Here is a 57,671-nt window from a genome sequence, read left to right as displayed (position 1 = left end):
GATATAAGCGATGGCATTGCCGTTTGCGCCGCGATCAATCCAGGCTTGACCAGCATGATACATGGCTTCGGCGTGCCCTTTTTCACAGGCACGCTCTAACCAGTAGACCCCTTTCTGAAAGTCTGCTGCAATGCCGATACCTTTGATGTAGTTGATACCGAGTTTCATCATCCCTTCCAGGCTGTTGAGCTTGGCTGCTTTGGAATACCAGTAGGTGGAATCACCCGGCGCAGGGGCAATGTTGTCTTTTGATACACACCAGTCGCCCATAAACAGAATCGCATCAATGTACTGATCTTCAGCCGCGTCCTGAATCATAGCAATGCCTTTTGACACATCCACTTCGACGCCACGGCCATGCACCAGCGCTCGGCCGGTTTCATATTTAGCGCCCAGATCACCTTCCTGACCACGAATGTAGTTTTGCCAGAACTTGGCTTTTTCTTTGAGGATGTAGTCATCACGGATGCGCTGGCAAATGCGGACAATACCGTACATACCGGTGATGTTTTCGTTGTGTGCGGCCTTTTCATACCAGAACAGCGCTTCGCGCAAGTTGGAGCGTTCCGCTTCTTTCGCCAGATACAACATGGTAGGAACATGACCAGATTCGGCCTTATACAGACGTTCTTTGCGCTCCTCGTCACGCTGACGTTCCAGCGCTTTACGATAGGCTTCCTCACGGGCTTTCTTTTCCGCTTCCAGACGCTTTTTGCGAATAGACAGCGAAATCATCCACACAAATATCAATATCAGTGACAGGCCCGTCGCGCCAATCGCAATCCCAATGGTATTCATCTAATAATGTTCTTAACTCAGTCTTTGGTACTGTATCGGCGCGAGAAGCAAAAACTTAATTCCAGCGTGGCGTTACAGTGTGTTCCGATAAAAACAATAGTACCGCACTCCAGACGAAGTGCGGTACTAGCAAAGTAAATAGCAATGAGAATTGTGGTCAGTCGCGCGTTTCAGGCCGCGCACTCACCGAGTTTATTGTGCCGATTTGCGGTTCACCGCTTTGACAAACACTTCTTGCGCACCTTCGATACCCAGTGCTTTCGCTTCATCCAGCAGGCTCAGCGCTTTAGGGATATCGTTCGCTTCCACCGCCTTTTCGATGGTCGAGAAGTAGTACGCCTGAGTATCAGGCTGCACCACGATCTGCGCCTTCGCCTGATCGCTGGAAGTTGCGTTGGCTGGCGATTCTACGCGGGTGAAACCGAGCAGACCCGGGCCCGCAACATCCAGTTCCAGCGTTCCTGTCAGACTGTGTGGGACCGCAATGTCTTTCAGCTCTGGCATGTAGTTGCCACGCGCTTCGGCGTCAATACGTCCCGGATGCGCCACATAAGTCACGTCTTTGAGATCCGACTCCTTGGTGTAGACGACCACATACAGATTCTGATACCCCTGAGGCGGGTAGAAATCCAGATCCGCAACCAGACGGTTGCCCAAGTTCAGGCGCGGCTTGCGGTATTCAAACACTGAGTCGTCGTAGCTTTCCACGACTTTGCCTTGTTGGTCGGTGATCATCACATGTGGGAAAAACACCGAATCTTTAATTTCACTGGTGATCGTCAGCGACATCTGGCCGCGGTTAGCCGGGATTTCAAATACCGCAACCGGGCTCGAAATCTGTTCATTGCGCAGATACTGAGTCGACGGAGTGATCGAAATTTTGGTGGTACTGGGGAATTTAACTTTGGTCGCTTGAAGCTGGGAGATTACACTGAATGCTTGCGCAGAGGTTGATTGTGGTTGTTCAACCACCGTTGCTGACTGGCAGCCTGTCAGCGCGATACATCCGCCCAAAAGTAATGCTCGAAGATACATACTCTTCTCCTGTTTTTATTTTTTTAAAGGCTCTCATAAACCCTTAAAAAAATAGCCGACCTAAGTCGGCTATTTGAATATGGACTTAAATTTTTCTAGGACTTAGTGGCAGATTACCACCAAGCTTCGACTTGAACACCTACAACAAAGTCTGAATCGCCTTTGTCGCCGAACGTGGTGCCTTCGTCATCAGTGATGTATGAACCGTATACGCGCAGTTCAGGACGAGACCAGAAGCTGTCACCCATTGCCCATGCCTGAGCTACAGTAAACTTGCTACCGCCAGTCTTAGTTGTGGTGCCAGAGATCTTCTCTTCACCGTAAGAGTAGCCAGCTTCACCGATAGTACGCATGGTGTCATTCCATTTGTACATTGGGCGAACTACAGCAGTAAAGATATCAGATGTGCCTTCGCCGTTAGAGATATCTTCACCGTGGTGGAATGAAACCTGGTGACCCATTTCCCATTTCTCGCCAAATTTAACCACACCCCAGTTGATTAGGCGGTAACCCACTGCATCGTTGTACTCAGAAGTACCACGAGAATACCATGCACCAGAACCGAAGTTCGCTACTTGGTTACCGTAACCCGCGGTACCAACCTGGAATACAGTTTGGTTGAAGCCGTTGCTCAGACCTTGGTGCAGAATCGCACTGGTCATCATGCCGTCATCTGCGGCTTCATTCTGAGAATCTTTTTCAGTTGCGAAGTTGTACGCAACAGCCAGTTCCAGAGAAGCGTTATTCCACAGTGGGATGTTCGCCAGACGCGCATCAAAGATGTAGCCCGCTGAAGCATCCGTTTCGCCATCTTGCATCAGCGCCACAGACAGCTTTTGGTTGCCCAGAGAAACGTTTTCGATACCACCACCAGTACCAGAAGTGTTCAGGAAGTAGAAGTCAGTGATGTGGATATCTTTACGTTGGTAGTAGCGTTTACCCGCCCACATTACCGCGTCTGGGTCTGAAGCGAACAGGCCTTTAGCTTGAACGTTGAACTGAGCGACGTTTACTGCGTTGTCAGATTCCCAACCAGATTTACCGTCGTCACCTTTCGCCAGCATGGAATCCACTTTCCAGGTTTGCTCGCCAGTTTTCAGCTCTTGAGAGAAACCGAACTCGTAGTAGTTGTCGTTTTCGTTACCTAGACGACCGATTCGGTTTACCATGAATTTGTAGTCACCTTCACCATTGCCACTGATACCAGTACCAGCGCGGAAGTAACCGTTGAAGTCCACTGCGAATGCAGAGCCCGCTGCAAGAGTAGCAGCAACTGCGGCAGCAATTACACTTACTTTTTTCATTGTTAACTCCATTTAGGGTCTTTTCTTATTTAAATTTTTACTTCTAATCTCTCAGCTCACCTTTGCTGGTCCCTCTAAAGGCAGAAAAGAGGTCACATCGAAAAAGAGAGGCAAGATGGGACGAATCCCCAGTCGTTTCAACTGATGAAAAGATTACTAAAGGCGCATAGGGGTGGCTTCCTCCGCCCCCGATATATTTAGGGGGGATGAGAAAGGCGTAGATTTTTTACCGCATGGTGTTTTTATAGCATTGATCACGTAATCTGGGGGGAGGAGCTTGCTCACTTTCGGAGACATGGAATACAAAATGCATTATTGATCACTATTTCAACGAAATAACGTCATAAAAATGAAAGAAAATTACATGGAAAATTTTGTGACAGGGCTCTTGACCTAATACCAGCAAAGCCTTTTACTTAAAACGGTGGTTACTGCTAACTCAATAACAAAAACGACTGCTTACGATGAAAACGACCTGCTCTCGCCCGTACCCTTTAGGTGCAACTCTTGATCCAAATGGATGCAATTTTGCGGTTTATGCCCCGGCAAATAAGGATTTGCTGTTGGCGTTATTTCACGCTGACGGCAGCTATGAAACTCACCCGCTGGAAAGCGAATACGCCGGTATCCAGCACACTTATGTCGAAGGCATAAAAACAGGGCAAAAATACGGTTTCATCGTCCAGCACGGCGATGACTTGCTGTGCTTATCCGACCCGTATGCTAAGGCGTTGGACAAGAGCCTCACCTACGAAGTTCCGTTCAAGCCTGCCAGCAGTTTTGATTTGGCCAAATGCGTCGTCATCGATACCCAGTTTGACTGGCAGGATACCCCGAAGCCCGAACGACCACGCGAAGAAATGGTGCTGTTTGAAACGCACGTCAAAGGCGTGACCAAACAGAATCCGGAGGTAGAGAAAGGGCTGCAAGGCACCTATCTTGGCCTCATCAGCGAGCCGATGCTGACTTTTTACCGCGAGCAGAACATCAATACGCTGCAACTGTTGCCGATTGCCGCCTGCATGCATGAGCCACACCTGCTTGAAATGGGTAAAGTGAATTACTGGGGTTACAACCCTTATGTGTTCATGGCGCCGGATCCCCGCTATGCCCGGCACGATGCCGTGACTGAACTCAAAACCACCATTCGTGAACTGCATAAGCAGGGCATCGAAGTCATTCTTGATGTGGTGTATAACCACACAGCCGAAGGTGGTGAAGATGGGCCAATTTTCAACCTCAAGGCGCTGGATCCGCACTACTACCTGCAGCACGGTCCGCACTTTGCCAACTTTACCGGCTGTGGCAACACGCTTGACCTCTCCTATCAGCCCTCGCTTACGCTGGTGATGGACACATTACGCTACTGGGTCAGCGAATATCATATCGACGGCTTCCGTTTTGATTTGGCCGCGACACTGGGCCGTAATGGCGACGATTTCAGCCGCGATGCCGCCTTTTTCAAAGCGGTGGCACAAGATCCGATTCTGCGTCAGGTCAAACTGATTGCAGAGCCCTGGGACATCGGTCCGAACGGCTATCAAGTGGGGAATTTCCCCTTCGGCTGGAATGAAACCAACGACAAACTGCGCGACATCACCCGCAGCTTCTGGCGGGGCGATCAGGGATATCTGAAAGAATTTGCCACCCGGCTGATGGGTTCACGCGATCTCTACAGCGCGGCGAACTGGCCGTACAAACTGACGGTGAACTACATCACCTATCATGACGGGTTTACCTTGCAGGATCTGGTATCGTACAAGCTCAAGCACAACGAAGCGAACGGTGAGCAGAACCGCGACGGGCACGGTGATAACCGTTCAGACAACTACGGGGTTGAAGGTGAAACGGACAATATGGTGGTTCGCACCATCCGTGAACGGCAAAAGCGCAACTTCATGGCCAGCTTGTTGTTTGCGTTCGGCATCCCGCACATTCTCACCGCGGATGTGCTTTCACATACTCAGCAAGGTAACAACAATGCTTACTGTCAGGACAACGAAATCAGTTGGTTAGACTGGAGCCTGTCTGAGCGCAAAACTTATTTCAAAAACTGGTTATCGGAAATGGTGGCCGCGCGCCAAACCTATATGGTGCCGTTTATTCGCGCTTTCAGCGGTGAAGAACGCAACTTTAACCGCATTTTCTGGCGCCGAGTGGATGGCAGTCTGATGGAACACGATGACTGGAACCGTCTGTGCTCAGTCGCGCTACACATCGGCATCGGTGAAGATGGTCAGGAGTTACTCTATCTGATCAACCAAACCAATGCGCCAGCGCGTTTTAAACTGCCGAATGATCGGGGGCAGGAGTGGCGCATCATTTGCGATACCAATATGCGTAACGTGCAACCAGGGCATGCGGAAGGCGAAGTGCTGCAGTTGCCGGTTTCGATGACCATCATGCATTATCAGCCCAAGAAGAAAGGCCGGACACGCAATCTGAAAGGGACAGCGTAAGCATAAAAAAACACCGCATCCGCGGTGTTTTTTATTGTCAGGACAAGTGATGCTATTTGAGCGCAGGCAGAAACACTTCGCCCAACATACAGCGCACACTACCGCCCCCGATATCTTCGATGGTTTTCACATTGAATGGCAGCAGTTTGCCATGACCGGACAGCTGCAAACGCTGGCTGGGCGTAAACTTGTCATACGCTGACTGAGACATCGCAATCAGCTTGTCGCCTGACGCATTTTCCAATTGAAGAATGTTGCCACAAAAGCGGTTCATCTGCTCAAGCGTAATCGAGATCACTTGCTTGTCTTTCGCCAGCGATTTCACCACAAAGCGACGTTCAAACTCAGGGATCACTTCGTCGCAGATCACACAAAAGCTCTCCCCCACCGCCATCATCACGTTAGTGTGATAAATCGGCTGGCCGGAAGGCAGAACGGTTTGAAACGACACAACGCGTGAATAACCGATGCGCTGTGCATAATCTTCCAGCACTTCGCGGTCACAACGTTGTGACAACGCGGCATAAATCGTTTCATTGACATGATCCATGACCATCACGCCGGTGCTTTCCAGAAACGCACGCTGCTCCTGATATTCGACCAGACTGTCACGCAGGCGCACCTGGCGACCCGCTTGTTGCAGCACCGCTATTAACGCTTGTGGCCTAACTTCCTGCTGGCGGTTTGCGCACGCCATCGGAAAAGTAAAGAATCCACCATCCGCCGTGGTACTGAACCAGTTGTTGGGAAACACCGCATCCGGAGTCTCGACATCCGACAGTGGATAATCAAACTCCACGACCTGAACCCCTTCGCGACGCAGGTTCGCCACCATGTCGGTGTATTCTTGCATCGCCTGAGCCCGAACCTGTTCATCGCTGAGTGCGATTTGATGCTGAAACTCATTATCTTTGGCGGTTTCGGCGTTGTATTTAAACTCTTTCGGCGGCACCATCACCACACAATTTGCACTGTGAGAGCGGAGCCATTCGGCTTCAATTCGCTGTTGTTCCATTAACATTTGACGATTCGTTTCCTTAACTCGAATAGGCAAATTGTAAGCATATTGTTAAACAAAAAATCACTGATTTTGAGAATAGTTGCGCCGCAGAATTTTTGTTTTCACTGACATTTATAAAATTGGCAGAAATATTTACTGACCACATTCGCAACAAGGCCAGAATATGCGCACTTTATGCCGCATTTTCTGGGAATATGCACCAGCACCATCGATGCACAGCAAAGCGGGCAGTGGATATTCCTGTTCTGCCGCCTGCCGCCACTCCCGATGCGCATCTTTTCATCAATTCAGGTTATACTGGCCGAACTTGGCCAAACAATCTGTTGCATATTTGTTTGGCTATTTGCCCGCTCGCTGCAACTCACACATAACAATCCAGACGTCGTAGTGAAACCAGAGATGGGCGACGTGCTCTTCACCATCCCTCAACCTTGAGACTGGAGAGTACACAATCCCCGACTCTGGCGACTGCACATCACTGGGCGATAACTCGTACAAAGAACGGGACACAGATAAGGACTCTTCATGTATAAAAAGTTTGAAAGCTTTACTCAGGCTTTCCCTCAGGACGAGCCACAGCGTCCGCCAAATACGCTGTGGGCATTCTGTCGTCATTACACAAAAGGTTACGAAAAGCCGCTGATGGTGATGGCGCTGCTCAGCACCACCATCGCGATCATCGAAGTCTCTCTGTTTGGCTTTATGGGACAGCTGGTCGACTGGCTGTCAACCAGCAATCCGGAGACGTTTCTGGAGGAGAACCGCCACACACTCATTAGCTTGTCGCTGCTGCTGTTGGTCGGGATGCCGATTCTGGTCTCGATTTACTCGCTGCTTATCCACCAAACCATGCTCGGCAACTACCCGATGTCGATCCGCTGGCTGGCGCATCGCTATTTGCTCAAGCAGAGTTTATCGTTTTATCAGGATGAGTTTGCCGGCCGTATTGCCACCAAAGTGATGCAAACCGCGCTGTCGGTACGCGAAACCGTCATGAAAACCCTCGATGTGTTTGTCTACGTCGCGGTGTATTTCACTGCCATGGTGGTCATGTTGGCACAAGCCGACTGGCGACTGATGATACCGATGCTGCTTTGGCTGGCGGCCTACATCATGATTCAGGTTCGCTTCGTGCCCAAGCTGAAAAAGGTCTCGGCCGAGCAGGCCGATGCCCGCTCACTGATGACCGGACGCATCGTAGACAGCTACACCAACATCGCCACGGTTAAACTGTTCTCTCACAGCCGCCGTGAGACCGAATACGCGGAAGAGGGCATGGAAGGTTTTCTCGATACGGTCTACCGCCAAATGCGCCTGGTGACCGGGTTTAATATCTGGGTGGAAATCTCTAACTACATTTTGGTGTTCACCATTGCAGCGATGTCGATTTATCTGTGGATGACCAGCGCGATCACCGTTGGCGCGATTGCGATTGCCATCAGTCTGGCGCTGCGCATCAACGGGATGTCGAAGTGGATCATGTGGGAAGTGGGTGGCCTGTTTGAAAACATGGGCACGGTGGTCGATGGTATGCACATGCTGTCTAAACCGATCGCCATTCAGGACAAGCCGAACGCCAAAGCACTGCAAGTGTCACAAGGTGGCATCGAGTTCGACGATGTCAGTTTCCATTACGGTGAAAACAAAGGCGTGATTGATCATCTCAACCTAACCATCAAACCAGGTGAGAAAGTTGGTGTGGTTGGCCGCTCGGGCGCCGGTAAATCGACGCTGGTTAACCTGCTGCTGCGCTTTCACGATGTAGAAAGCGGGAGCATCCGTATCGATGGGCAGGATATCTCCGCAGTGACTCAGGACTCGCTGCGCAGTGAAATTGGTATGGTGACGCAGGATACCTCACTGCTGCATCGTTCGATTCGCGACAATATTCTCTACAGTAATCCAACCGCATCAGAAGACGATTTGCTGCGCGCAACCCAACAGGCACACGCCCATGAGTTTATCGAAAATCTTACTGATCCGTTCGGTAATGTGGGTTATGACGCTCAGGTGGGTGAACGCGGCGTGAAACTCTCCGGCGGCCAGCGTCAGCGCATCGCGATTTCGCGCGTACTGCTGAAGGACGCACCTCTGCTGGTGCTGGATGAAGCCACATCCGCGCTCGACTCAGAAGTCGAAGCGGCGATTCAGGAAAGCCTGAATGAGTTGATGCAGGGCAAGACGGTGATTGCGATTGCGCACCGTTTGTCGACTATCGCGGCCATGGATCGCCTCATTGTGCTGGATAAAGGCCAAATCGTCGAACAAGGCACCCACCAGCAACTGATCGATCACAACGGTATCTACGCGCACCTGTGGGCACACCAGACCGGTGGTTTCATCGGCTGTGACGATGATAATGAGGCAAATGTTGCCTGATCCTCAAGCCGGAGCGTTGCTCCGGCCCTTTTCCCTTGGCGTAATTTCTCTTAAAATTCCGCTCATTGTCATTAATCAACATCATCTATTTTTGCTATGAACAAGAGTCTTATCACCAACTTAGCGGCCCTGGCGTTGCTGGGTGCCGGCTATACGCTGGACAACACCTTTGCCTATTACGCAGGCCTGTTTGCCTTCTCTGGCGCCATCACCAACTGGCTGGCCATTCACATGTTGTTTGAAAAAGTGCCGGGACTGTACGGCTCAGGCGTTATTCCGGCGCGCTTTGAAGCCTTCAAAGCGGCCATCAAAACCCTGATGATGGAACAGTTTTTCACCGAGGCGAACATCGACCGATTCCTCAATCAGGAAATGGCCGGCGATAAAACCCTCAACCTCGAACCTGTGATTGCCAAAGTGGACTTCAATCCGACTTTTGACTCATTAGTTGAAGTGATCAGCAACTCTTCATTTGGCGGCATGCTGGCGATGTTTGGCGGCAGCGAAGCACTGCAACCACTCAAACAGCCATTTGTGGAAAAAATGCAGGAAGCGATGGTTGAAATGAGCCAGAGCGAAAACGTCAAATCGGCCCTGAAAGAGCAGTTGGAATCTCCGGCCATGATGAGCGAAATTCAGGGCAACATCGAGAACATCATCGACCAGCGTCTGAGTGAACTGACGCCGAAACTGGTCAAAGAGATGGTGCAGAAGATGATCAAAGAGCATCTGGGCTGGCTGGTGGTTTGGGGCGGCGTCTTTGGTGGCCTGATCGGTGTGATTTCCGCATTCATTGCCTGATAACTTTGAGACATAAAAAAATGGGCCGCAAAGGCCCATTTTTTTATCGTCATTCTAGCGGGATTGAACCCTGCTAAGCAGCTTAGTGCCAAAAGCATAACGTCTCGGCACCAGAATATAAAGCAGCCCGACCAGCAACGCCGCTCCGAGCAAGTCCGCCGGACGATGCATGCCCAGCCACAGACGAGAAAATCCGATACTGCAGCTCCACAGCAGCAGCACAGCCGCGCTGATACGGCGCTGTTGCTCAAGCAAAATACCGCCGAAAAACACTAAGCACAGAGTGGCAAATACGGTATGGCCCGATGGAAATGAGTAGTCCATTTCCTTCTTCCAGTTTGCCAGGCGGGTTGGCGACACTCTGGCCGCTATCTCATTCATTACAGCCAGTTTTTGTTCAGTGTCCAGCTTATAAAAATGCTCCGCCGAGGGCAGCACCAGCGCCTGAGTCATGGCTTCGGTGTACGGACGTGGGCTTTCAGTCAGCGCTTTGATGCCTGTTTTCAGCCCCATCGCCAACACCAGTAAAACACCAAGTTGAATGGCTTTGTTCAGCCACTCCGTTTTGCTGGCACGCACGCCCCAGCCCGTCCAGAGCAGCAGTAAGATTAACGTGAAGACAACGCCCTCTTTACCGGCACTATTGGTCAACAGAGACAACGCCTGAGCGAGCTTCTCATTGGTCGGTTGAAGGAAATCCAGCCTCATGCACGCCGCCGAAATGGGCGCCAGAATCAACACAAATAACACCAGCAACGTTAAGCCGGATTTCTGATCATGGAGTCGTTGTTTTAAAAGCATTGGCATTCACCTCGTCGCAGAGCGGCTCAGTGTAATCCAATCAAAGGAAAAATCTATCAAACATCTGTCAATTTGGTTTCAAATCCGTTTGAAAATCGGTGGTTTATACCTAAAAAAACATCCCGGAAAGTGGCTTGAAACTTTCCGGGATGAACAGGTTAAGACTGAGAGTTAAGGCAGATTATGCGCCGATCACGCCGCCATCTTCGCGAGTGATCATCATGACCGTAGAGCGTGGCTTAGTACTGCCACCCGCCGGGAAGTGCGAAGGCGCACCTTCTTCGCCCGGGTGCTGCACACCCACAAACATGGTTTTGTGATCCGGTGAGAACGCCAGACCAGTGATTTCACACGCCACAGGACCTGTCAGGAAGCGCTGCACTTCACCCGTAATCGGGTCGCCGCACAGCATCTGGTTGTTACCCTGCCCCGCGAAATCGCCTTTGTTTGAGTAGTTACCGTCGGTCAGAATCCACAGACGACCGTCATTGTCGAAACCAAGACCATCCGGGCTGTTGAACATATTGTTGGCATTGATGTTGTCGCTGCCCGCGTAAAGGTCGCCGTGATGCACCGTTGGGTTACCCGCAATCAGGTACAGATCCCAGGCAAACATCTCAGCCGTGTGATCACCATGCACTGGCATCCAGCGCAGAATTTGGCCGTAGTTGTTCTTCGCACGTGGGTTCGGACCACCCACTGGCTGGCCTTCTTTCACGCCGCGGTTCTTGTTGTTAGTCAGCGTACAGAACACGTGTTTGTTGTCTGGGTGGATAGCAACCCATTCCGGACGGTCCATGGTTGTCGCTCCCACGTGAGTGGCTGCGCGACGCGCAAAAATCAGGACTTCAGCCTGGTTTTTGAAGCCATTTTCCGGCGTCAGGCCGTTCTTGCCGAACGTCAGTTCAATCCAGCGTCCCTGACCTTTCAGCTCTTTGTCCTGCAGGTCGAATTTCGCCACATACAGCGTGCCCTCTTCCAGCAGCTTACGGTTAGCGGCATCGTTGCCTTTCTGGTAACGGTTTTTCGATACGAAGCGGTACAGGTGTTCTCCACGCTCGTCGTCACCCAGATACACAACCGCATAGCCGTCGCTGTTGAGCGTAAACGCTGCGTTTTCATGTTTGAAACGGCCCAGTGCAGTACGTTTCATTGGCGTTGAATCCGGATTGTGCGGGTCGATTTCCACGATCCAGCCAAAACGGTTTGGCTCATTCGGGTTCTTCGTCACATCAAAACGCTCATCGTGCTGATGCCATTTGTAATCACTTGGTTTCGCTTCGATACCGTAACGCTTCTGGTCCGCCGTAACAGAACCCTCTTCGTTCGCACCGAAGAAATCATCAAAGTTCTCTTCACAGGTCAGATACGTGCCCCACGGCGTCTGACCGTTTGAACAGTTGTTGAATGTGCCCAGCGCCAGTGTGCCTTTTGGATCGGCCTTCGTTTTCAGCCATTCGCTGCCTGCGGCAGGACCGGTGATTTCCATTGGCGTATTGGCAGTAATACGGCGGTTACGCTGACCTTCACGATCAATCATCCACTTGCCGTTCTTGCGCACAATTTCAACCACAGTCACACCGACCGCCGCCTGCGCTTTACGCACGTCGTCAGCCGTCATCGCATCACCTTTGTGGTCGAACAGGTATTCGTAGTTGGTGTATTCGTTGTTGATCGCCATTACCGCGCGATCGTCACTGATAGGGAAGAAGCTCATGCCGTCGGTGTTATCACCAAACTGACGCTCCTGCGCACGTGAATCTTGTTTACCGCTTTGGTCAAATGCAGGTGCATCAGCGAAAATCGGGTCGCCCCAAGACATCAGTGGTGTGGCTTTATAGCCTTTTGGTACTACAACCATGTCCGCCGTTGACGCAGGAACCGGCTCAAAGTTCAGCAGAGAAGATTGCGGTTTCGCTGCGACCGCTTTCGCGACCGGGTTTAAAGTAAGAAATGCGCCAGCACTGACTGCGGCACTACCCGCCAGGAAGCGGCGACGCGATAAACGCGCTTCAATCATTTCGCTAAACTGTGAATCTTTCTCATCACGGTTCCACATGAGCTTGCTCCTTTACTTTCGTAATTTTTATTGTGTGTTGCATCAATGCCAATTGATGATGGCTCAGGAGCTTAGCGCCATTAAATGACTGATAAGTGAAGATTGTGTTGCTGAATGATGACAATTGTTTCAGTGATTTGGGAGATCAGTCGCTGGAATGCTGGCCAGCATTATTTATACTTCCTTAATAACCACAATTTTTATGCAGACTTTGCGAAGGTAAAGCACGCAGCGGTATTCTTCACACTTGCCATTCGCATAACAAAGCCAGTCGAGTTGCACCTAACCCGTGCCAGAGAGGTATCTATGCAAGTGGTCGTCAATGGCGTTGCCTATCCGTATCAGAGCGGGCAAAGCCTGTTTGAATTTCTTCAGTCGATCCGCATCGACGTTCCACATTTATGTGCCACCAGCCACCAAGCTGACAAGCAACATTGCGATTTGTGTGTGGTCGAGGTTGAACAGCTCGGTATCGTGCGAGCCTGTGAGCGCATGCTACAGCCACAAATGGTGATTCATACCCACAGCGACACACTGTATCAGGCGCGCCAATCCGCGCTGAAGCGACTGCTCTCCGACCACAATGCCGATTGTGAGGCTCCGTGCCAAATTGCCTGCCCGGCGCACGTTGATATTCAAAGCTACCTCCATCACATCGCGCAGGGCGATCACCACAAAGCAGTGGAAGTGATCAAACGCCACCTGCCGCTGCCCGCATCGATTGGCCGTGTTTGTCCGGCTTTTTGCGAAACCGAATGTCGCCGTACTCTGGTGGATGAACCCGTGGCGATTCGTCAGCTCAAACGTCACGCCGCAGACGTCGACAGAGCAGCCCAGCCATTTCGCCCCATCGTTCCTCTCGGCAATGGCAAACACATTGCGATAATAGGCGCAGGGCCCGGCGGGTTAGCGTGTGGTTACTATCTGCGTCTGGCGGGTTTTTCCGTGACGATATTTGAAGCCATGCCTAAACCCGGCGGCTGGCTGCAATATGGCATTCCGGAATATCGCCTGCCCAAACAGATACTGGATCAGGAAATCGACCTGCTATGTCAGACTGGCATTCAGATCCTGTGTAATCAGAAAGTGGGCCAGGATTTCACTCTTAAACAGCTTCAGCAAGAGTATGACGCGGTATGTGTCGCCATCGGTGCTGGTTTGGCAGTTAGCGCTCACTATCCCGGCAGTGACCTGTCGGGGTGCTATCTCGGGGTGGACTACCTCAAAGATGCGGCAACCGAACGCACACTCACTACTGGCAAGCAGGTCGCGGTGATCGGCGGCGGAAATACCGCGATAGATTGTGCCCGCACGGCGCTGCGCCTTGGGGCAAACGTCACGCTCATCTACCGCCGCACCGTCGATGAAATGCCAGCCGAAGAGTACGAAATTGAGGCCGCCGCACACGAAGGTGTGCAGTTCTGTTTTCTCACCCGCCCGGTCGAGAACCTTGCCGATGCACAAGGCCGTGTACGTGCGGTTCGATTGGAAACCATGACGCAAGGCGAGCCGGATGAGTCGGGACGTCGCCAGCCCTTACCAACCGGAGAGTTTCGTGAACAGTCGTTTGATACTGTGATTTCAGCCTTATCGCAAACTCCCGATCTCAGCCTGTTTGGCGCGGAGCTTGATGCCGTGCCCTTGTCCCGCAAACACACCGCCGAGGTCGATGAGTACACGCTGCATCACTTTGACAATATTTACGCCATCGGCGACTTTCGCCGCGGCCCGGCGACCGCGATTGAAGCCATCGCCGACGGCAAACGCGCCGCCGATGCCATCACAGAGCGCTTGCTGCTCGGTCCGCGTCCTCCAACCGCCACACGTTTTACCAGCCGCAAAGCGGACACGCTCAGCCTCGTCAAACGCAGTGAATATCGTCTGGAAGCCAAGCGGCGGCGCATCAGCTTTCCCCATCTGCCCAGCTTGTATCGACGCAAAAACTTCTCGGAAGTGGAAATCGATCCCGGCGAACTGGCTGCCCGTCTGGAAGCTGACCGCTGTTTGGAGTGTGGTTGTCAGGTGAATACCGATTGCCGCTTACGCGACTACGCCACCGAACATCAACTCAGCGCATCTGCTCTGGATTGCGACGATAAGCAGCGCTTTGCTGTCGATAAGAGCAGCGAATTCATCGTGTTTGATGCCAACCGCTGCATCAGTTGCGGTGCCTGTGTGCAGACATGTCAGGAAGAAACCGTACACGGGGCACTGCATTTTTCCGCCTCACAAAGCCGGCCGATGTTTCATGATGGCAAGCTGATGGGAGACTCCAACTGCGTGCAGTGCGGGGCGTGTGTGCAGGTGTGTCCGACGGGTGCTCTGGTCGATAAACGCGACAAATCCCATGCTCGGGTCGAAATGCTCAAGCCGATCAAAACCGTTTGTACCTACTGCGGGGTTGGCTGCAAGGTGGTGATGTATGTCGACGAGAAAGCCAACCGCGTGCGTTACGTCGAGGGCGATAAAGACTCGCCCGTCAATCAAGGCATGTTGTGCGTCAAAGGCCGCTTTGGTTTCGATTTCATTCACAGTCCACAGCGCCTTACTCAGCCGTTAATCCGGCGCAATGGCGAATTGCAACCCGCCCGTTGGGGCGAAGCGATAGCCCTGATCGCCGAACGTTTTCAACATATTAAACAAGTACATGGCAGTGATGCGCTGGGCGGCTTCTCCTCGGCTAAGACGACCAATCAGGATAACTACCTGTTTCAGAAACTGATGCGCCGCGAGTTGGGGACCAACAACGTCGATCATTGTGCGCGGTTGTGTCATGCCTCCACGGTCACAGGATTGGAGGCGTCCCTTGGCAGCGGCGCCATGACCAACGACATCGCCAGCATTGCCCACTCCGATGTCATTTTTATCATCGGCTCCGATACCACAGCCGCCCACCCGATCATCGCGTCGCATCTCAAGCAGGCCATTCAGCACGGCGCTCGGCTGATTGTCGCCGACCCGAAACGCATCGAGATGGCCGATCACGCGACGCTGTATGTGGCACAGCGCCCCGGTACCGATGTGATGCTGCTCAATGGCATCATGCAGCAGATCATCATTCACGCCTGGTATGACGAAACTTATCTCCGACAACGGGTCGATGGTTTTGATGAGCTGATTATGGAGGTGATGTCCGACCGCTACCTGCCCGAGAAAGTTGAGCTGGTCACAGGCGTGAAAGCGGCCGATGTGGTCAAAATCGCCGAGATGATTGGTACCGCGCGCGTCACCGCCGTCTATTACGCAATGGGCATCACTCAACACACCACCGGACACGACAATGTGCGTTCGATTGCCAACCTGCAAATGCTGTGTGGCAACATCGGCGCGGAAGGTGGGGGCATCAACCCGCTGCGTGGTCAGTCGAATGTGCAAGGGGCCTGTGACATGGGCGCCCTGCCCGGCGACTACCCCGGCTATCAAAAAGTCACTAACCCGCTGGTGCAGGCCAAATTTGCGCAAGCTTGGCAGTGCGATCATCTGCCCACCACGCCCGGGTTAACCCTGACCGAGATGATTGATGCCGCGGCCACCCAGCAACTGCGCGGTTTGTATGTGATGGGCGAAAACCCGGTGCTGAGCGATCCTCATCAGGCGCACGTCATCGACGCACTCAACGCGCTCGATTTTCTCGTGGTGCAGGACATTTTTCTGTCGGAAACCGCAGCGCTGGCGGACGTGGTGCTGCCGTCCTGCTCATTTGCAGAGAAGCAGGGCCACTTCACGAATACCGAACGCCGCGTGCAGGCGCTGTCACCCGCGATTAAGCCACCGGGAGAGGCGCGCGAAGACTGGAGAATCATCACAGATATTGCGAATGCGCTCGGCGGCAACTGGCATTATCAACATGTTGAGCAGATCCAACAGGAGATCTGCTCAGTCACGCCGCAATATGCCGGTATGGATTGGCAGCGTATCAGCGAAGGTAGCCTGCAATGGCCGTGCAATGAGCAAGCGCCGAATGGCACGCGTATTTTGCATCAAACCAGCTTTAAACGCGGTCGCGGCGAGATGGTGGCTGTCCCGTTTGAATACGCCGCAGAGTTGCCGGATGACGATTATCCGCTCATTTTGACCACCGGCCGTCTGCTGGAGCAGTTCCACACGGGCACCATGACGCGCAAGACCCAAGGTCTGGATCAGCGCGCGGGACCGCGCATCATGATCAGTGTGCAAGATGCAGAGCGTCTCGGGATCCACAATAGCGAGCGGGTTCGCCTCTGCTCACGACGCGGTGAAATCGAAGCGCCTGCGTTTGTCACCAAGCGCATGCAAGCGGGTGTGGTGTTCGTGCCATTCCATTTTGCGGAATCCCCCGCCAACCGCCTGACGTCAGAGGCGCGCGATCCGACCGCTAAAATTCCGGAGTTTAAAGTGTCCGCAGTGCGGCTGGAGAAAATAGCCCCGCTCACCACATTGATACCGTTCAGGTCTTAGAAAAGCAAAAGCCACCCAATCGGGTGGCTTTTACTGCACTCAATCTTTAGTAAGTTTGAGTCACTTCGGCAGACAGGCTACACAACTCGTCGACAATCTCCTTTGTCTGTTTGGAATAGATCAGTTTGTCTTTGGCACCGACGAGCTGAATCATTTTCACTTTTCCGGACATCACCGCTTGGCGGATGGCGCGCAGCACCAGCTGATTGTCGAGAATTTTATGTTCGTCCAGGCCATTGCCTTGGACTAAAGAGGCTAGATCCACAGAGAGCACCAGTTGATCGCAGTGTTCAATGTAGTGGCTCAATTGGCTTTTAAGCTGACTACGATTACGGAAACTGCACTCTTCCTCGGTTAACCAATCACACCCTAAATCTTCCGCGTATTCCCAAATTTGGCTCGGCACTCGCTCTGCATCGATCCCTAAGCAGAACAAACGCGCATTGGAAAAACGCGACAAGGCGAAATGGTAAACGGAGCCCACTTGTGGATCTAAGGTCTGTTTCAGTTCGAAATCATGACCGATATGAATAATGCCAATTTCCTCATTATCCAACGCCAGTACAGGCAGTGCGTTGAGCAGCAGCTCATGGCAGTTAGCCAGCACAACCGGCACAGAACTCAGAGCCAGATGACGGCTCAGAATATCCTGATAACGAACATCCGACGCATCCGTTAACACCAGATGTCCGGCATCGGCGTAGTTCGGATTGGACTGTTGTTGATACAGCCAGTCGGAAGCGAATTCTAAACTTTGTTGAGCAAATTCAAACTCTACGCGTGACATCGGTTTTACACGTTCACACACGGTCATGAACGTAAAAGCAGAGATGTGTGGAACCGCAGTACGGTTCAGACGGTAGCGTTTGAATAAACTTAACATGATGAATTACCTTTCTGGTGGCAACGCTCGCGCGGCCTGCAACACATGTAAAATGATCCGTTGTTTGTGAGTTTCGACACGATGGGCAGGAGCCATCACCGAAATTGCACCGATCAACTTACTCCCTTTCATCACCGGAGCACTGATCCCCGACACTCCGGGGTCAATTTCAGACGTACTCACGGCATATCCGTGTCGGCGTATTTTTTCCAGCTCGGTTTGCCATTTTTCCATTCGGTGATCTTCACCGAAATAACGCAGAATCTTTTCACAACGCTGCGCAGGCATATACGCCAACATTACTTTGGATGAGGCGCCACGAAGCAGGGGTTGACTTTGACCCTGGACGAAGCTGCATCGAAGCGCCTGCATACTTTCTTTCTGGCTGACACACAGTGCGCGGTAACCGACTGGCACCATGTACGCCGCCATTTCACCAGTCTGCTTTTGCAATCGGCTTAACACCGCATCGACCGCATCAAGGTTGTGCTGGCTGGTTTCGTAACTGCGCATCAGAAGAAGGGCCGCAGAACCGATGATCAAGGTTTTGTCATGCGGGCTCTCTTCAATCAGGTTCCACTCTTTCAGCAGCTTGAGATGTCGGTACAAACTGCTCAGTGGCACCTGCAATTGTTCACTTAATGTTTTGGCCGAAACCGGCTCGTCATTCACCGCGACCTGCATCAGCAGTTGCAGTGATTTCTCGTTAACTTGATTCGCAGATTGTTTTATTTCGCTCATGACTGCTTTTTTAGCCTTTATCGTGTTTCAGCTCAAACTTGAATTCTTATATATCGAGAATTTAATTCGAATTAAAGGATTGCATTCTCACCAAGTGAGAAAACAACTTAAATTGGCTAAATTGAACGAAATTTTTTGGCGAAAAAAGCGTTGAAGAGTTATGCAGAAAGCGGTGGTTTTATCGGCATAACATGCAGAAAATCCCAACAAAAAAGCGACGCCGAAGCATCGCTTTTTTCAGACTCACACCCAGTTAGGCGAGTTTGAACGTGGCTACTTTGGCACTCAGCTCAGACGCCTGTTGTTTCAGCTCATTAGACTGATTCAAACTGTCGTCCGCGCCTTCGACCAACTGCTCAGTCACATCTTTGATAGCAGTGATGTTTTGCGTGATTTCGCTGGTCACATGGGTCTGCTCCTCCGCCGCAGTCGCAATTTGAGTCGCCATATCGCTGATCAGCGCCACCGCCGCGTTAATTTCTTCCAGCGCATGCGTCGCTTTATCGGCATCTTCCACCGAGTTTGCCGCCAATGTGGAGCTGCTCGACATCAATGCCACTGCTCGTTTGGTGGTTTCCTGCAGCGTATCAATGGTCGCTTTGATCTCTTCCGTCGAGGTATGCGTGCGCTGTGACAACACACGGACTTCATCGGCCACCACCGCAAAACCTCGGCCTTGCTCACCGGCACGCGCAGCTTCAATCGCCGCATTGAGCGCCAGCAGGTTAGTCTGTTCCGCAATCCCCTGAATCGTCGCCAGCACCGTAGAGATATCCTGTGCGTGTTGGTTCAGAACAGAAATGACATCGCTGGCCTGGCTCACTTCATTCGCCAGATTGTTGATTGACGCTTTGGTATTGAGAACCAATGTGCGGCCATTATTCGTGCTTGTTGAGGAGTCCTGAGCGGCATGAGCCGTTTGCTCTGCATGTGAAGCGATTTCCTGTGTCGCGGATGCCATTTCAGTTACCGCCGTGGCCACCATGGTAATCTCTTGCTGCTGCATGCCAAGTTCGGAAGCCGACAAGTTCGCACGTTGCGCGCCATGTTCCGCCTGATTACTTAACTGCTCTGACTGATGTCGAATGTGGCCAATCAACTGCTGCAAACTGGCGACAAACGTGTTGAAACTATCGGCCAGTTTGCCGACTTCGTCGTTGTTTTCCACCACAATACGCTGCGTTAAATCGCCGCTACCGTTGGCGATCTGCTCCAGTGCATAAGAGACGTTTTTCAGCGGACGGAACAACACATTACACAGCAGGTTGAACAGAATGGTACACAGCACCACCACCAGGGCGGTGACCAGCAGTTGGCCCCACAGCGCATCAAACAGCGGTGAAATCAGTGACTGGTAGTTGATGACAATCACGGTACTCAGTGCGGTACCTTCAATCGCTCGGGCAAACAGCACATATTTGTCACCATCAATCTCGATACGACTGTCACTGCCTGAGCGCTGAGCATTCTTAATATCTGAGAAATTAATGCCCAGCTCAGAGACACTTTTATTGAGCAATTTGGTGTTGGAATGGGTAAAGATATTCCCTTTGTCGTTGACGATAAACATGTAACCGGAGCCCGGCAGCACCACCTGTTTCATGTTATTGAGAATGTCGGTAATTTCCACATCGGCCCCCAGCACCAACTGCTGGCCGTACAAGTCCACGGCTTTACCGAGCGAAACCACATTAGCCCCGGTGGCCGCGGCAACGGTTGGGTTATCCATAAACACTTTGGCCGGATTGGCTTTGGCGTTGATGTACCAGCCCCACTTACGTGGATCGTTGTTGTCCGGTGGCAACACCGCGCCGTTGGCGTTTTGCTGCGAGCCATCCGGGTATGCAAGGAACACGTTGTCGAATGCCGCTGCGTGCTTCACCTGTTTCAGGTGCGTGACGATTGCGTCCTGCTTGGCTTCCGAGGTCAGAGAAGTCAGCGCGCGCTGTTTAGACACGAGCCAATCCGATACATATTGATTGTAAGAGGCGGTCACGCTTTGCAGGCGTTGTTCAACCTCGATATCCAGACGTCCCAGAGACGCATTGAATGATAGCGCTTCAACCAGCACTCCCCCGATCACAATGGCAGCGCTGGCAGAAATGGCCAGCTTATTTTTTAACGATAGATTTTTGAACATACCCTGTCCTGATTGTCTTTATAATTTTGCTTCACGATGAAGCCGCCCTCAGGGCGTCTGCATTATAATTTCTAGCCTCAAAATAAATGCGAACTGCCCGACGAAAATCACTTTTACCAGCTGGTACATGTCACAAGTGTAGTGCTAATTCCATTTCTGTCCGTGCTTTGCGCTCGGTTGCATGTGCAAATTGTGAAGGACAAAAGATCGCTGATTAAAAACGGGCGAAAAAAAGGAGGCCATAGCCTCCTGAATCTTTACTCTGCGTTTTAGCGCTGCAATAAAGTGCGCCAGGACACTTCGTCAGTCTGATAACATTTAAGGCTCAGAATAAAACTTACCACGCCTAGCGCGATGTAAATCAACGCGTTAGCCACACTGATCTGCGCGACAACCTGTGACAGACTGGAATCGGTCAGGATATTCAGTGGCAACGCCAGTGTCTGGTGAAAGAAATCGCCGATCGCATCGCTGCCAAACAGACCCAGACTGAGCCATTTCAGCGCATACACAGCAATAAACATCACCAGAATAGGAGAATTCACCAACTGTGAAATCAGCAGCGTGATACAGGCCAGCGGCAGTAACGCCAGCGCCACCAACAGCATCAGTCCGAGATAGTTCAGCCAGTGAGTCAGCACAAACAGCAGTGAGCGTTGGTGCATCAGCAGTGGAATGGCATCATCAGTGGCCAGATTCACCAGCCAGAACATCAAATCCGAAGCGATAACCAGCACTGAACAGATCACTGGAATCACCAACAAACCAAAAGTCAGTTTCACGCCGTGCGTCATCAGATTGCTGACAGGCATACTACGCCAGAACATTGAACTGCCTTCCTGACGCTCTTTACGCAACGTTTTAGGAATATACAACGTGCTCAACATGATCGACAGCGCGCCAGCCAGCACGACGATCAGTGAACTGAATTCATCGACAAACTGTAGATCCATGTTGTCAAATCCGCTGTAACTCATTTCAAACGAGAGATTACTTTGAACGTTGCCATTGCTCAAAATACCGGCAAACAGTACCAGCACACACACCAGCACGAACAATGGAATGCGGCTCACCGCTTTGTGTTCGATCCATTCTTTTTCTAACATGTAGACGGAAGCATGCATTATGCGTTCTCCTTCTGCAGCGCCAAAAACAGCTCTGCCAGTTTTACACTGTAAATATGACCTAGCCCTTCGACAGCATTGCGATGCTGTGCTTTCAACAGCCACTTCGTGGTACCGAGCCCGACCAGAGACGACAATGGGTTGAGCGCCGCAATCTGCTGCGTCATGGATGTTGGCGTTTCCAACACAAAGTACCCCTGCTCCACCTGTTCCATGCTCTCCTGCAACACCACTTTGCCCTGTTTCAGAATCAGTACATCCGTCAACAGGTGTTCAATTTCCGATACTTCATGACTGGCAATGATCAGCGCACGTTCGCCATCGTGGAACCATTCCAGCAGATGACGATAAAACGTATCGCGATAAATCAGGTCCAGCCCCAGCGTCGGTTCGTCCAGAATCAGCACTTTGGTATCCGTGGCAATCACCAGAGCCAGATGCAACTGAACTTTCATCCCTTTAGACAACGCCTTGATCTTACTGTGTAAACGAATATCGGTTTTGGCCAGCACCGAGTGCGCTTTGCCCAGCGAAAATCCCGGATGTACCCCCGACGTGTATTTAAGAAGCTGTTTGACGGTCATCCATTCTGGCAGCACATTCACATCCGAGATGTAGGCCAGATGTTCCATCACTTTTGCCCGTTGATGGATCGGTTCCAGACCAAAAATCTGAATGTCGCCTTGGTAATGGTGAGCGCCAAGCAACGCTTTGATTAAGGTCGATTTCCCCGCGCCATTATGGCCGAGCAAACCCAGCACCTGACCCGATTGCAGTGTGAAACTGACATCCTGCAAGGCGCTCTCCCCTTGTGAAGCCGAGTACTGCTTCGACACATGTTTTACTTCAACATACGGATTCATTGCTCGTCCTCAATATATTGTTTTAACTGCTGCATAAAATCTTCCAGCGACATGTCTATCTGAGTCAGCGTCGCGGCTATTTGCGGAATCTGCTGCTCGAGAAATTGTTGTCGCTGCTGGGTTTTCAATTGATTCAGTGCGCCACTGGCTACATACATACCTTGTCCACGACGCTTTTCTACCAAGCCTTCATCCACCAGCAACTGATAACCTTTCATCACCGTCAGATGATTGATTTTCAGGTCGGCTGATACGGTTCTCACCGATGGAAGCGGCTCACCTTCAGGCCAGATACCTTGTAGAATCTGCTCGGTGATCTTGTCCGCCAGTTGGCGAAAAATCGGTTGGTTGTCCTGCCATTCTGTCACTGCACATTACCGATATGGTGTTATACATGTATATAACACTAAACTTGAAAACGAATTTTCGCAACTCTCTTTTTCGCACAGAAAAGAAAAAGGCCCCGCCGAAGCGAAGCCTTTAGAACAAATGACATACTTAATCAGTTGGTTGAACAGTCTGCCGGGCCGACCAGTTGCCACACTCCCCACTCACCCGAATGATCAGGTGATGCTTCGTTAGGGTTTACGTACCACTTGTTTGACCACAGTTGTCCTTGCCACGCAACAATGGTACCCGGTGATGCATAAGTTTGGCTTGCATCCCACAGGTTGTCACAGGTTTCACCACCGCTTGAGGTTTTGAGAACAACGACATTAGTGCTGGCCGAAGCGCTCGCCTGGCCATCACTCACGCTCACCGTGAAGCTCAACGTGGTATCTTGTGAGTACTCAGGCGCCACGAAAGTGACTGTGCTGCCGGTTACCGTCGCGTTCAGACCTGCTGGTACATTCCAGTTGAACGTCAGAGTGTCGAGATCCGCATCACTCGAAGCGGAAGCATCAACCACCACCGTTTCACCTGCGTTCACCTGCGCCGGAGCGCTTACCGCAGCCACTGGTGTGTTGTTCTCATTGCCGCCCGCCGGTTTCACAGTCACAGTCACATTGGCCGATGTACTTGCGCCTTCGTTATCCGTCACAGTCAACTTAAAGGTCAGCGCTTGTTCGCTGGTCACTTCCGGCGCAGTAAAGCTTGCCTGAGCGGCATTGGCATTGCTCAGCGTTACCGCTGCACCTGATGTTTGCTCCCACAGGTAGCTGGCAATCGTGCCGTCGCTGTCTTTCGACGCGCTGGCATCCAGAGTCACGCTTACCGGACCTGTCACCGTCTGAGCAGCGCCTGCATTGGCCGTTGGTGCACGATTCGCAGGCGGAGTAGTTCCGCCAGCTAACCCTTCATGCATCGCATTCAGAATGTCGCCGTTGTCAGCATCGATTTCCCACGAGAACAGACCAGCCAAGCCCAGGCTGCGTGCATACGCACCTTTGGCTTTCACTGAACGGTCATCATCAAAGGTAATCAACTGACCAGAGGTGCGGTTCCATACCCAAGGCGCTTCTGCCTGAGCATCGTAGCCGTACTCAAAACCATTGATACCTGTATTATCTGCGCCCAACATGTTGGCTTTAATGCCTTTGTAGTCAATGACACCCGCTTCCCATACGCCTTGCGCCGTCGAGCCGGTCAGTTTGCCATTACCAACACCCGTCATCGGATCGGTTGGATCCGTCAGACTTGAGGGCATCACACCATCCCAGCCACGGCCATACATCGCCGTACCCAGTACCAGTTTGTTGGCTGGGACACCTTGAGCCAGCAGAAGCTGAATACCACGGTCAGCGGTATAGGCCGGGCCTTTGTAGGGTTCGCCATTTTCATCAACGCCCGTGCCATCACACTGCCCCGGACGCATGAATGTGCCACAGTTCAGCGCGGTCTGGTGACCGAGTACGTTGTTCCAACCGCCGTAGAAGTCATATGTCATAGCAAAGATGTAGTCCATGTACTGCACCGCATCGGCGTAGTTCACGTCTTCGATCTTGTCGTAGCCGACACCAATGGCAGAAGTCAGCTCGTAAGTGCGACCTGTTTCCGCTTCCAGATCATTCAACATGGCACGCAGCTCTTGCATCAGAGCAACGTAAGCCGGGCCATCGTTCACTGGATCACCAAGGTTTGGCGCCGCGCCGTCACCGCCTGGAAATTCCCAGTCAATGTCTACACCATCAAAGAATTTCCAGGTTTTGAGGAAACGCTTCACTGATGCAACGAACGTGTCACGATTGGCTTTGGTGGTGAAATCAAAGAATGGGTCAGATAGCGTCCAGCCACCGACAGAAGGAATGATCTTGAGATCCGGATAGCGCTGTTTCAGTGCCATCATCATGGCGTAGTTGCCCTTGATCGGAGAGCTGTACTCATGACCGGCCTGCGGGAAGCTTTTCTGATATGCAGCCCAAGGGTCATGAATCACTACCTCATAATCCGGCACGCCCTGACATGCGGTCATCAGTGCATTGTAGCTGTTGCCACCGACTGATTTTACCGACTCGTTCGGACCACAGATCGGGATAAATCCATACAGAATGTGCGTTAAGTTTTGCGCTGGAAGGTTATCCACGGTGTAGTTACGGCCATAAATGCCCCATTCAACAAAATAGGTCCCCACCACAGTATTCGCATCGGTGGTGTAAGTTTTGTTGTTCGGATCCACATTCATAGTCAGTGGTTTGAGATGCGAACCATCGGTATCCGCGAGGGTCAGCTCAGCGGGTGCACTTTTGCTACAACCGGTGTCGTCACATGCGGCCACTTCCAGCGTATACAAACCACCTTTGCTGTAAGTGAAGTTGGCCGTCGTCTGACTGCCAGAAATCGGGCCGGAAGCCACTTCCTGACCGTCGAAATAAATTTTGTAAGTGTTGCCCGTTTCACCACTCCACTGGTTAAACGTAATGGAGATTGGCGCTTCGTCGTGGTATTTCACCATCTGGTTGTAGCCAGCGGTGGTTTCCATCGCGAGCTCAATTTTTGAAAATTGCAGATTGTTCGACCCGTAGACATCAATACTTGGTGCCGCCGGAGCCGCTAAGGCCGTTCCAGACAGAGCCAGCGCAATACTTGCGGCGCACAGAGTAATACGATTCATATCTATTTCTCTCGTTCCTTGCAGATTGTACTCAACATGAGTTGGCTGCTCTTCAGTAAGGCTTTGAAGAACATCGGCTTCAGTATTTGGGAGACTTTATTTTTTTGAAAAAAAATTAAAACGCTTTTCGAGTCACAACGAGCATTTTGTGGCGAAAATTCACCGTGTTACATAGCAAATTCTACTCTAAGCCAAGAATTCAGAATCTTTACAAAGTCTGGAAGGCAAAATTATTTTTTTGAGCTAATGAAGTTCCTCACAAGAGACAAAAAACAAAAAGCCCTCTAAAAAGAGGGCATTAGTGTAAGAACTATCAATTATAACGGACGAAATTTCGCGGTAAAATGCCGCAAAACTGGCGGCTCATAGGCAAATTCCAGCCCTTTAAAGCTTGAGGCACGCTTGGTGAGCTCAATAATCGCATCAGCAATGTAGTCCATGTGATCGTTGGTGTAGACGCGACGCGGAATGGTCAGGCGCATCAGCTCCAGTTCAGCGGGCTTTTGTTCACCCGTTTGCGGATCGCGCCCCAGCAACAGCGAACCAATCTCAACCGCGCGAATGCCCGCTTCGAGGTAGAGCTCGTTACACAGCACTTGCGCCGGGAACTGCTCGGCCGGAATGTGAGGCAGGATCTTCGCCGCATCAACAAAGACCGCATGACCACCCGTTGGGTACTGAATCGGAATACCTGCCTCACGCAGGCGTTCGCCCAGATACGCGACCTGACTGATACGATAATGCAGAAAATCCTCGTTCGCCGCTTCGTACAGACCACGAGCCAGCGCTTCCATATCGCGTCCGGCCATCCCACCGTAAGTCACAAACCCTTCCATCGGCACACAACGTGTACGCACCGCCTGGAACAGCTCCTCATGGTCACGAATGCAGCAGAGCCCGCCAATATTCACCATCGGGTCTTTTTTGGCTGACATCGTCAACATATCGCCGTACTGATACATCTCGCGGATGATATCGAGGATCGGTTTGTCCGCATAACCCGCTTCACGTTGCTTAATGAAATAGGCGTTCTCACAATAGCGCGCCGAATCGATCACCACCGGAATATCATGACGAGTGGCAATGTCATACACCGCACGCATGTTCACCATTGACACTGGCTGCCCGCCCGAGCTGTTACACGTGATCGTGGTGATGATGGCGCAGATGTTGTGGGCGCCATACTGATCGATGGTGGTTTGCAGCTTGTCGAGGTCGAAGTTACCTTTCCAGTCATACGGCGTGGTGGTATCAAACGCTTCCTGAGTCACCACGTTGACTGCTTTGCCGCCATTGAGCTCAATGTGGCCAGCGGTAGTATCGAAGTGGTAGTTGGAGATAAAGACCGGCGTGGTGCCGCCGCGCACCTGGCGCATGCGTTCAATCAGGGCTGGAAACAGAATTTGCTCAGCGCCGCGTCCCTGATGCGCCGGAACGGTGAGCTTGTAACCGAAGAAGTGTTCAACTGCCGCACACAGGTTGTAATAGTTACGACTGCCCGCGTAGGACTCGTCACCAAGCATCAACCCCGCCCACTGGTTATCACTCATGGCGCCAGTACCGGAGTCGGTCAGCAGATCGATATAAACATCTTCACTGCGCAGCAAAAAAGGGTTGAAGCCCGCTTCTTGTAGTGCGTGCTCGCGATCGGCCAGAGTCGTCATTTTAATCGGTTCCACCATCTTAATGCGGAACGGTTCAGGAATACGTTTCATGCTTAAATACCTTTATCGCTTCGCCCGCGCAGATAAACGCGCAGACAAAGTTCAATTGATTGGGATGCCGTCACAGCGGCAGAAGAAAAAAGCCCGTTCGATGGGCGAGGAATTTAAGCGAGAGAGGAGGTTTTACTGAGCAGAGACAAGCAGTAATCGAGGTTATACCAAGACGACAACACTAACTTAATGTCGTGCGTTGCGTTGAAGTCCATCGCGTCATCTCCGGTTGCTGAGTCATGAAATCACTATAGTGCAGCGGTTTAGCGTTTGGCTTGCGTCTCTTTCATACTTTGCCGGACTGCTCACATCTTCATCATCACAGTAAGTGAAATCGCGTGTTAAGTTTTGATGAAATTCACGACTCCGTAACCATGAAAACTTGCAATTCTCAGCCACAATCGGCACCCTCTCATGACACTACGCGCAAGCGGTTAAAAGGATAAAACTAATGAATGTAATCAAACCTTTATCATGTTTTTTGGCTATTGTTTTCAGTGCTTCTGCTGCAGCGACCGTTACTTTGGACGTGCCTGATACTATTGATCTTTTGGTCGTCAATGGTGGCAAACCGAATACTTCCGGTGGCTTTTTTGCATCATCGAAAAAGGTTGAAATGGAAGATGGTCAGCAACAAATCGTGTTTCGCTACCACCCTTATTTCACTCAAGGTAATGACCGTGTTGGTGTAGAAAGCGATGTAGTCATTGCCAAGTTCAATGCCGCGGATCAATCCATTTCATTCGACATGCCGGAGTTTCGCAATGCTGCGGATGCTGAGCGCAGCATCAAATCGATGGAATGGACTTTACGAGATCAACAAGGTACCGCCATTGAGATGAAGCAGGATCGCCTGATCAAAGAAGGCATGCAGATTGGCCGCGATTACAAGCAAGAAACGCTGGAATACAACATGACTGGCGGCCCGGCAGCGATCACCACTCAGTATGTCAAACCGACATCAGCAAACGGCAGCACGAGCGACACCACCGCCGAAGAGATGCTGCATTTCTGGTACGGTAAAGCCGACGCGCAAACCAAAGCCCGCTTCAAACAGTATGTGAATCAGCAATAAGCTGGTCACGCATCATTCGATACGAATCGGGCTCCCAATAGGAGCCCGAATCGTTGGTTACATCACTTGTGATTGCATCACGATGTCATCATCCACCGACAACTGATAACAGTAATCCGCGTGCTGAGTCAGACAATCAAAAATCTCCCGGTCCAGCTGGTTGGCGTCAACCATTTCCCCGACAATCTGTAGTGCCTGCTGCAAGGTAATGCCTTCCCGATAAGGGCGCGACTGCGTCAGCGCCTGAAACACATCCGAAAGCGCAACAATACGGCTCGGCCGATCCAATTCTTGCGCGATTTTGCCCAGCGGATAACCCGAGCCATCAAGACGCTCATGGTGATTTGATGCCCATTCATTAATCAGCGGTGAAGTAATTATGCCTTGCAGAATGAAGCGAGTATCCGTTGCATGACGTTTGATGCAGGTGTACTCCTCCGCCGTCAGCTTGCCGGGCTTGTGTAACACCACATCCGGCGTACACAACTTGCCGATATCGTGCACCAGACCAGCAAGATAAAGCATTTTCTGCATTTTGGGTGAATAGGCGAGCTGTTTAGCAAGGTACTTCGAGAGCTGCGCAACTTTGAGCGAATGTTGAAAAGTAAACGTACTTTTGGCGTCGACCACTTTGGCAAACAGCTCTGCAATATCGATGGTTTCATCCAGACCGATATTGCTGGAAAAGAAAGGCACCGAATCGAGATGCATCATCTTGGCCTCGATATGGCGTGGGTTCATTGAGAACCAGAAATCATCGTTATCCACCAGCTCCGTCATATGTTGCACCATGTTCGCTTCAAACACCGTACCGGAATGCTGCTGCAGTTGATGCGCGATGGACAATTTGGCCTCGGCGTTTAAGTTACCAAACTTATCCTTGGGTTGATGGCGATAGAGGTGATCAACACGGTTCACCAGACAGATGAGCGTTGCCAGCTCCTTGTCGGCATCTGCGATCGGTAAATGTTGCAACTCACTCCACGGCGTATGGTGATAAAGAACCGGTGTGGCAAAACACGAAAGCGGCGCGCATTCCAGCAGCAGCTTGTAGCCTTTTTCACAATGACGGGCAAAACTGCCGCTTTGAAGGGGAAAGATCAACGGCATTGAAGCCGAGGACTGAGTGGAGCCGCAGTCATGCACCAGACCTGTAGAAAAAGCCAATTGCGCTTGTTCTTCATCCCAGCCCATTAACCGCGAGCACCGATAAGCCATATAACCTACCCGATGGCTATGATGAAGTTCATCGAACCCCACCGCATCCAATGCTTGGGCGATGCCCAATAATACCCGACGCAAGTCGACGCTGACGTCTTCAGCATGCAATTCCATATTGTTAACTGACACTAAAAATTTTTGAATAATTATGTTTCTCGAGATTAATACAAACAGGCAGTTTATTCCTGATTTTTTTGAGGTTTTTCTACATAACGTGACGAAAACCATGTGCTACAAGTTTCATTTCAATATAACGTACGAATAAACTTTGAGCGTCGCACGCAAAATGCTACTCTGCGCGGCAACATGCCGGACAAATAACAGACAAAATCAGGTGGTTAGAATGTTTACCCTAATGGTCGATGACGACGTACAGCTGGCACTCATCGAAGAATCGTTTGCCCCTTTGTATGCCCAAATAGTCGCAAAACAGCAGGCGTATTTGTCACAATGGTTGGCGTGGCCGCCTTATTGTCGCTCAGAGCAGGATTTCCAGCTTTTTATCCAGAATATGCTGCACGACTATGCCGACGGCAAAGTCGTCGTATGTGCGATGTTTTATCGTGGGGAATTGGTTGGAAACTGCAGCCTGCAAGAGATCAACCGCGATTTACAGAAAGCCCGTATTGGTTATTGGCTGTCACAAGAACACCAGGGGAAAGGCATTGTCACCCGGGCCGTTTCTCGTTTGATTGACCTTGCATTTAACGCCTATCAACTGGAGAAAGTTGAACTGGCTGCCGCCAGCGGTAATCTGGCGAGTCAGGCAGTTGCCAAGCGCCTTGGATTTAATCAGGAAGGGATAATTACCCGGGCAGAGAATCTGAACGGGCGCGTCGTTGACCATGTGGTGTTTGGACTGACGCGCACCAACGCCGAATAGCATCTATAAAAAAGCGGAGCCCAGCTCCGCCTTTTTCTTATTGCCAGAAGAACATCGCAATAGCAGATAGCAACGCAATACAGGCAATGTTGAGGAACATCCCCACACGCATCATTTCGCTCTGCTTGATATGACCCGTTGCAAACACAATCGCATTCGGCGGAGTCGCCACTGGCAGCATGAACGCACAGGAAGCCGCAACGGCAATCAACACAGAAAGCAGTACTGGCGATACGCCAAACGCTTCTGCCACGCTGGCAAAGACCGGGATGAGCAGCGCCGCGCTGGCAGTGTTACTGGCAAACTCCGTCAGGAAAACAACGAATGCGGCAATCACCAGCACGATGAACAGCAGGCCCAGGTCGGCAATCATCGCACTCAGTTCATTGGCCAGAAACACGCTGGTACCCGTTTGTTTCAGTACGTTACTCAAACAAATACCGCCGCCGAACAGCAGCAGCACGCCCCAGTCCGCCGTTTTCTCGATATCTTTCCAGTGCACCACGCGCGCAAAACTCACCATGACAATCGCGCCCAACGCAATAATGGTATCGAAACTCTTAAAGCCGCCCAACATTGCGTTGACGGGTTTACTGAAGATCCACAGGAACACAGTCAGACCAAAAATCGCCAGTGTGACCACTTTACCTTTGTCCCACAGAACTGGCTGACGGTTGAGCTCAAAGTGGCCGCTCAGGTCTGGTTTCAGAACCAGATACAACACCAGAATCGCCATCGGCAGCATGATGATTGTGGTAGGCAGACCAAACTTCATCCAATCCGTAAACGACAGACCCACTTCTGCCGCTGCAATGGCGTTTGGCGGGCTACCAACAACGGTCGCAATACCACCAATACTGGCGCTGTATGCAATGCCAAGCAGCACGAAAACGTAAGTGCTGTGACCACGGTCGTCATCGACTTTGCTCAGTACACCAAGCACGAGTGGCAACATCATCGCCGCGGTCGCAGTGTTACTGATCCACATAGACAAACCAGCCGTCACGCCAAACAGCATGAACACCGCGACACTCATTTTGCCGCGAGCCATGATCAGGACTTTGTCAGCGATCACTTTATCCAGCCCCTGACGGTGCATCGCGGCAGCAAGCGCGAAGCCTCCCAGGAACAGGAAAATGATCGAGTTAGCAAAATTATTGAGCGCGGCCTGCGTATCAAACACGCCAAACAATACGGCCATGATAGGCACCAGTATTGCCGTTACCGTCACGTGCAGTGCTTCGGTCAACCACAGCACAGCGATAAACGCGAGCATGCTGATACCTAAAACGACATTTGGCTCAAATGGCAGGGTATTAAAAAGGATAAAAAACAGCGCGACATCGGCAAGGATGATCAGGCTGTTGCGGTTAAAAAACCATTCTCGGGTATTGTGGGGTAAAGGGACACTATCATTTCTATTCATTATTATTCTTCCTTAAGGAGGCCAATCGGCACTCGCGATCATCACACAGATTCAAACGAGGAGATAATAATTATTGCGAAATTGTTAAGCCTATCAAAACTATCACTTACAATTTAACACATTGAAATAAATAGAAATCCCAACACCATAAATTTTAACAATTTGGAAAAATACGTGCTTCAATTCAAACGATTGAGCTAATCAATACTTTTAACAATTTGTTCAAATGCCACTTTAACTTCATTCCCTTTCATAATTCGTCCATGTCCTTGATTTTTAGTAGTAATCAAGGTGACACTTTCTATTTCCTGCGCCGCCTTATCAGATTCAGCGTAGCGAGCAAATCGGTCTTTTTCATCATGGACAATGATGGTTGGCGCTTTACGCTGTTTAAGGCTCTGGTAGGGCTGGATAGAATGAATAGGATAGCGATACTCGTCCTGTACTTCGTTGACGACCTCTTCAAACAGACGCATGGAGTATCCTGAACGGGCTACCGTACCGAATAAGTTATCCAGATAATCCAGAACAGGCGCAATAAGCACCATCGGACAACGTTCCAGTTTGGCATGACGACATTCCAACGCAGTGACATTCCCCATACTGTGGCCAATCAGTCCGACAAACTCAGGTTCACTGTCGAGAATCGCTTCCAGACCACGCACAAATGCCGGAACATGACCAAATGCCCCTTCACTTTCACCGTGCGCCGGATGATCGTAAGCCAGCGCCGTAAAACCTTGCGCCGCAATATGCTCCATCAGCGGGAAAAACTGGCTCGACGACCCGGACCAACCGTGAGTCAGGATCCACACCGGACCTTCTCCTAAGCGGTAAGTGGTCAGTTTACCTTCCGCAGACTCCACCTGACTTTTGATCATGCCTTTTGGCGGGTGATTCTTCGCCGTCATTCGCGCTGGAGTTAGCAATACCTTGCGTGCCGTTTTACGAGCATGCGCCGGAGCCAGAGTATGGTGCAAACGGGTTGTCCAGTTAACCAGGCTGCGGCGCAGGCTGAACTTGCCGGACGTATTGAAATAAATCTTCTCACTCATGATTCGATCCTTCAGCACAAAAACGAACGTTCGTGCTTTTTATTGGTAAAATTTTTTGTGTTCAAGCCAACTCGCTAAACGTAAAGCGAGTTAACCAAATTCTTCACGCCTTTTTCCAGCGCGCCAGCAGCGCATCCACGCCCTGCCAAAAGTGTTGATAACTCTGTTCTTGTCCATATAGTGAATAAAACAGATGCGCACTCAGATAGAGCCCATACAATTCATAGCTCGCTTGCTGAGCATTCAAATGAGCGACAAATTGTCCCTGCTCTATGCCTTTGTGGATTTGAATCTGCAAATAATGAATCCAGCTCGAAATCGACGCTTTCAGTGTCTGCTGAATCGCACAATCGGTGTGCACCGCTTCTTTCCACGCATCCAAAAACATGCAACTGCCCTGAAACGATTGGTTCCAGCCCAGCCAGTTGTCCAGAATCCGACGCAGTTTTCTCTCGATATCACCGTCATCAAGTTCGCGGGCTGGTGAGATCACTCGACGAATAAACGTCTGGTTGGCAAACTCCAACACGGCAATTTGCAGATTCTCTTTGGAATTGAAGTGTGCAAACAGGCCACTTTTGGACATACCGCACTCTTTCGCCAACTCACCGATAGTCAGACTCTCTAAGCCATTGGCGCTCGCCAGCTCAAATGCCGTCTGCAATATATTCTCTCGAGTGATTCTTCCTTTACTCATTATTGGCCACCATAATTGCATTACGCTCTATTTTTAGCACGTTCGTTCTATTTTGCAAATTTGATTTCTCGCGCTCCTCAATCTGTGAAAGAATGATGAAATTGCGACCACATTCAAAGGATTGATATGGAAGGGATAATAGAGCAACTGCAGTTTTCCGCGTCGATTACCGGCCCGATTTGTCTCATGCTGGTTTTGGGGGTTGTGTTTAAACGCATGAACCTGATCAACGAAAACTTCATTGAAGTTGCGTCCCGTATGGTATTTCAAGTCACACTGCCCGCCATGCTGTTTCTCAGTATTGTGGGTTCAAAGCACGACTTTTCTTCCAGTGCCGCGCTGATCATCTTCGGTTTGGTGGCCAACTTTTCGTTTTTCCTCTTCACCACCTTTACCACCAAGCGCGCATTTCGTGACCCGCGCGACCAAGGCGTAATCATTCAAGGTGGCTTTCGAGCCAATACCGCTATTATTGGCCTCGCGTATGTCGCCAATACTTATTCAGATGCGGGTGTGGCTCTGGCTGCTATTTATGTTGCCTCGACAACGGTGCTGTATAACATTCAAGCCGTCATCGCTCTGACGCCCAAAGGTGAAACCACAGGGGTGCAAGCGAGCAAACTCATCGTTAAAACGCTGACCAAAAACCCGTTGATCATTTCAATTATGCTCGGTGTGGTGTGCTACTTTCTGGCCGTACCTATCCCCAACATTGTCACTCAGGCCGGACATTACTTCGCCAACATGACTCTGCCACTGGCGCTATTGTGCACTGGTGGTTCACTCGATATGCGTTCACTCAAAGATGACAAAAGTTCAGCCTGGTTTTCTACCGCCTATAAACTGGTGCTCTCACCCGTGATGATCACAGGCGCCGCACTGCTCTATGGTTTCCGTGGTATGGATTTGGGCCTGATTTTCCTGATGAGTGCGTCACCAACCGCAGCCGCAAGTTACGTCATGGCTCGGGCGATGGGTGGGAATGCAACGTTGGCCGCCAACATCATCGCGTTGACCACCGTATTTTCCCTGCTCTCGTGCACGTTGGGCATCTTTATTCTCTCCAGTTTCCAGCTCATCTGACACACGATTTTGTTCTCCGCCCATACCACCCCGTACGGCAGAGAACGCAATCTAAAGAGAACTTCTCTGTTTTTGTTATGACCAAGGTCCTTGTTTGAGCGTTAGCATTAACGGCGCATTTGCAGGAAGCCTTCATTTCGCTCTACGCTTAGTCAAAGGGCAGAACGTACCCGACTGAAATTCATACTCTTTCGCAAAACAAGGAACCTTATGTTGGCACATTGGCTGAGCGCTCTTTTACTGCTACTTCCGATGATCTCTTGGGCCGAAACGGCTCAACCAGTTCCTTGGGAAATGGCTAAAAACCAGGATGGCATCACTATCCAAACTCGCAAGCATCGTGACGGTTTAGTCGAAATTCGCGCGCAGATGTTGGTACCCACCACATACGCAGCCTTCATGAGCCTGCTAGAAAACAGCAGCAATCTGCCCAACTGGATTGACCATGTCGCCTCTAGCCGAGTCCTCAAAAAGATTTCAGACCACGAGAATATTGTCTATACGCGTTTCTCGGCGCCCTGGCCAGCTCGCGATAGAGACATGGTGACGTATTCGCAGTTTCAGCAGTTTCCTGGGTCTTTGGTTTTAACCATTGAGGATGCGTCGGATCAGTATCCGGAGAAGGAAGGATTTGTGCGAATCAAAGCGGTGAAAGCAACGTGGGTACTGGAAAAACTAACCAATGGCATGACACACATCGACTACACCGCCTTTGCCGATCCGGGCGGCATGCTACCCAATTGGCTGGCGAACAAGCTCTCTGTGTCGAGTGCTTTCAATACCTTTGAAGCGTTGAGGGAGCAGCTCTCCAAATACCAAGGTAAACGGCACCCTCATGTGACCGAGTGATCAGAACAGTTTGCCGTACGGCAGATAAATCAGATTCAGTACCATCAGTATAATCATGACGCTAAAAGTCAGTTTCATTCCGGTTATGCGGCCTTTAAGTTGATCGTTTAAGATCGCTTTGGCATGCAGCAAACGACCGAGAATGAAAGCAATGCCCGTCGCATGCAGCCACCATACATTCGCGCCGTTGAACTCTGCGAAGCCCATCAAAATCAACGTGATCGGAATATACTCCGCGGCATTGCCCTGCGCACTGCGCGCCAAAGTCAACGCATTCACGCCCCCATCCATATACTTCACCTGATGGCGCCGACGCTGCTTGATCACCTGCACCGCCAACCCTATCAATAACCCAGCCAAAATGACGGCATACAACGCTGTAACCATAAGATTTCCTTAGTCTCCATTGAGGAGATAAGTGTAGATGAAAAGAGAGGAAAGAAAAAAGCGCTGCGTGCAGCGCTCTTAGGTATCGCAGAGAAAGGCATCCACATCACCATCAGCAAACAGCACCTGATGTTTACGCCGCTGGTGAGTCACCTAGCCGCACAGAACGGCGGCATACCCTGTTGTGACCATATCCGTTCCTAAACACGAATATCTAGAAAAGTGAGTATAGATGAAAGTTTAATCCACCCAATCATTACGGCGAGTAAAACCATCTATGTATACCATTGGTGTCATTGCTTTCATACTTTCCTCTATATTACAGTCTACAGCTATATTTTCCTCATTTTCTATACCAATAAATAACTTGTCTGACCCTGTCATAGCCTCATACAAAGTAGCATAGCAATATAATTGTCTATTATTAAATTCGTTTTTAAACTCAAAAAACCTAGTCTTATAAAAATGTGTGCCGCCTAGAGTTTTTAGTTTTAAATATAAATCATCATTACTTTTTAGATCGGAGTCTTGTCGAACAAGAAACTCTATTGCTGGTATATAATTATTATTAGCAGCGACAGTTAGCAACTGAATTGCTAATTGATATAATTCAGGAGTTTTAGCTTCATACTTAAATTTATCTTGAGGACGAATTAAAATAGTATTTACATAGTCCATCAAGGGTTGGTAATAATGTGCTTGAGAAAATCGAATCACCTCTTGAATATACTGAGCCCGAGTCTCTTTCGATTGATCTAACTCTTGCTGTTTTAGTAAAAAATACTGGGCTCGCAGATCCCCTTGCGCAGCGAGAGGTTTAAAAAGTTCAATGGCTTTATTGAAATGTTCTAGTGTACAGTTCTTTTCGCCAAAATATCTAACACAACCACTACTGATTAAACCTGGAGAAAGCATGATATATGCATAAGGGTTACCATCATCCATTGCTTTTTGATAAAGAGACAATGCTTTGGGTATATTATTAACGCTAGAACGATATATAAGTTTTGCACACCAGACCATTGCATCGATATCATTTTCTTCAATCATATCTTGTAATTGATTCGCGGCTATATCATGTCTTCCATGCTGAATATTGACCAATATCTCATACAGCTTATCTCCCGGCTTTACGGTGCTCGAGATATAAGGGTCATCAGATTTTTTATTAATATTTTCGGTAATAAATGGCTGAAATAGGGCAATATCGTCTTGTGGGTTAGGCTTACAAGCCACCAGCCCAATCATAATGCTCAGCAGCAAGACAAAACGGGCAATTCGATTAGGATAAGGCTTCATGGATACTCCAATTGATAATAGTTTCGTTCTTTTTCACTAGCTCACTTTGTGACTCTGTTTCTAGCCATATTTGCACTTTTTGACCGACCACTGGATTTTGTACCATGCCAATCGGGTAAGCAAAATACTGGGTTGGCTTTGGAATTCCAGCCAGCAGGCCGCTCTGGAATGACTCATCATAACGAGTTAGAACCATATTTTTACAAAGTATCTTAGAGTATTGATCAAAATAATCCATCAAGTCTTTATTACTGCGACTTTTCACAAACCTTGCCAATCTTAGCCACTGGGCTTGATAGGTTTGCCACTCCACCTGATGGTCTTTTTTACCAGCAGGAAGTTTCCCCATAGCAATCAGGGTTTCTTTCCACTGTCTTTGGTTGGCTTCTTCACCAACGCTCGTATCTGCCGTTAGCCACTGCATAATTTGTACAATAGCTTGGGCTTGAGTTTCGTTATCCTCTTCTGCCGTTGCCATTACGAGGCCATTACTATCTCGTCTTGAGCTTGTCTGTTTTTGAATCAAACTCAAGAATAAGTTACTCAATGTCTCAGGAGGTAAAGCCACAACCCAGCGTTGTGTAACAGTTTGTTTTTCAGAATCCAAAACACGGCTAGCCAATAGTGGCGCATATTCCTGACTCAGTACCTGCTGCTTATAATCCGTTAATGCTGTTGCAGGCATCAGCAATACCTGCGCCAACCCCAAACCCAGACCGAACGCAAGCGTCATTAAGCTATTGAGTTCGTTAAAACTATCGTTAATGCCATCGGCATCCGCCTCTCCGAAAATCGCTAAGCGGCGGAAATGACTCTGTTTTAACACGCCAAGTAAACAACCAATAAACTCATCAGCGGCGTTAGCATCAAGATTAATCGCCACTTTACCTGTGCAGCCAGGTCCCACAACTAGGCCCGCTGAAGCCACTAAGATGATAACTCCACCTTGAATCAGCAAACGAAACTCGGCGTGATAACCCGCACCAAATGAACCTGATAGTTCGCCATCAATTGAGCCCAACTTTTTCGGTGGCTTAGGAGGCTTACTCTGAGTTACACACTTAACCTCAGGTGGAGCCCAATACACCGCAGCGCCTAAAGTACCCCCTGCCTCTACCCCAGCAAATGCATCCACACTAATCGCAGCTTCTCCGGCATAACCGGCTTGTCCTGCACTCCTTAAATTGCCCCCCCCAAAGGTATAAGCATCGTAAATATTGGGATCCAATAACCCTATAGTACTGCCTTTAATACCAAAGCCGTCACTCACATCACTCGGCCCTATAGCGACCTTAGCGCTTAATTGACATGATGCAGCAGCCAATCCGTAAACTGAGCCTGCGATGCAAACCCGCAAATCACCAGCTTCATATTTATGTTCACGACTGTGTTTATCAACGTAGGTTAAGCTAATATCATACCCTTTCACTTGCTCCACCTGCTCTGGCTTCATCGCTTTATTTTCAGGGATAAACGGGAGCCAAAATGCAAAACTAAGCTGCCCTTGCAGAGCCGTGAACTGAGCAGATATTGAGCCAGAACCACCTATATTTCGGCGCTTTTTGATTAAGTTTTGGTAAGAGCTTACCGGTGAATTGAGATCAGCTTCAGCTTTAGTAGATAAGCGCAATAACTGAGCACCCGCATCAACCGAATAAGCCGATGTTTCACCATTTGGTCCTTTACCACCTTGGTAATGGTAGCTATCTTGCCAGAATGCAGTGTCAAACTCAGCACTAGCTTTGATAGGCATTAAATCCAACTTATTTTCTGGCTTACTCAGCGCATCCAGTGCGTCAGTCAATGAACCGGCTTCGACAATATTTTTGCCTGTTGATTTCGTTGCGCTAAAGGTTATCCTTTCGGTGATTACTCGTACATGCCCTGCCGCTATGGCCGCTTCTCGATCCTCGTTGTTTTCTGGAATAAGCCAATGTGGGCCTCGGATATAGAACACTTTCTTATCTGAAAGTAAGCAACACTCCACCGCTTGGAGATCGTTAGCTTCTGCTTTATTAATAAAACCTGACTTCTGCTTTTCTTTAGGCTTATATTTAGTTTCATCCCATAGCAGGGTCAGCGTCGGCGGCATTTCGCTTTCATTACCCAGAGTAAACTCTAAACTACCTGCACCTTGCGCAGCGCGTTTTTGAGCCAGTGATTTTAAGTATTCTAAGCGAGCTATCGCGAGTTTTTTAACCCAAAGTAATTGCTTAAACAGTTCATCAATCGGAGTTGAAGCGCCGCTACCCAGTACCTGTGACAGAGCATTTTTATGTTTATTGATTGTCGCATCGATAACAGCTTTCAGTGCTGTCGCCGTAAAGTAGGACCACGCTGCCGGGCCTGTGATAATTCGGTTGAGATTAACATCCAAAAGATCATTATCAAATTGATCGCCAGCCGTTTCTGCATACAGGTTTTCGATTAGCTGACTGTCATTGATGATATCGAGTGCTTTGCCCGCCTCTCGCCAATTGCGAATTTTTTTTAACGTTGCAGGGCCACATGCGATGCCAGATTCGCCTTCCAACTGATTTAAAGTTAAACACTGCTCTTTAATGACCAAACCATAATGGTTGAGACTTTTTAAACTTACCGCACATACAAACGCTTTTTGATTAGCAACGAAATTTTGTTGCTCTTGAACAGAAAGCATCATCATACGAGAACCTTGTTCTAAGGCTTGTTGTAACTGTTTTGGCCACGATGTTAAATAAGCTCGAGAACGTTTCACGCCCATGCTCAGCAAATTTTGCTCAGACTTACCGCGGCTGGAATGCATTTGCCGTATCAATAATGCCAACGCATTTTGGTGAGTACTGGTAAAGTACTTGAGCTGCTTATCGTAAATAAATTTACTGCCATCATCAGCCACATGGCCTTTTGCGGCATTTTCGGCAGCCTTTTCAAGCCGTTCGATCTCTTCTTTAATTTTGTCGATAATCAAAGTCCGTAACTGGTGATTGATCTGTTTTTCAAACACTGGGCCTTCTGGTGATGGACGATATAAACTACCGAATTTTCCGTAGTATAAGTGCCTGTTTTTTGCTTGCTCTCGATCAGATAACTTCTTACGAGTTTCTTCCAGTGGCACATCAATCAATAGAGCGACATCAAGCAAAAAGTCATTGGGATTCCTCCCATCAACTCTAAATGCTTCATTTTTAATCACAAGATTAGCCAGTAAGAGGGCCTTATACTTTTCAACCTCTTCTGGTGTCATAAATTGTTCGTGAACTTTTGCCGCAAACTTTGAAATTAAGCCCAATTTATTGAGGTTTTTCATCGTGGCTTCGGCATCATTCTCAACTATAGCTTGCGCCATGTTCGCCCTTTCTATTGCAATTTTTTCTTTGGCTTGCTCGGTTAAGGCATACCAAGCTTTTTTCCCCGTTTTAGGGTGGGCAGGCACGTACAATATGTCATCGTATTTCATGGGACTTTGGCACGTATCGTTACCGCAATTTGGCCGAGTCGGTGGCTCAACTAAGTCAATACGAGAACCATCAAACTCAATGGGCTGGATTAAATCTTCTGGAAGCTTTAGAACGTCACCTTCATAAATGAGATTGGGATCTTTAATCTGTTGGCTGTTGAGTTTGATCAATTCATCAACAGACACGTTGAAACGCTTAGCTAATAGACTTAAGCAATCGTTCTTTAAAATTGTATAGGTTCTATCGGTCATGTTTACACCCACAGCTTAAAAATCGGCGAGGTCAGGTTAAAGGCTTGAGAAGGTTCAGACACTTGAACTGGATAGTGCAATATTTGTTTATTATGTGCGGTATCCACCCAGTGAATAGCCTGAGCTGGGCCTAACAGGGTTGCAATGTCTATATCGTTTAGCTGTGATGCGGTTTGATTCCAAAAAGCATTGGTATAAAACCGCAAAAAACAGGCTTTACTATCAACCTTAACCTGAAGTAGTGACTGTAAATAGTCGGTGAATTCAAATCCATCGTAGCGAGAATCTAACTCAAATATCACTGAACTTGAGTCAAAGTTAGGAAGTGTTAGCCACTGCTCTAATACTGCGCTATTGCTACCGATATTAAGTACCAATGGGCTTTTGTCCTTCAAATAATCAAAATCGGAACCTGCGAATAAAACTATCGCTTGCTCGACTTTCATCTCATTGGCGATCACCGATATCGCATCAGGGATACGAATCGTATCCACCACTAACCAATAATTAATGGTATTCCGTTGACTCATGAGGCACCTCGTTCACATGGGCAATCATCTCGTGGACATGAGCCATCACTTTGCCTTTGACACATTTTTGCAAGCGGTACGTTTGCCATGGCTAAGGTTGCCATCGTGGGCGCTGAAAGTTGTAGAGGTAGTGGATTGGGTGCAGCTGGGGTGGCCTCCATCTGATGTGGCAAATCGGCCATTTTACCGCCATAACCCGAGCCGGATCCGGCGCTGCCACCAGAGTTGAGGTTGATTGCAGAACCGACCACATGCACGCCGCCACCATCGACTTTGATAAAGCTGCCTGCGGCTTTGATGGTGAGTTCACTGCCCGCGTCGAGGACCAACTTATTGCCTGCTTTAAGGTGCACTTCGTTACCGGAGTCGAAAATGGTCTTATCGGCCACTTTCTGATGCAGCGATCCACCGATTTCAATGCTTTGATCTAACGCGATTTTGGTGCGGCTCTCGCCGCCCACAGTCAGATGTTGATTGTTTTTGATTTGAGTAAAACGATCGTTCTCCACCGTGAGGTGTTTGTCGTGCTTAATCACGCTCGTGTGGTCGTTTTCAATCAGGCCATCAAAGTCTTTCTGTGCATGCAGGTAAACTTGCTCACTGCCCGCTTGGTCTTCAAAACTGAGTTCGTTATAGCCCTGCCCCTGATGGGTTTCGGTGCGCAGCACGGTTTTAGTTTTGTTGTCTGGCAGCGTATACGGCGCGGTGTTGGTGGCGTGATAGGTACGGCCGGTGACAATCGGCTGGTCCGGGTCACCATTGAGAAACGACACAATCACTTCATGACCGATGCGCGGAATGGCAATCATGCCATATTGACTGCCCGCCCAGCCTTGCGAGACGCGCACCCAGCACGAGCTGTGCTCATCACCGTTGGAATAGCGATCCCATGGAAAATGCAGTTTCACGCGGCCGTGTTCATCACAGAAGATCTCTTCGCCTTGCGGGCCAACGACTGTGGCGATCATCGGGCCATCAACCTGAGGTTTGGCTTGCGGCGTGGCGCGCCAGGTGCGATGCGCCGGGATCAATGTGAATTGGTTCGCGTAGGTGGTCGCGCCATTACCTCCGGCTTCTTCTAGCGCCTGAGGCTGCGTGCCTTGGCTGGTGACACTCACCACCAACCAGTCTCGGTTTAAGGTGTCATCAAGGTGCTCTTGCAGGTCAAACTTCACCCCCGGACGCAGCAGTGGTTGGTTGCTTTTTCCCGTCGCGGTGTGCGCGTTGCGGCGCAAATAATCAAGGCGGATCTGGCTGAACGCTTTACCGCTGACATCGTCTTTATAGCGCCCCGGCGCATCGAAATGTTCGTAATTTGGCTGCTGATAGTCCATTTCGGTCCCGACCGCTTGCTGGGCAAACGAGTACGCCGGCTTTTTGAAGCTGTAATCCTGCAGCGCGGTCTGGCTCACCTCCGATTGGGTGTGCACGCTCAGCGCCGAGATGTACGGTGATTCAATCATGCCGCCCGCCAGCGTGTTGTACGGAATTGGCTCACAGAGTTTCGGTAGGCTCTCTGAGGCGTCGCTGAATATCAGCGTGTGTTTGCCCTCTTCATGGATAAAGCTGTACACCAGCCCTTCTTCGGCCGCTAGGCGATGGAAAAAATCGAGGTCGGTTTCGCGGTACTGAACGCAGAATTCACGCTGCGCACAGTCGCGGGTCAGCGCAAAGGCGTAATCGTTGATGCCCATTTCCTGCAGCAGAACAGAGAGGATTTCCGGCACAGTGTTGAGTTGGAAGATGCGGCTGTTGTGGCGTAGAGACAAACGCTCTAAGGCAGGCACCAACGTGAGTGAATAGAAGGTGTGATGATGGCCGGTATCGCCCTGAGTAAAGCGGCGCACGATGCCGTTCACGCGCTGAACCAGCATATCGTCGCGATAGAGCGTCAGCTCCGCGACTTTATCCACCACCATCTCCGGCGTTAAATTAGCAAGCCGACTGGCCAGCTCCAGTTGATAACGAAAACCGTGGCACGGTTGCCCATTGATGCGTTCGCTGGAAAGCGTTTCTTGCCCGTCGAACCCACGCACCACCAGCGTGTCGTCCTCCAGACCTTCCACATGAAACTGATACTTTAACGTCGCCATCCTGCCATTCCTTCATACTCAGTAAAAATGGTGAAACCTTAAGCGCAAAACACCCGAAACCAAGCGGATGCCAGGGTGCGGGTTGGATGCTTTGTGCTTAAGGTTCACAAGGTTGCCCGCCTTGAGACGGGCAACGAGAACAAGTTGCGCTGCTTCGAGTTTGAATTCCGCACTGAAAGTGCGTCTGGTACGCTTGGTCATAGTTTCACCTGTCATGCTATGAGGTGTATCTTAACACCTCTAATAAGGTGGCCAAATTCACCGTACCACTACAAATTTTCGTATATGCTTTAATTCGGAGGTGAGAGTATGAAGTTTTTTTTTCCAGATAGTCTAGATTTTGTTGATCCAAACTTTGACTTTGTCTCTGAGAAAAAGACGATTCTCCGAGTAAGGCAGCGTGACGATGTTTATGCACATGAGTTACTTAATCGTCCATATGACGGGATACTTATGTCTAAGGCTATAGTAGAAGGCGTTCCCGGTGTTACGAGTAAAACCCGTTATACGGAAGGACAAAGATATCGCTTATTCCGTGAAGGTGCTCATCGTTTTTTCCGTCTTAATAATCGTTATGAAGTCATGGGAGATAGTGGTGCATTTTCTTACGCTAAAGAGGAAAAGCCACCTTATACAGTTGATGAACTGATAGAGTTTTATGTTAAGACCGGGGTGAATCAAGGTGTTTCACTTGACCATATTGTTTTTGGTTATAGAGATGATCGAAGTAGCAATCGTTACTCACTTCCTGAGGACAAAGAACTTAGAGTTGAAATGACGCTTGAAAATGCCGCTGAGTTTTTAAAAACGGCGAAAGGAAATAATTTTGTGCCCTATGGTGTTGCGCAGGGATGGGATTTACAGAGTTACGTTAAGTCCGTATTAAGCTTACAAAAAATGGGCTACAAATACATTACAATGGGAGGCATTATCACACTAGATTCAATTCAAATATGTCGATTGCTAGAAGAGGTAAAACACGCTTCAACACGCGATATTAGAATTCATTTACTTGGTATTGGAAGAATTGGGTTAATAGATAAATTTAAGTCTCTAAACGTGTATAGCCTAGATACTACAACTCCACTTAAACAGGCATTCTTGGATCCTAAAAAAAATTATTGTTTTGGCAGTAAAACGTACAGTGCGATACGAGTTCCTCAATCCAGTGATAATCAGGCTGTAAAACGAGAAATTTCCTCTGGTCGGTTAGACCAGGAATTGGTAAAGGATAGAGAAGCTAAGGCATTGGATTCATTGAGAAATTATGATTCTGGTAGACTAGATTTAGAATCAACATTAGATTCAGTTTTAAGTTATGAAAGCTTATTATCCTCTCGCCAAGATATTCTACGGACTCAATACAAAGAAACATTAAAAGATAAGCCTTGGAAAACCTGTAGTTGTCCAATATGCCGGAAGATAGGCATTGAGGTGATGATTTACAGAGGTTCAGAGCGAAATAAACGTCGAGGTTTCCATAACCTGAATAATTTTTATAAAGAGATGCTCAGGAGTAACGATGAAGAAGGTTGCATTAAGGGTCGAGCAATGCAGTGATGTTAAGTTGTTTGTTACAACTATGGATATCGCTGAAATCGAGTCAATTTGTACGATTTCTAGAATATTTCGAACTCAAGATAATACTCTTGAAGGATATCAACGCACTGAACTAAGAAAGCATGTAGACAATATCACCACTTATATTCGTTCCGACAATGCTTTGATTCCAAACTCTATAATTATGTGCTTGACGTCTGACACCGTTGTTAAAACTCTGGATAATGGTGTTTTTGAACTGAACATCCCTGAAGGTACAAATAGTGCTGTTTTAGTTGATGGGCAACAAAGAGTGGCTGCATTGAGGCAATCCGGACGTCAAGACTTTCAATATTCAGTCTGTCTTTTTATAAATGATGATACTGAGTTTGAACGGCAACAATTTCTCTTGATTAACTCCGCGAAACCTCTTCCTAGAGGCCTTATTTATGAGTTACTACCTCATGCTAGTGGGGTTTTTAGTGATGATCTTACACGTAAGCGATTACCTTCATTGATAGTTCAGTTGCTGAACTATGAGCCTAAATCTTCACTTAAGGGATTGATAAAATTAACGACTAACCCTGCTGGATTAATTGCTGATAATTCTCTGATGAAAATGGTGAATAACAGTTTAAGAGAAGGAGCATTGTATGATTTATGTGAAATCAGTGGCGGGTCATATAGTTCCGGTGATTGTGTTGAGGCTGTCGATCTGCTGAGTATCTATTTTAGTGCCGTAAGAGAAGTTTTTTACGATGATTGGGGAAAGCGTCCGAGAGAGTCTCGACTATTCCACGGGGTAGGAATAATAGCATTAGGGCAGTTATTTGATGAAATTTACTATTCCTACCAGACAAAGAAAACGAAAGACGTGTTTTTTGAGTACTGTGTTAAACAACTATTTCGCGTCAAACCTTATTGCTCTTGGAGTCAAGGATATTGGGAGCTAGGGAATGATTCAGATGGTGAACCTATCGTTAAGAAGTGGAACCAACTGCAAAATTTAAGTCAAGACATATCCTTGGTTACACAATACTTGACGAACTTATATGGCAAGTTAGAGAGAGGAGTTCCAATTGTTAAAAGTTAATGAGCTTTTTGAAACGATTCAAGGTGAAGGTGTGTGGACTGGTACGCCTGCAATCTTTTTAAGATTACAAGGCTGTCCGGTTGGTTGCGCCTGGTGTGATACAAAACACACCTGGGAAGTTGACCCAGATCAGGAAAGCTCTTTTGACATAGTGAAGAATAAAAAGGTAGATAGTCAACGTTGGTGTCAAATTTCTGTTGAAGATATTTTATTACATTGTATGGAGCGCTATACGGCAAGGCATCTCGTGATAACAGGAGGAGAGCCTTGTATGTATGATTTAGTTTCACTTACGTCTCAATTTGAAAAAGCTGGATTTACGTGTCAAATAGAAACAAGTGGAACGTTTGACGTAAAAGTTAGTGAAAGTGCCTGGGTAACGGTATCGCCTAAGTTAGGTATGAAAGGAGGATTCAATATGAAAGCACAAGCTTTATCACGAGCAAATGAGATAAAGCATCCAGTTGGCACTCATAAAGATATCGAAAATTTGCATGAACTCCTTTCTAAGTTTGATGTACACAACAACATAGTTTTAGCACTTCAGCCGATTAGCCAAAAAACACGAGCTACAGAACTGTGTATTGAAGCTTGTATTAAAAACAATTGGAGATTGTCTATACAAACTCACAAATATTTGCAGATAGCATAAGGAAAAATAAATGAATAAAGCCGTCGTTGTGTTTAGTGGAGGTCAAGACTCGACTACTTGCTTAATACAAGCATTGACTCAATACGATGAAGTACATGCAATTACTTTTGATTATGGTCAGCGTCATAAGTTGGAAATTGAAGTCGCAAAATCACTGGGTAAAGAGTTAGGAGTTACAACACATAAAGTAATGGATGTTTCTCTTCTAAATGAACTCGCTATCAGTTCGTTAACTCGTGATGATATTCCTGTATCTCATGAGCTTCAAAGCAACGGGTTACCAAATTCGTTTGTGCCAGGTCGTAATATCTTGTTTCTTACATTAGCTGGCATATACGCGTATCAACTTGGAGCTAAAACCGTGATAACTGGCGTATGTGAAACAGATTTTTCAGGATACCCTGACTGTCGGGATGAGTTCGTCAAGTCGATGAACGAAGCTTTAAATAAAGGGATGGAGTATCCCCTGACAATAAAAACGCCGCTAATGTGGTTAGATAAAGCCCAAACTTGGGAGCTCGCTGATAAATACGGGGCTCTTGATTTAGTAAAAAATAAGACCCTAACTTGTTACAACGGCGTTATTGGGTCTGGTTGCGGTGAATGTCCTTCCTGTGTATTGAGAAAACAGGGATTAGACAAGTATCTCGAGACCCGTGGTTAAATGATGTATAAAAATGGATGCTATCAGATTTAGTAAAGAAGCATTATTAGTGAGGGAACGATTGGCGTCATTGGGATTAGAAACCCCAGTGACATTAGATTCTTTCACTAAAAATGAGAAAATTGAAATTATTCAAAATGCCACTAAGCAAATAATGTCGGCATTATCTCTAGATATGACTGATGACAGTCTGAGTGAAACGCCGCAAAGAGTTGCAAAGATGTTTATTCAAGAACTGTTCTCTGGTTTGGACTATGCCAACTTCCCCAAAATTACCACCATTGAGAATAAAATGTATGCTGATGAAGAAATTGTTGTAAAAAACATTAGTTTTACCAGTACTTGTGAACACCATTTGGTCGTTTTCGATGGCATGGCAACGATCGGCTATGTACCGAAAGATAAGGTCATTGGGTTATCTAAAATAAATAGAATTGTGCGTTTTTTTGCGAAGAGACCACAAGCTCAGGAGAGGCTTACATCTCAGGTGTTTGTAGCTCTGCAAACTCTTTTAGGCACGCAAGATGTGTTTGTTGAAATCGAGGCAACTCACTATTGTGTGAAAAGTAGAGGTGTCGAAGACATCACCTCTTCAACTATGACGTCGAAGAGAGGTGGAAGATTTAAATAGTTCCTCATAGAGTGATGTGAGTATCATTTTTCTGAGTCGAAATTCTAAATTTCATACCAACTTATATACATCCTAGTTTATATGCATACTATCTAAAGTATTAGAAAAGTGTGGACTAGCGCTTTAGGACTACAGTTTCACGAAAAAACACGAATGTAGTTGCATGTTGCATGTTGCATGGATGGGGAAATTTATGTCTTCTGTTTGTATCGGTTCTTTGGTTAAGAGTTCAACCGCATTTACTGGTATTGGTAAAATTGTTGCGATAAACACGGCGCTGCAGACTGCAGATATTTCTTTCTTCCACTCACCACAAAAACCGTATGAAAGAAAAATCACGGTCAAGGCGAATGAGTTGCAAACCGCAAGCATTCAACTCCAGTCGATAGTATTTTGCCGTATTGGGTCAAAGCAGCGCTGGCAGCAGGGCTTTTATGACGGCACTAGGCCTAACGATCAGTTCTTAATTAAGTTTAGTCGCAGTTATTCTGATGTATTTGATGTGCAAGATCTGTTTGTTCCAAATTTTGCCAGTTCGCTTACTATGCAACCCCAAGATTTCCTAAAAGCTAAGTGTACAGTGTCGCCTTTTTTGACTGAGATGCGTAATCGTTTCTTCGAAGCTTATCTTGATCAACGAACCGCATGTGAGTCTATTCCGGCTTTGCTCGGTAGTGCCGTCGAATTGGAAAGCCACCAGTTGGCAGTGGTAAGTCGAGTACTTGGTGATAGCACTCAAAAATATCTACTGTGTGATGAAGTAGGCCTAGGAAAAACCATTGAAGCAGGTCTGATACTTCGTCACCACATCAACGAGAAAGGTAGGCAGGCTCGAGTCTTTGTTATCGCCCCGCAGGCACTAATTGGCCAGTGGAAGAAAGAGCTAGAGACTCGCTTTCACCTTGGAGATATCCTTGACTTAGCCTCAGATTCACTGGGAGATAACTTCGACCCAGACCAGATTATCTACATTGGTGAATATCAGGATATTCTCAATTTAAACAAGCAGTTTGAGCAGTTGAATGCTAAAAAGGATCAACCTAAAGCACCCACCATGATTGTAATTGATGAGGCTCACCACCTCTCGGAGTTGGCTTGGTCTGATAGAGATGATGAGCGCACAATCTTTGATAATCTCGCTAGGGCTTCAGAATTCGCTGATTGTTCTTTGCTTTTAACAGGTACCCCTCTAGTTGGTCGTGAGCGGGATTACCTCGCCATGCTGCATTGCTTAGAACCAAGTAGGTACCCACTTACTCAGAAAGGTGTCGAGCAATTGACAGCAAATATTACCAACCAGTCGAACTATGTGGCTCTCTATCGTAGCCTTGATCCGAGTCATGAAGATGATGATATCGAAGATGCAATCGAGGCTATCGAAGACCTGAATCTGCAAGATGCTGAGCTCGAAAAATATATTGAAGAAGCAAAACCGTTAGTTGATTTTTACAATGATGATGAAGTCGACCCTGCTATCAGAAACAAAGCGGTATTGGGGCTAAGAAAGTATTTTGGCGAAAAATATACTGCTAATTATCGCATGTTGCGTAATCGCCGCAATTCTTCGAATGGAGCGCTGCAGAACAATAGCATTGTCCATCTGTTCCCGGGTTTAAATCCTTCTCAAGTGATCACTTGGAACCTTCCTCTGTCAGAGGTGTTGCTTGATCAGCAGCTCGATGATTTAAGGGCAATGCAGAGCGTACTTGATTCATCGGTATTGTGTGAGCACAACTACCTCTCATGGGTCAATGCGCTCATGCTAAGCCCGGAATTCTTCGCTAAAAAGATTGAGACGGAAGCCTTCTCAAAGCTTACTTCTGTTGAAGAGCGTGAACGATGGATGAGTATGCTTGATGTAGCAAAATCTGAGCAAAAGGCAAAAGACAAGGCCCTGCAACAAGCAATTGTTGAATGGAAAGAAGAGCACCCATCGGGAAAAGTCGTGGTATTTTGCGGCGAACCGTCCGTCGCAGATAGTGTCTATAAGGTTCTAGATAAGTTGTTTGGTTGCTCGGTAGAGCGGCATGTGCCAGGTATAGAACCATCGTTTATTCAACAAGATGCTGTATCCGTACTGGTTTGCGATCAACATGGTGAAGATGGTCTGAATCTCCAAGGGAAAAAACGATTAGCTATCCATTACTCGTTGCCTCTTGAACTTCACCGAATAGAGCAACGGAATGGTCGACTTAATCGCTACAGTGCGCAAAACCGAGGTGCTAGCCCGGTGCAAAATATGATCATGCTCCCTGCGCGTGATGGTTTCTATCGTGGTTGGGCGGATGTGCTGCGCCATGGTATAGGTACCTTTGAAGAGTATCGAGCGAGTATTCAAGAGCCTATCGATCAGTTTCTACAATCGTCCTGGCCAAGGGTTTGGTTACATGGCTATGAACAACTCAAAGAGATGGAAGTGGAACTGAGTCGGTCAAACGGTATCGTAAATACGGAACTGCGTAAGTTGGAGGTGCAAGATACGATGGATCGAGATACCTTAGATGTACGAGAATCGGTAAGGTTCTCTGAACGTATTAAGAGTGCCGATGAACGCTTTGATGAGTCGTCAACACATTACTTAAACTGGATTACAAATGGCTTGATGTTTAATCGGTCGAAAGGAAGTATACCGGATTCGTTTACCTTGTCATTTCAACATGAGCGAACCCGAGTCAATGTTAATGACCTGATTAAGCATTGCGTTATCGGACTAGATTTTGACAACTCATCGTATATTACGCCAAGAACTCATCCCATGTCGCTTGAGCGTTCCAAATGTGCGCAGACCGGAGCTTATCCCTTTAGACTTGGACAACCATTTGTAGACGCCATATATAGGTTGTCTAGTGAATTACCTTACGGGATAACCAGTGCGTTGATTCGAAAAGTGAATGCCAAGATACAACGTCAACTCGTGATCAAAACTCAATGGTTAACCACCTATGACGATGGGGCGAGCGGTAACCAACTCTCTAAGGATAGGGTTGCGACTCCAATGATCAGTCAATATGCCTATCAATCGAATGGAACCTTAATCTCAACGAGTCCAAATATAGAACTGCTTAACGCCCCCTACTCAAAGAAGGGAAGTAGCCTGTTGATTGGAGAGATCGCCATTCCATACCAAGATCTAAATATCTCGATGATGCAAACAGGTAAGGATGTGACGGATCTGTGGGAGTACGTTGAGCAGATTTATACCCAAACCACATGGGAGCATGCTATCGATGAGGTCTTTCGCACGAGTCAGCAACAACAGCATACCGAGTATATGAAAAAAAATCCTCATATTGACCCATCACACGCCTCGCATACATTGCTTTCTATGCAAGTGATATTGCTGGAGGGGAGTTAATGTCATTGTTCACGAATGCTAGTCGACTAGCGGAAGTTATTCCTGAATCAGGCACGCAGAAGATCGTTCACCAGTTGGCCAATTATCCGGAAAATCAATACACTAAGCGCCTACAAAGTGCGTTGAGGGATGGTGATATCACCTTAATGGAGTTTTGGATCTTAGCTAAGGATTGCCTATTTTCATGGTGTGCTTATGAAGAACGTCCATCGCTAAGTCTTGGCTTCAAACCAACTTCAGAGCAGTTTTCAGTACCCCTTGCGCTGGGATTGAATTTTGATGCGGCACGCAACGCCTTGGTGATGGAAAAGGATATTGACCTTGAGCATCCGCAGTACAGCGACGTGTACAACCTGCGTGAAAAACGCAGAATCAACAAGGTTGAAATGGATCCGGCGCTAGCCTTGAAGATGAACGATGAGTATACCCACTACACCAGTCACGCACAAAGAGAAGCGGTTCGAACCACCTTGCTTGCGGATCCTGGGAGTACCGTTGTGGTCAATCTTCCGACTGGGTGTGGTAAGACCTTGATTGCACATGCATGCGCCTTGTTTTCGCAAAGTCATCAATTGACCCTGGTCATTGTTCCGACCATTGCTCTGGCCATTGAGCAGGCACAGCGAGTTAAGCAAATACTAGAAGCGTCAGATGTCAGCACGGTTAAAGATTATTCGTGGCATAGCGGATTGAGCAAAGAAGATAAAACGTCTATTCGCCAACAGATAGAGGGCGGGCAGCAACAGGTATTGTTTGTTTCTCCAGAGTCTTTGACCAAGAGTTTGCTACCGCTGATATTTAGGCAAGCCGGTAAAAAAGCCATCGCTAATATCGTGATTGATGAGGCTCACCTAATAGATACGTGGGGTGCTGGATTTAGACCAGACTTTCAGCGGGTAGGTGCACTGATCACCTCTCTTAAACAGGATTCTGGTAATTCAATTAAAACCGTGCTGATGTCAGCCACCTTCACGGAACGAAATATTAACACCGTCAAGAAGCTATTTTGTACGGGTATACAGACTCCCTTGATATTTAATGGCTCCTTCCTACGCCAAGAGATGCTGACCGTTAAGACCAAAGTGGCCAAACACAATCATCTAGAAACCCTCTTAGACAAGGTGATGCAGTCCCCTAAGCCCATGATTGTTTACACATCGTTGGTCGAAGACAGTAAACGGATACTGCAAGAGCTTAGAAAGCTTGGTCTAACAAGGTGCCGCCTTGTGAATGGGGAAACCCAAGTGTCGGATCGTGAAGTTATCCTACGCCAATGGCAAGACGATGAACTTGATATCATTGTTGCAACCTCTGCGTTTGGTGTCGGCATGGATAAGGGGGATGTACGTAGTGTTATCCATGCATCGATCCCAGAAAATGTCGATCGCTACTATCAAGAAATTGGTCGCTCTGGGCGAGATGGGCGGGCGGCCTATTGCGAGATGGTTTACCATCCTGAGCAGTTTGTTCAAGCGCAGCGCCTGAACCAAGATGCCATTATTACCGTTGATGTTGGGCACGAGCGTTGGACGACGATGAAAAAACATGGGCGGCAGATCCACCACGACAGTGAATATCGCCATTACCATGTTGATCTTAGGGTTAGCCCAGAGCGCTTGGGGCGTCAAACCGAACGCTCGACCGATTGGAACTGGTTGACCTTGCTGCTTATGCAACGAAGTGGATTGATTGAAATATTGTTCGAGTCCATTGACCAAGAGGCCCCAGACAACCCAGAGGAGGCAAAGGCATTCTGGGCAAACTACTACAACTCAATCACCGTCAAGGTTCTTGATGAACGCGGGGAATGGGATAAAGAGATTTGGCTTGATGTGGTTGAAAATCAAAGACAGTCAGAGCTTAGATATCAGAATCAAAGCTTTGATATGTTGCAGAGTTGGTTGCAAGATAAACACCCTCAGGGGCTATGTCATCTTTTTCAAAAAGCTTATCGACTAAATGGTGTAGCACCGAGTATGGCATGTGGAAGTTGCCCCGAGTGTCGCTCGAAAGGCAAGGGGTATAAGCGCGTCCCTGTGGGATATTTCACCAACATAAGCGGCGCACAAAACGCCAGTATTGCTTCGCTGGAAAGCGTCTATTTCACCAGTAGCGTGGGTGTAGAAAAAACAATCTCACAGGCGTTTATTGCGCTAAACAGCAAGCAAGGTGTTAACGGTATTGTTGGACCAAGAACGCTGGTTAACGCCATCCACGAACAGAACCCTGCCGGTCTATCACGATTTTGGGTATGGGTATCACCAGAGGAATATGCCCTCGATGAAGACAATGACCAGCAAATACCGGAGCGCTACTCATTGGTGGTTACTGATATCCGCAACTCAGGTGAGGTCGATAGCCCTTATTATGCTAAGGGCAAAAACTACTTTATCGCTAATCAAATCCTAAAAGATAGTAACCATCCTAGTCGTCAATGGTGGGAAGCGCAAAGTGATTCGATTTCTCTAATTAATTTTATGAATAAGATAGGGCATGAATAATGTCAATAATAAACAACGCTAACCCGGGAAGTAGTGTCGAAGCCTTACATGCAGTTGACCGAATAATTACTAAATTCTCTCAAAATGACAAAAATGAGGGTAAGTATCTGCCTTTAGATACATTGATGTCATTGGTTGCACCCCCCAGTCTGTTCATAGGGACGGAGCGACTAGAAAATGGTGAGTTCAAGCGCTTAGACTCAGAAAAAAAAGTTAAGCAAACGATTAAGTTCTGGGGGGATGCAGGACTTTGGAACGTAACTGAGCAAGGGGTACGCTCTACATTCCTATTGGACAATACTAGAGACCTGCCGAAACGCTTGCTTAAGTTGATCGCCAGTAAAGACTTTGACCTTTTTAGAGGTAATGGCATCGAGCCCTTCCTGCGGTTTGTTATTTTTTTTCTTTGCGTTGACGAAGTCACCTTTGTTGGGCAGAAACCTTTGGATGGCAACAAAGCTGGAGAACTGGTTGCAAGCCTTATAAACAGCGATGCTGTTGACAATGCTATGTCGCTGAACTCGAACGAACGCCCTAACTTTTTTGCTTATGCACATATGATGGGGTTTCTAGAGCAAGTTGGTAAAAAACAGTACTTTGTTGACCCTACACGCGCCATAAAGACCTTTCTTCCACAAGTATTTGAAAGTAGTAACTCACTATTTTTTGATGATTTTTTGAATAAGCTGAATCATTGTTTACCGGTATTCGATGAGGGTAAATACCGTGAATTGGTAGAGCAACAGATGATACTTGATACTACTCTCTCGCCTGCTGAAAAAGGTGTCAAACTCTCAGCAAGCCTAAGTATTGCAATTGAAAGGTTAACGCAAGAGCGCATTATCACTTGTAGTCTGGCGTCGGATAGTGTTGTCCGCTATAGCCTAACACTGCCAAATGGTCAGGAGAAAATGATCAGTACTATTCAATTCTTAGGGGGCAAATCATGAGCATAAAAAACTACTGGCCCTCTCTAGAAAATGTTTCAGCCTGTATCCATAGTGAAGCTGAGGTGCTTAGTGATGCACTTTTGCTATCGGTTCACTCGCCAATGCGTCTGCAAGCAACCAGTTTCAATGACCGAAGTAAAGTCGTAGAAAAAACCGAAGCGGATCTTCTAGATTATCTGCTAAAAAATAATGGCCCACTACCTGTTGTTGGAGAGTCTGGTAGCGGTAAGTCGCATATCGTTAGGTGGGTTCATGCCAAATTGACGCAGCAAGGCTATGATGAAAAGTGGCACATTGTTCGAATTCCAAAAAATGCCACCATGGTTCAGGTATTAACCCGTCTGTTAGAAAAACTACAGGGAGAGGAGTTTGACAGGGCTCGCCAAGATATACAATCCGTTGGTTCAGAACTGTCACAAGATCTTATCCAGCGCTTATTCTTCACCTACTTGGAAGAGGCCTGTAATGTTCTGGCAAAAGAGTCTAAGGAGTTATCTAAGACAGAGAGAGAGGCCGGGAATGACGTATTAGCCAAAGAGCTAAAGTCTAAATCTACCATAGCTAAACACCTTGGTGTCTGTTTTTCAGATCGTACCTTCCAGCGCTTTTTGTCTGGCAATAATAAACCAGTGACCAACACAATTGAACGCTTGAGTCGTTCAAGAAGTTACTCCGAGGTTACAGATGCGGCATATCAAGTTGAAGTGAGTGATATCAATATCTCTGCAAATATCGGCTTTGAATTAGATGATCTCAATGTTGATGCACGCCGTGCATTTGAGGCTCTACGTTTCTTTACTGATGATGATATTGAAAACAATGAACGAGCTCAGTTAGCGGTTGATATCATTAATCAAGCTATCAACGATACTGGTAAATTGGTCTTTAATAACCTTTTTAAGTTCAACAGTGGTTCCTTTCCTGATCTGTTTATCTCAATTCGAAAAGCACTCAAAGCCCAGGGGCGCACTCTGGTCATACTGATTGAGGATCTGGCTGCTATTTCAGCTATTGATAACGTTCTTCTGGATGGCTTAATCCAGGAAGATACCTACGCAGGCGAGAATAATCTGTGTGACTTGAAGTCTGTTATAGCAACGACCTCTGGTCAAGCTACCTATCGAGAGAGGCAGGAGAGTATTCATTCTCGCGCCGGGGATGAGCAACTCGAATGGCGTATCCCGACAGCGCAGGAACGCTCGTCTCACAAAGATGATAAAGACCTGTTGATAGATTTCTGCGGCCGTTATCTGAATGCGGCGCGCCTGGGGATCGATAAAATCAACTCTCTCTATACAAACCAAAGCAGTAGTGTGCCTATCTGGCAGACGGCCGAAGAGCTATCAGAAACGGATGCTAAGGCACTCGAAGATTTCGGGGTATCCTCTGATGGAACACCACTGTTTCCATTGAGCAGAACCGCCATTGTCAACCTAGCCAAGCTCAAGGTATATCGACAAGGTAGTCAAAGCTTTAATCCTCGAGTAGTAATCAAGGAGTTGTTGATCCCTATTCTTCGAGACAACCAAGCTGATTTTATCAATGATGATTTTCCCGCTTCTAATTTTACCACTAAGTTTGAGTTTAGGGTGCCTGACTCTATCCGTGAATGGTCGAGAAAACACTATGTTGCTGATGAGATCGTGCGCAGAAGGTTGGATAATTTCCTAACCATTTACGCCTCAACACTTGGGGCTAGACAGCCATTTGATGAGATTCAACAGAGTATTACGTGCAGTCAGGCGGATGTGTTTAACCTGCCATCAGATAAATTTGGTGAACACTCATCTGAAACGAAACGATGCAGTAACTGCTCGGAACTCATCGAGCAATGTACCTGTAGCAAGGTAGAGAACTGTGCTAAGTGCTCAAAACCTAAACAAGAGTGCATCTGTGAAGCTCCGCCAGAGCCTAAATGTACTAGTTGTGGTAAGCCCAAGTTAGAATGTATCTGTGACGAAACTTATGATCTGGAGGTCAAAATTGATGACTGGTTCAACGGAGACTCCCGACTCGATGCTCCAACCTCTAATAGTATACGAAAGCACCTGTTTGATGTGTTGTATGACGATGCAACCCTGTCTCAATACGGCGTGATTAGTACCAACAAGTGGTCAGGTAATAAATCACTGTTTGATATTGCTCTAAAGTCTCGCAATCGACTAAATATCTTGATACCAAAATCCGTGGCTTCGATTGACTTGGATGTTGTGAAGTTATGCAAAGAGGATCAACTTAATGACAGTGATGCTGGTTTCCAATTGAAGAAGCAGATCCTTGCTATCGTGCGCTATGACTACTATGTCAAGAAAAAACTCGGTTGGAACTATGCTAAAGGCTTCGAAGACTATGGGTATTACATGGAGTTTATGGCGAACTGGATCC

The 57,671-nt window shown here is 48.3% G+C and carries 41 protein-coding genes (2 of these 41 only partly in view); 18 read left to right on the top strand and 23 right to left on the bottom strand.

Annotated elements, in window-relative coordinates:
• From LGV68_RS13740 to lamB, 3 genes are all read right to left on the bottom strand, one after another.
• Positions 1 to 798, bottom strand: partial view of a tetratricopeptide repeat protein gene (locus tag LGV68_RS13740; RefSeq protein ID WP_172571539.1) — the 5' portion only. The gene continues 372 nt to the left of window position 1, outside the view; only the first 798 of its 1,170 coding nucleotides appear in the window; the start codon lies at positions 796 to 798; its stop codon lies beyond the left edge, outside the window.
• 192 nt (positions 799 to 990) lie between these two features.
• Positions 991 to 1,833 carry a MalM family protein gene (locus LGV68_RS13735; RefSeq protein ID WP_020329617.1) on the bottom strand — a complete coding sequence of 281 codons (843 nt, stop codon included), beginning with the start codon at positions 1,831 to 1,833 and terminating at the stop codon, positions 991 to 993.
• A gap of 113 nt (positions 1,834 to 1,946) precedes the next feature.
• Positions 1,947 to 3,137: a maltoporin LamB gene (gene lamB / locus LGV68_RS13730; protein ID WP_100268218.1), complete on the bottom strand. Its 1,191-nt coding sequence runs from the start codon at positions 3,135 to 3,137 to the stop codon at positions 1,947 to 1,949.
• 464 nt (positions 3,138 to 3,601) lie between these two features.
• Here lamB and glgX point away from each other — a divergent pair, with 464 nt between their 5' ends.
• Complete coding sequence (gene glgX / locus LGV68_RS13725) at positions 3,602 to 5,596, top strand: glycogen debranching protein GlgX (RefSeq protein ID WP_222753725.1); 1,995 nt, start codon at positions 3,602 to 3,604, stop codon at positions 5,594 to 5,596.
• 52 nt (positions 5,597 to 5,648) lie between these two features.
• Here the strand turns inward: glgX and LGV68_RS13720 are convergent, their stop codons facing one another.
• The gene (locus LGV68_RS13720) at positions 5,649 to 6,617 is read right to left on the bottom strand and encodes an arginine deiminase-related protein (protein WP_252535477.1); all 969 of its coding nucleotides are present in this window, start codon (positions 6,615 to 6,617) and stop codon (positions 5,649 to 5,651) included.
• Positions 6,618 to 6,791: 174 nt separating this feature from the next.
• On the opposite strand from LGV68_RS13720, the gene LGV68_RS13715 reads away from it, so the two are divergent.
• The 3 genes from LGV68_RS13715 (at position 6,792) to LGV68_RS13705 (ending at position 9,797) form a co-directional block, all read left to right on the top strand.
• Complete coding sequence (locus LGV68_RS13715; protein WP_252535475.1) at positions 6,792 to 7,052, top strand: hypothetical protein; 261 nt, start codon at positions 6,792 to 6,794, stop codon at positions 7,050 to 7,052.
• 90 nt (positions 7,053 to 7,142) lie between these two features.
• Positions 7,143 to 8,996: an ABC transporter ATP-binding protein gene (locus tag LGV68_RS13710; protein ID WP_222734894.1), complete on the top strand. Its 1,854-nt coding sequence runs from the start codon at positions 7,143 to 7,145 to the stop codon at positions 8,994 to 8,996.
• Positions 8,997 to 9,092: 96 nt separating this feature from the next.
• Positions 9,093 to 9,797 (top strand): hypothetical protein, encoded by a 705-nt coding sequence (locus LGV68_RS13705; protein ID WP_024375322.1) that lies wholly within the window; start codon positions 9,093 to 9,095, stop codon positions 9,795 to 9,797.
• Positions 9,798 to 9,851: 54 nt separating this feature from the next.
• On the opposite strand, the gene LGV68_RS13700 is transcribed toward LGV68_RS13705, so the two are convergent.
• Positions 9,852 to 10,598 (bottom strand): phosphatase PAP2 family protein, encoded by a 747-nt coding sequence (locus LGV68_RS13700; RefSeq protein ID WP_143683073.1) that lies wholly within the window; start codon positions 10,596 to 10,598, stop codon positions 9,852 to 9,854.
• A 181-nt stretch (positions 10,599 to 10,779) separates the two neighbouring features.
• Positions 10,780 to 12,657, bottom strand: coding sequence for a PhoX family phosphatase (locus LGV68_RS13695; protein WP_252535473.1), 1,878 nt, complete (start codon positions 12,655 to 12,657; stop codon positions 10,780 to 10,782).
• Positions 12,658 to 12,963: 306 nt separating this feature from the next.
• Here LGV68_RS13695 and fdhF point away from each other — a divergent pair, with 306 nt between their 5' ends.
• The gene (gene fdhF, locus LGV68_RS13690) at positions 12,964 to 17,094 is read left to right on the top strand and encodes a formate dehydrogenase subunit alpha (protein WP_252535470.1); all 4,131 of its coding nucleotides are present in this window, start codon (positions 12,964 to 12,966) and stop codon (positions 17,092 to 17,094) included.
• Between the two features lie 46 nt (positions 17,095 to 17,140).
• Here fdhF and LGV68_RS13685 read toward each other — a convergent pair whose 3' ends face one another.
• The 8 genes from LGV68_RS13685 to LGV68_RS13650 all read right to left on the bottom strand — a co-directional run bounded on the left by LGV68_RS13685 (position 17,141) and on the right by LGV68_RS13650 (position 27,612).
• The gene (locus LGV68_RS13685; protein ID WP_032080437.1) at positions 17,141 to 17,977 is read right to left on the bottom strand and encodes an arginase family protein; all 837 of its coding nucleotides are present in this window, start codon (positions 17,975 to 17,977) and stop codon (positions 17,141 to 17,143) included.
• Between the two features lie 6 nt (positions 17,978 to 17,983).
• Positions 17,984 to 18,718, bottom strand: a complete 735-nt coding sequence (locus LGV68_RS13680) for an IclR family transcriptional regulator (RefSeq protein ID WP_020329606.1) — start codon at positions 18,716 to 18,718, stop codon at positions 17,984 to 17,986.
• Between the two features lie 253 nt (positions 18,719 to 18,971).
• On the bottom strand, positions 18,972 to 20,858 hold the full coding sequence (locus LGV68_RS13675) for a methyl-accepting chemotaxis protein (RefSeq protein WP_020329605.1): 1,887 nt from the start codon (positions 20,856 to 20,858) through the stop codon (positions 18,972 to 18,974).
• Positions 20,859 to 21,127: 269 nt separating this feature from the next.
• Positions 21,128 to 21,982 (bottom strand): hypothetical protein, encoded by an 855-nt coding sequence (locus tag LGV68_RS13670; RefSeq protein WP_020329604.1) that lies wholly within the window; start codon positions 21,980 to 21,982, stop codon positions 21,128 to 21,130.
• Positions 21,982 to 22,845 carry an ABC transporter ATP-binding protein gene (locus tag LGV68_RS13665; protein ID WP_222769708.1) on the bottom strand — a complete coding sequence of 288 codons (864 nt, stop codon included), beginning with the start codon at positions 22,843 to 22,845 and terminating at the stop codon, positions 21,982 to 21,984. The genes LGV68_RS13670 and LGV68_RS13665 overlap by 1 nt, the downstream gene beginning before the upstream one ends.
• Complete coding sequence (locus tag LGV68_RS13660) at positions 22,842 to 23,213, bottom strand: GntR family transcriptional regulator (protein WP_020329602.1); 372 nt, start codon at positions 23,211 to 23,213, stop codon at positions 22,842 to 22,844. The genes LGV68_RS13665 and LGV68_RS13660 overlap by 4 nt, the downstream gene beginning before the upstream one ends.
• 134 nt (positions 23,214 to 23,347) lie before the next feature.
• Positions 23,348 to 25,897: a glycosyl hydrolase family 18 protein gene (locus LGV68_RS13655; RefSeq protein ID WP_252535468.1), complete on the bottom strand. Its 2,550-nt coding sequence runs from the start codon at positions 25,895 to 25,897 to the stop codon at positions 23,348 to 23,350.
• Positions 25,898 to 26,214: 317 nt separating this feature from the next.
• The gene (locus tag LGV68_RS13650) at positions 26,215 to 27,612 is read right to left on the bottom strand and encodes a tryptophanase (protein WP_252535466.1); all 1,398 of its coding nucleotides are present in this window, start codon (positions 27,610 to 27,612) and stop codon (positions 26,215 to 26,217) included.
• Positions 27,613 to 28,063: 451 nt separating this feature from the next.
• On the opposite strand from LGV68_RS13650, the gene LGV68_RS13645 reads away from it, so the two are divergent.
• Positions 28,064 to 28,687, top strand: coding sequence for a DUF2057 family protein (locus tag LGV68_RS13645; protein ID WP_020329599.1), 624 nt, complete (start codon positions 28,064 to 28,066; stop codon positions 28,685 to 28,687).
• 57 nt (positions 28,688 to 28,744) lie between these two features.
• On the opposite strand, the gene LGV68_RS13640 is transcribed toward LGV68_RS13645, so the two are convergent.
• Positions 28,745 to 30,022: an HD domain-containing phosphohydrolase gene (locus LGV68_RS13640; protein ID WP_172571547.1), complete on the bottom strand. Its 1,278-nt coding sequence runs from the start codon at positions 30,020 to 30,022 to the stop codon at positions 28,745 to 28,747.
• A gap of 229 nt (positions 30,023 to 30,251) precedes the next feature.
• Here LGV68_RS13640 and LGV68_RS13635 point away from each other — a divergent pair, with 229 nt between their 5' ends.
• Complete coding sequence (locus LGV68_RS13635; RefSeq protein WP_020329597.1) at positions 30,252 to 30,791, top strand: GNAT family protein; 540 nt, start codon at positions 30,252 to 30,254, stop codon at positions 30,789 to 30,791.
• A gap of 37 nt (positions 30,792 to 30,828) precedes the next feature.
• Here LGV68_RS13635 and LGV68_RS13630 read toward each other — a convergent pair whose 3' ends face one another.
• The 3 genes from LGV68_RS13630 to LGV68_RS13620 form a co-directional block, all read right to left on the bottom strand.
• A complete protein-coding gene (locus LGV68_RS13630; protein ID WP_020329596.1) occupies positions 30,829 to 32,217 on the bottom strand; it encodes a DASS family sodium-coupled anion symporter in 1,389 nt (462 codons plus the stop codon).
• 197 nt (positions 32,218 to 32,414) lie between these two features.
• On the bottom strand, positions 32,415 to 33,272 hold the full coding sequence (locus LGV68_RS13625; RefSeq protein ID WP_154182886.1) for an alpha/beta fold hydrolase: 858 nt from the start codon (positions 33,270 to 33,272) through the stop codon (positions 32,415 to 32,417).
• A gap of 103 nt (positions 33,273 to 33,375) precedes the next feature.
• Complete coding sequence (locus LGV68_RS13620) at positions 33,376 to 33,969, bottom strand: TetR/AcrR family transcriptional regulator (RefSeq protein WP_061056027.1); 594 nt, start codon at positions 33,967 to 33,969, stop codon at positions 33,376 to 33,378.
• 126 nt (positions 33,970 to 34,095) lie between these two features.
• Between LGV68_RS13620 and LGV68_RS13615 the strand changes: the two genes are divergently transcribed.
• The gene (locus tag LGV68_RS13615; RefSeq protein WP_222807239.1) at positions 34,096 to 35,052 is read left to right on the top strand and encodes an AEC family transporter; all 957 of its coding nucleotides are present in this window, start codon (positions 34,096 to 34,098) and stop codon (positions 35,050 to 35,052) included.
• Between the two features lie 210 nt (positions 35,053 to 35,262).
• Complete coding sequence (locus LGV68_RS13610) at positions 35,263 to 35,901, top strand: START domain-containing protein (RefSeq protein ID WP_252535464.1); 639 nt, start codon at positions 35,263 to 35,265, stop codon at positions 35,899 to 35,901.
• On the opposite strand, the gene LGV68_RS13605 is transcribed toward LGV68_RS13610, so the two are convergent.
• The 5 genes from LGV68_RS13605 to LGV68_RS13585 form a co-directional block, all read right to left on the bottom strand.
• Positions 35,902 to 36,288: an MAPEG family protein gene (locus LGV68_RS13605; RefSeq protein WP_024373929.1), complete on the bottom strand. Its 387-nt coding sequence runs from the start codon at positions 36,286 to 36,288 to the stop codon at positions 35,902 to 35,904.
• Positions 36,289 to 36,528: 240 nt separating this feature from the next.
• Positions 36,529 to 37,587 (bottom strand): sel1 repeat family protein, encoded by a 1,059-nt coding sequence (locus LGV68_RS13600; protein ID WP_252535463.1) that lies wholly within the window; start codon positions 37,585 to 37,587, stop codon positions 36,529 to 36,531.
• On the bottom strand, positions 37,571 to 41,278 hold the full coding sequence (locus LGV68_RS13595) for a LysM domain-containing protein (protein ID WP_222766794.1): 3,708 nt from the start codon (positions 41,276 to 41,278) through the stop codon (positions 37,571 to 37,573). Before LGV68_RS13595 ends, LGV68_RS13600 begins: the two co-directional genes overlap by 17 nt.
• Before the next feature lie 2 nt (positions 41,279 to 41,280).
• Positions 41,281 to 41,808 carry a DUF4123 domain-containing protein gene (locus LGV68_RS13590; RefSeq protein WP_075989913.1) on the bottom strand — a complete coding sequence of 176 codons (528 nt, stop codon included), beginning with the start codon at positions 41,806 to 41,808 and terminating at the stop codon, positions 41,281 to 41,283.
• Positions 41,805 to 43,901 carry a type VI secretion system tip protein VgrG gene (locus tag LGV68_RS13585; RefSeq protein WP_252535461.1) on the bottom strand — a complete coding sequence of 699 codons (2,097 nt, stop codon included), beginning with the start codon at positions 43,899 to 43,901 and terminating at the stop codon, positions 41,805 to 41,807. The genes LGV68_RS13590 and LGV68_RS13585 overlap by 4 nt, the downstream gene beginning before the upstream one ends.
• A gap of 309 nt (positions 43,902 to 44,210) precedes the next feature.
• Between LGV68_RS13585 and dpdA the strand changes: the two genes are divergently transcribed.
• The 9 genes from dpdA to dpdH form a co-directional block, all read left to right on the top strand.
• Positions 44,211 to 45,461, top strand: coding sequence for a tRNA-guanine transglycosylase DpdA (dpdA, locus tag LGV68_RS13580; protein ID WP_252535459.1), 1,251 nt, complete (start codon positions 44,211 to 44,213; stop codon positions 45,459 to 45,461).
• Positions 45,424 to 46,533, top strand: coding sequence for a DGQHR domain-containing protein DpdB (gene dbpB / locus LGV68_RS13575; protein WP_252535457.1), 1,110 nt, complete (start codon positions 45,424 to 45,426; stop codon positions 46,531 to 46,533). The genes dpdA and dbpB overlap by 38 nt, the downstream gene beginning before the upstream one ends.
• On the top strand, positions 46,520 to 47,185 hold the full coding sequence (gene queE / locus LGV68_RS13570) for a 7-carboxy-7-deazaguanine synthase QueE (RefSeq protein WP_252535455.1): 666 nt from the start codon (positions 46,520 to 46,522) through the stop codon (positions 47,183 to 47,185). The genes dbpB and queE overlap by 14 nt, the downstream gene beginning before the upstream one ends.
• Before the next feature lie 10 nt (positions 47,186 to 47,195).
• Positions 47,196 to 47,849, top strand: coding sequence for a 7-cyano-7-deazaguanine synthase QueC (gene queC, locus LGV68_RS13565; protein ID WP_252535453.1), 654 nt, complete (start codon positions 47,196 to 47,198; stop codon positions 47,847 to 47,849).
• A gap of 13 nt (positions 47,850 to 47,862) precedes the next feature.
• Positions 47,863 to 48,480: a GTP cyclohydrolase I FolE gene (gene folE / locus LGV68_RS13560; RefSeq protein ID WP_252535451.1), complete on the top strand. Its 618-nt coding sequence runs from the start codon at positions 47,863 to 47,865 to the stop codon at positions 48,478 to 48,480.
• A gap of 193 nt (positions 48,481 to 48,673) precedes the next feature.
• Positions 48,674 to 51,835 carry a protein DpdE gene (gene dpdE / locus LGV68_RS13555; RefSeq protein ID WP_252535449.1) on the top strand — a complete coding sequence of 1,054 codons (3,162 nt, stop codon included), beginning with the start codon at positions 48,674 to 48,676 and terminating at the stop codon, positions 51,833 to 51,835.
• A complete protein-coding gene (gene dpdF / locus LGV68_RS13550; RefSeq protein ID WP_252535447.1) occupies positions 51,835 to 54,336 on the top strand; it encodes a protein DpdF in 2,502 nt (833 codons plus the stop codon). The genes dpdE and dpdF overlap by 1 nt, the downstream gene beginning before the upstream one ends.
• A complete protein-coding gene (gene dpdG, locus LGV68_RS13545) occupies positions 54,336 to 55,286 on the top strand; it encodes a protein DpdG (protein WP_252535445.1) in 951 nt (316 codons plus the stop codon). Before dpdF ends, dpdG begins: the two co-directional genes overlap by 1 nt.
• Positions 55,283 to 57,671, top strand: the 5' portion of a protein-coding gene (gene dpdH / locus LGV68_RS13540; RefSeq protein WP_252535443.1) for a protein DpdH. The gene runs 860 nt beyond the window's last position; only the first 2,389 of its 3,249 coding nucleotides appear in the window; its start codon is at positions 55,283 to 55,285; its stop codon lies beyond the right edge, outside the window. The genes dpdG and dpdH overlap by 4 nt, the downstream gene beginning before the upstream one ends.

This window comes from Vibrio sp. LQ2, assembly GCF_023920125.1.
Lineage (GTDB): Bacteria > Pseudomonadota > Gammaproteobacteria > Enterobacterales > Vibrionaceae > Vibrio > Vibrio fluvialis.
Note: the sequence above shows the minus strand (reverse complement) of the source record. Positions and strands in the feature narration are given on the sequence as shown.

Coding starts and splice junctions, on each gene's coding strand:
- LGV68_RS13670 (WP_020329604.1), bottom strand. CDS start 21,982: ATGCATGCTTCCGTCTACATGTTAGAAAAAGAATGGATCGAACACAAA.
- LGV68_RS13715 (WP_252535475.1), top strand. CDS start 6,792: ATGCCGCATTTTCTGGGAATATGCACCAGCACCATCGATGCACAGCAA.
- LGV68_RS13695 (WP_252535473.1), bottom strand. CDS start 12,657: ATGTGGAACCGTGATGAGAAAGATTCACAGTTTAGCGAAATGATTGAA.
- fdhF (WP_252535470.1), top strand. CDS start 12,964: ATGCAAGTGGTCGTCAATGGCGTTGCCTATCCGTATCAGAGCGGGCAA.
- LGV68_RS13720 (WP_252535477.1), bottom strand. CDS start 6,617: ATGTTAATGGAACAACAGCGAATTGAAGCCGAATGGCTCCGCTCTCAC.
- LGV68_RS13625 (WP_154182886.1), bottom strand. CDS start 33,272: ATGAGTGAGAAGATTTATTTCAATACGTCCGGCAAGTTCAGCCTGCGC.
- LGV68_RS13600 (WP_252535463.1), bottom strand. CDS start 37,587: ATGAAGCCTTATCCTAATCGAATTGCCCGTTTTGTCTTGCTGCTGAGC.
- LGV68_RS13630 (WP_020329596.1), bottom strand. CDS start 32,217: ATGAATAGAAATGATAGTGTCCCTTTACCCCACAATACCCGAGAATGG.
- LGV68_RS13710 (WP_222734894.1), top strand. CDS start 7,143: ATGTATAAAAAGTTTGAAAGCTTTACTCAGGCTTTCCCTCAGGACGAG.
- LGV68_RS13610 (WP_252535464.1), top strand. CDS start 35,263: ATGTTGGCACATTGGCTGAGCGCTCTTTTACTGCTACTTCCGATGATC.
- dbpB (WP_252535457.1), top strand. CDS start 45,424: ATGAAGAAGGTTGCATTAAGGGTCGAGCAATGCAGTGATGTTAAGTTG.
- LGV68_RS13735 (WP_020329617.1), bottom strand. CDS start 1,833: ATGTATCTTCGAGCATTACTTTTGGGCGGATGTATCGCGCTGACAGGC.
- LGV68_RS13700 (WP_143683073.1), bottom strand. CDS start 10,598: ATGCTTTTAAAACAACGACTCCATGATCAGAAATCCGGCTTAACGTTG.
- LGV68_RS13620 (WP_061056027.1), bottom strand. CDS start 33,969: ATGAGTAAAGGAAGAATCACTCGAGAGAATATATTGCAGACGGCATTT.
- folE (WP_252535451.1), top strand. CDS start 47,863: ATGGATGCTATCAGATTTAGTAAAGAAGCATTATTAGTGAGGGAACGA.
- LGV68_RS13595 (WP_222766794.1), bottom strand. CDS start 41,278: ATGACCGATAGAACCTATACAATTTTAAAGAACGATTGCTTAAGTCTA.
- LGV68_RS13680 (WP_020329606.1), bottom strand. CDS start 18,718: ATGAGCGAAATAAAACAATCTGCGAATCAAGTTAACGAGAAATCACTG.
- LGV68_RS13635 (WP_020329597.1), top strand. CDS start 30,252: ATGTTTACCCTAATGGTCGATGACGACGTACAGCTGGCACTCATCGAA.
- LGV68_RS13685 (WP_032080437.1), bottom strand. CDS start 17,977: ATGTTAAGTTTATTCAAACGCTACCGTCTGAACCGTACTGCGGTTCCA.
- queC (WP_252535453.1), top strand. CDS start 47,196: ATGAATAAAGCCGTCGTTGTGTTTAGTGGAGGTCAAGACTCGACTACT.
- LGV68_RS13605 (WP_024373929.1), bottom strand. CDS start 36,288: ATGGTTACAGCGTTGTATGCCGTCATTTTGGCTGGGTTATTGATAGGG.
- dpdF (WP_252535447.1), top strand. CDS start 51,835: ATGTCATTGTTCACGAATGCTAGTCGACTAGCGGAAGTTATTCCTGAA.
- LGV68_RS13640 (WP_172571547.1), bottom strand. CDS start 30,022: ATGGAATTGCATGCTGAAGACGTCAGCGTCGACTTGCGTCGGGTATTA.
- LGV68_RS13705 (WP_024375322.1), top strand. CDS start 9,093: ATGAACAAGAGTCTTATCACCAACTTAGCGGCCCTGGCGTTGCTGGGT.
- LGV68_RS13675 (WP_020329605.1), bottom strand. CDS start 20,858: ATGTTCAAAAATCTATCGTTAAAAAATAAGCTGGCCATTTCTGCCAGC.
- LGV68_RS13665 (WP_222769708.1), bottom strand. CDS start 22,845: ATGAATCCGTATGTTGAAGTAAAACATGTGTCGAAGCAGTACTCGGCT.
- dpdE (WP_252535449.1), top strand. CDS start 48,674: ATGTCTTCTGTTTGTATCGGTTCTTTGGTTAAGAGTTCAACCGCATTT.
- LGV68_RS13645 (WP_020329599.1), top strand. CDS start 28,064: ATGAATGTAATCAAACCTTTATCATGTTTTTTGGCTATTGTTTTCAGT.
- LGV68_RS13585 (WP_252535461.1), bottom strand. CDS start 43,901: ATGGCGACGTTAAAGTATCAGTTTCATGTGGAAGGTCTGGAGGACGAC.
- LGV68_RS13615 (WP_222807239.1), top strand. CDS start 34,096: ATGGAAGGGATAATAGAGCAACTGCAGTTTTCCGCGTCGATTACCGGC.
- LGV68_RS13650 (WP_252535466.1), bottom strand. CDS start 27,612: ATGAAACGTATTCCTGAACCGTTCCGCATTAAGATGGTGGAACCGATT.
- LGV68_RS13590 (WP_075989913.1), bottom strand. CDS start 41,808: ATGAGTCAACGGAATACCATTAATTATTGGTTAGTGGTGGATACGATT.
- glgX (WP_222753725.1), top strand. CDS start 3,602: ATGAAAACGACCTGCTCTCGCCCGTACCCTTTAGGTGCAACTCTTGAT.
- dpdG (WP_252535445.1), top strand. CDS start 54,336: ATGTCAATAATAAACAACGCTAACCCGGGAAGTAGTGTCGAAGCCTTA.
- LGV68_RS13655 (WP_252535468.1), bottom strand. CDS start 25,897: ATGAATCGTATTACTCTGTGCGCCGCAAGTATTGCGCTGGCTCTGTCT.
- dpdA (WP_252535459.1), top strand. CDS start 44,211: ATGAAGTTTTTTTTTCCAGATAGTCTAGATTTTGTTGATCCAAACTTT.
- lamB (WP_100268218.1), bottom strand. CDS start 3,137: ATGAAAAAAGTAAGTGTAATTGCTGCCGCAGTTGCTGCTACTCTTGCA.